The following is a 56,227-nucleotide window of genomic DNA, read 5'->3' on the forward strand; positions in this document are numbered from 1 at the left end:
AAAGTTTCAAGAGTTCTAACTACCTGGGCATGATCCGCGAACTGGCACCCGAACTGGCCGCCGGTCCGCTGTCTCCAGCACGGCTGCCCGCCTTGCGCTATGCGGTGGTGATGGCGGCAGATACTGGCCCTGGCGTTCTGTCTTTTGAAACCGTGCAGGAGCTAGGTGCGGGTGCGGACACCGCAGAGCTGGACACAATCAGTGCGGGGCTGAAACCGGAGGAGGCGATCAATATCCAGTTCACCTCCGGAACCACCGGGTTGCCCAAAGGGGCGACTCTGACGCATTTCAATATCGTCAACAACGCCCGTTTTGTTACAGACCGCATCAAACTGACCGAAGCCGACCGGCTGCTAATCCCTGTGCCGCTCTACCATTGCTTCGGCATGGTGATGGGCGTGCTCGGCGCGGTTTCAAAAGGTGCCACGATGATTTTTCCAGGGGAAGCGTTCGAACCGGGCTCCGTCCTGGAGGCCGCCGCCGCGGAACACGCAACCGCGCTTTACGGCGTGCCGACAATGTTTGTCGCCATGCTGCAGGAGCTGGATCAAAACCCGCGGGATATTGCCAGTCTTCGCACCGGGATCATGGCAGGCGCCCCCTGCCCCATCGAGATTATGCACCGGGCCAACCGCGACATGCACATGCAAGAGGTGACGATTTGCTACGGTATGACCGAAACCGCGCCGGTCTCCTTTCAAAGCTTCACCACCGACCCAACAGAGAAACGCTGCACCACCGTGGGCCGGGTGCATCCGCATTTGGAGGTGAAGGCTGTGGATGCTGAGGGCCGAACCGTGCCAGCGGGTGAACAGGGTGAACTGCTGGTGCGCGGTTATTCCGTGATGGAGAGTTACTGGGACGATCCAGCTGCTACCGAGGCTGTGCAAGCGGACGGTTGGATGCGCACTGGCGACCTGGCCACCATCGATACAGAGGGATTTTGCAGCATTACCGGCCGCATCAAGGACATGATTATCCGCGGGGGAGAGAACATCTATCCGCGCGAAATCGAAGAATTCCTGCTCCGCCACCCGGAAGTTGGTGATGCACAGGTTTTTGGCGTGCCGGACCAAAGATTCGGTGAACAGGTTTGCGCCTGGATCGTTCCTGCCACCGGCGCCAGCCTTACTGAGGATCAAATCCTGACGCATTGCCGTGGCCAGATAGCACATTTCAAGGTCCCGCATTATGTGCGGATCGTGGCGGAACTCCCTATGACCGTCACAGGCAAACCGCAAAAATTCAAAATGCGCGAAGCCATGGTGCAGCAGCTGGCTTTGTCTTGAAACACGCAACGACGAAAACCAAAGCCAGCTGATAAACGACCAGCAGAACGCGGACCTCAGGACAGGTTTGGAACTTGTAGAGATATGAAGTGCAAGTTGCAGGGAAGAAAAGTGCCTTCGAGGCGAGCTAGGTAAGTCAAAACCGGCATCACATGAGTCCGCTTGGCGATCAAAGCTGTGGAAGTGGTAACGCCGAAAAGTTTGGAATGTGAGAATTCAGCTCCGAAGCCAGCGCCATCGCTTCCACAACAAACCTTGGTTCGCGACATGGTGACATGAATATTTTCGAATGGGCATGCAAAGGTAATCCCCCCATTTTTGCGGGGGCTTGGTCGTAGAATTTACGCGGCCATTCTCAGTTTCTGGGCGGGGGTCATCCCGCCGTTGCCCATATTCGGACGTTCATTGTTGTAGGACCAGAGCCATTCGGTGGCAATCTGCTGCACCTCGTCGATGCTTTCGAAGATGTAGAGGTCCAGCCATTCGTGCCGGACCGTCCGGTTGTAACGCTCGACATAGGCGTTCTGCTGGGGCTTGCCGGGCTGGATGTAGGCCAGGGTGATGCCCCTGTTCTCAGCCCACTCCATGAGCGTTCCGCTGACGTATTCGGGGCCGTTGTCGACTCGAATTGTCCTGGGTGCGCCGCGCCATTCGATGATCTGGTTCAGCGCGCGCACGACCCGTTCAGCCGGTAGCGAGAAGTCCACCTCTATGCCCAGACCCTCTCGGTTGAAATCATCCAAGACGTTCAGCAGCCGGAACTGGCGACCGTCCTCCTGACGATCCGCCATGAAATCCATCGACCAGACCTCGTTTGGCACCTCTGGAACCGCCAGTTCATCCGGCTTCTCCCGCTTCATACGCTTGCGCGGCTTGATCCGAAGGTTCAGCTCCAGTTCACGGTAGATCCTGTAAACGCGCTTGTGGTTCCATGAATGCCCCTGGACATTGCGCAGATACAGGAAGCTCAGGCCAAACCCCCAGGTCTTCCTCGCCGTTGTCAGTCCGAGGAGCAGATCGGCGATCTGTTCGTTCTCCTCGTTTAGCTTCGGGCTGTATCGGTAGCATGTCTCGCTGACGCCAAATGCCCGGCAGGCCAGCGCAATGCTGACGCCTTTCATCGCCACCGCTTTCACGGCCAACTCTCGGCGCTGAGCTGGCCGTATCATTTTTTTCCGAGCGCCTCCTTCAGCAGGTCGTTCTGCATGCTGACGTCGGCGTACATGCGCTTCAGCCGGCGGTTCTCCTCGGCCATAGCCTTCATCTCACTGATGAGGCTGGCGTCCATCCCGCCATACTTGGCCCGCCACTTGTAGACCGTGGCACTGCTCATACCGTGCTCGCGGCACAGCTCGGATACGGGCACGCCGTTCTCCATCTGCCGCAGAATACCCATGATCTGGGCCTCAGGGAAACGTGTCTTCTTCATCGGAATCTCCTCGTTCATCCTGCTGAGAAAATTCTACTTCCGCATCCCCTTAAGATCGGGGGGGATTACCCAAAGGCCCGTAATTATTAGGATCCAGAATCTACTTAAGGGCAAGACCCGCCGAATGCGCAGCAATCCAATCGAACACCAAGTTCGGGCCGCGCAGGCGGCTTGAGTAATCGCGCGACATGACATAGCCCGCATCGCTGGGCACAACGTCCTTCGTTACCTGCACCAGTCTGCCGTCCTCCAGCAGATTATCAATCAATCCCAGCCACCCAAGCGCAATGCCGTCGCCGGCCACCGCCGACTGCACCACCATGTCGTAGTTGTTGAAGCTTATGTAGTTCTTGGAGCGTTCCCCTGCGATGCCAAGCCGGTCGAACCAGCCCTGCCAGGTCTGCCATTCCGCTGAGGCCGGTTTCGACAGGCTGAGAAGGTGGCAGTCCAGCAGTTTGGCAGACGCGGCAATGGGGCCGTGGTTTTCAAGATAGGCAGGGCTGCTGACCGCCGTGACCCGTTCTTGCAACAGCATGACATCGCCGTCCGCCATGCTGCTACGCGGAGCGACGTGGATCTTGATGTCGCAATCATCGCCGTAATCGTCCGGCGGCACCTGTGCCGCAAGGATCTGGATCTCGATCTCATCCCCCAGCTCGGCCCTCAAATGCGACAATCGCGGCAGCAGCCAGAAACTGGAAAAGGCAAAATCCGCTGAAATCCGCACCCTTGGCCGCGACTTGCGCTCCATCAGAGAAGAGACCGAATTGCCCATTTGCGTCATTGCCGGACGCACCACGTTCAACAGCCGCACGCCTTCATTGGTCAGCGACACGCCGCGGTGCTCACGCCGGAACAGAGCAATGCCCAGTTCCGTCTCCAAGCCCTTGATTTTCTGGGATACAGCAGACTGCGTCAGCCCCAGCGCCTCGGCCGCGCCTGTGAAGTTTCCATGCCGGGCCACCAGGTCGAAGGTGTGCAGCGCGACCAAGTAATAGCTCAGCTTCCTATTAATTCCGCTAATGTCACTCATAAATTATTGCCTACTGCAAAAGGGGAAATTTTTATAACAAAAAATGCCCTGCGTAAGTTCTGCTAAGGCCGTAGCCCCGGCGGCGTCAACCGGCAGATCAACAAAGACAGGGAAAATACATGTCAATAAAACCTCCTTTAACGGATTTGCCGATCGGCACATCCGACAGCGGATTCTACCGGGGCTTTAGCCAGATCGTTACCATTTCCTCCAAGCTGATGATCGGTGGGCTGGTGGTCTGGGCCATTGCCTTTCCCGAACAGTCGGGAGCAGTACTGAACTCGATCAACGGCTTCATACTTGCCTCCTTCGGCGCCTGGTACATCTGGACCGTGGCGCTGTTTGTGCTGTGTTGCATCGCACTGGCAATCTGGCCGACTGCCGGACGGCTCAAGCTGGGCCAGCAGGGTGACGCACCCGAGTTCTCCAACTTCTCCTGGTTCTCGATGATGTTCGGCGCAGGTATCGGGGTCGGCATGCTAACCTGGGCGGTGGCCGAGCCGATCTACCACTGGAACAACAACCCGGAAGTGATCCAGGGCCTGACCAATGGCGGCACCGCGGACAATATCCGCATGGCTTACAAGTGGTCTTTCCTGCATTGGGGCCTGGGCGCCTGGGCCTGCTATGCCATTGCCGGGCTGGCGCTGGGATTCTTCAGCTACCGCCGCGGCCTGCCGCTGACCATGCGCTCCTCGCTGACGCCGCTGTTCGGCGCCCGCCTCTCCGGCTCCATCGGCCATCTGGTGGATATCGTCGCCGTTGTCGCCACCATCCTCGGCGTGGCGCAGACCCTGGGCTTCGGGGTGGAGCAGTTTGTCTCCGGCCTTACCCGTATCGGCATTACCGGGCTGACCAATGACGCAGGCACCGCCAACACCACCGGCGTGCTGGTGGCCATCGTGGTGATTATGGCCGCCTCCACCGCCTCGGCGCTGTCGGGCGTCGGCAAGGGCATCAAATGGCTGTCCAACTTGAACATGGTGCTGAGCATCGCGCTCTTGAGCTTCTTCCTGCTGTTCGGCTCCACCTTCTTTGGCCTCCAGGCGCTGGTCGTTGGCCTCTGGGATTACTTGATTGCTCTCCCGGACATGAGCTTTCGCGTCTGGACCGGTGACGGAAACCCGGACAGCGTCGCATCGAAACTGGAAGGCTGGCAGGGCAGCTGGTCGGTGTTCTATTGGGCCTGGTGGATCGCCTTTGCGCCCTTTGTCGGCTTGTTCCTGGCCCGCATATCCAAGGGCCGCACGATCCGCGAGTTCGTGCTTGGCGCGATGATCGTGCCGTCGCTGATGTGTTTCGTCTGGTTCACCTGGGCCGGCGGCACAGCCATCGACCTGGAACTGCAGGGCGGCGCAGGCGGCCAAATCTCCGGCGCACCGGATGGCGACAAGATCTTCGCCATGGTACAATACATGCTGTCGCCTTGGCTGGGCTGGGCGATGTCTGTGATGATCGTGGTTCTGCTGATGACCTACCTGGTGACCACGGCTGACAGTGCGGTGCTGATCGTCAACACCATCAACGCCGCCGGCGACGAAGGCCCCAAGGCCCGCCCGCATATCCTGTTCTGGGGTGTGGCGCTGGGTGCGGTGGTCACAGCGCTCTTGCTGGTCGGGGGCCTGAAGGCAATCCAGACCGCGATGGTGATCGGCGCCCTGCCCTTCTCGGTGGTGATGGTGCTGCAATGCGCGGCGCTGATCAAGGCGATCTACAACGACGGCCGCCGCGCCCAAGCAGGCGTGGCCGCCACGGCAACCCAGGAGCCCGCTGAATAAGGCATCTCCCCAGGGGCGGCGGCCAGCGGGCAGGGCTGCCGATCCATTCTCCAGACTGCTGCCCGCACCTTTTCGTGTGCCGGACACAGCAATAAACAGCAATAACAGGAAGCAAAATGACCAAATACTACAACAGGGAAACCCTCCACCCCGCGGCTCTGATGCACGCAGAGGAGGCGGCGCAAGGCAAGCTGGACCGCCGCGAATTCCTGAGCCGGGCAACCGCACTGGGGGTCACTGCCTCTGCAGCCTACGGGATGATCGGCCTCAGCCAGCCGGTGCAGGCGGCGGCCAATGCGCAGCAAGGCGGCACCATCCGCATCCAGCAGGTGGTGCGCGCGCTGCTGGATCCGCCGCTGTTCAACTGGCCGCAGCTGGGCAACCTGGTGCGCGGCTATCTGGAATATCTGGTGCAGTACAACGCCGACGGCACCTTTGAACCCCGCCTCCTGGAAAGCTGGGAAGTCAACGAAGACGCCACCGAATATCTGCTGCACATCCGCCCCGGCGTGAACTGGAACGACGGCCGCGGCACCCTGACCGCCAAGGACGTCGCCTATAACTTTGCCCGCTGGTGCGATGGCAAATGGGAAGGCAACTCGATGGCGGCCCGCATGGGCTCCCTGCAGAACGAGGCCGGCGACGGCCCGGCTGAGGGCGCGCTGGAAATCGTTGACGACCTGACCCTGAAACTGAAACTGACCCGCCCGGACATCACCATCATCCCGGCGGTGACCGAATACCCCGCCGCCATCGTGCCGGACGGCTGGTCTGGCGATCCGGGCGCCGATCCCGTAGGCACCGGCCCGTACAAGCTGGTCGAATACGAAGTCGGCGTGAAGGTGGCGCTGGAGAAGAACACCGACCACGAGTGGTGGGGCGAAGGCGCCTATCTCGACCGGATCGAGTTCATCGACTTCGGCACCGATGCATCGACCCATCTCTCTGCCGCGGAGGCCGAGGAAATTGACATGACCTACGAGACCGTGGGGGAATACGTCGACATCTTCACCTCTATCGGCTGGAACGTGAGCGAGTCCGTGTCCGCCAACACCCTGGTGCTGCGCACCAACCGCGACGCAATTGTAGACGGGGCCTCCCCCTATGCTGACGCCCGCGTGCGCCGCGCCCTGGCGCTGGCCTGCGACAACGCGGTGCTGCTGGAGCTGGGCTATGACGGCCGCGGCACCCTGGCCGAGAACCACCATGTCTGCCCGATCCACCCGGAATACGCCGACATCGGCGCCCCGGTCCGCGACGCCGAGGCCGCGCGCCAGCTGATGGAAGAGGCCGGGATGCTCGATTTCGAGCATGAGCTGATCTCGATCGATGACGACTGGCGGCGCAACACCACCGATGCGCTGGCGGCGCAGATGCGCGATGCCGGCCTCAACGTCAAACGCACCGTGCTGCCCGGCAACACCTTCTGGAACGACTGGGACAAATATCCGTTCAGCTCCACCGACTGGGGCCACCGCCCGCTTGGGGTGCAGGTGCTGACGCTGGCCTACAAGACCGGGGTTGCCTGGAACGAAACCGGTCTCGCCAGCGCCGAGTTCGACAGTATGCTCGAAGCTGCTTCAGCGATCGCCGACGCCGATACCCGCCGCGGGCATATGGAGAAGATCGAGCAGTTCATGCGCGACGACGGAACCATCATCCAGCCCTACTGGCGCTCGCTCTACCGCCACGCCCGCCCCGGCGTCATCGGCGCCGAGAGCCATCCGATCAACGAAATCCACGTTCACAAGCTGGCGCTGGAGGCCTGACCGCCGCTGGGCTTTGGCAGAAACAATAACTGCGCACACCGGTCTCGGTGTGCGTATACTTTTTCGCCATAGATGTTACCGCCAAGGGCACGGGTACAAAAGAAGGGCTGTATCAGGGCATTCCCGTTGCAAGGGTTGCCGAAGACGAAACTTCCGAGCGTCAATAATACAGGAACCGAGGTAACTGGAAAGCCGCCCCGCCACGGCGAATTTCGGTAAGGAAACAACATCTGCAATCAGTAGTAAGCATCGGACAGTCCGATGAGCGGAACCACCTTCACAGGCACTGCAGGAAATCGCCCCATGTCGTCTGCACTGCCCCGTCACCACCCAGTTTGCAAAAGTAAAACTGATCGCAGGGAAAACCCAGGCAGGCAAAAACCGGGCTGCTTGGGAATTTCAAAGTTCCACGCCATTGGCTTTGGCAAGATCCGTGCCACTGTCCAGCAGCGCTCTGCGAACGGCTGTTGCTATCGCAAGGGCAGCCGGGGTGTCGCCATGCAGGCAGATGGTGTCGATGCGGGTTTCGATGCGCTTGCCGCTGGCGGTAATGATGGCGCCTTCGCGCACCATCTCTACCATCCGCCGCCCGGCCTCTGCCGGGTCATGGATCACCGCGCCGGGCAGGCTGCGGTCCACCAGCGTGGCGTCGTCGTTATAGGCGCGATCAGCAAAGATCTCACACGCTGTCTTGCAGCCCAGCTCCCGCGCTGCCTGCTGTTGCGCGGTGCCCGCCAGCACCATCACAATGATTTCCGGGTCCACCGACAAGGCCGCCTGATAGCAGGCCCGCGCCATCGTCAGATCTTCCGCAGCCATATTCGCCAGCGCACCGTGCAGCTTTAGATGCCGCACCGCGCCGCCCGCCGCGCGCGCCATCGCCTGCGCCGCGCCCAGCTGGTAGCGCACCATATTGCCAAGCGTCTCACGCGGCACCGACATCCGGCGGCGGCCAAAGCCCTGCAGGTCGGGAAAACCCGGATGCGCGCCGATGCCGGTACCCTTGGCCACCGCATGTTTCATAGTCGCGGCCATCACATCCGGATCGCCCGCGTGAAAACCGCAGGCGATATTGGCCGAGGTCACGATATCCAGCAGCCCGGCATCATCGCCCAGGCTCCAAGCGCCAAAGCCTTCTCCCATGTCGGCATTCAGATCGACGGTTCGGGTCATGTCATCTCCTCACAAGACATCTTCTTCACCGGCAATCACTCCGCTGATCAGCTGAAAGGACAGCAGGTTGGACATGCTGCGCGGATCCCGGATCAAGGGATAGCACTGGCTGCGCAGCCCCTCGCGCCGCTCCGCCTCTGCCCGCTCCAGCGCTACCGCTTCCTCCATCGCAATGAAACGGAAGCGCAGCTCTGCTCCCACCGCCGCCTGCGCCAAAACGGGCAAATCGCAAGGCAGCACCGTGCCGATCCGCGGGTAGCCGCCGGTAGTCTGGCTCTCCGCCAGCAGTACATAGGGCGTGCCGTCGCCGGTCACCTGGATGTCACCGGGCACAATCACCTCCGACACCACCGTTCGCGCGCCGTTTGGACGGAAGCCCTCGCCATCGCTCTCCATCGGAACGCCCATCCGATTGCCGCGGGCGCCGCGGCGGAAGGCCGTTTGCTCAAACCGCATCAGCTCGGCCTGCGGGAACAGCGACGTCTGCAGGCTCGCCACAACCCGCACGGTGCCGCCCTCGAACCGGTTCTCCGGTGCCAGCCCCAGCCCGGTGATGCCGCCGCTGTCCGGGCCGGTGTCCAGCACGTCGCCTTCTTTCAGCGGCGCACCGATGCCCGCCGCCAGATGCGCTGAACGCGCGCCCAGATGCTCCGGCGTCTGAATGCCGCCGCCTACGTGCAGATAACCATAGCTGCCGCTGCGGGCCGCACCGATCATCAGCCGCGCCCCCGCGGGCAGCAGGTGGCTGGCGTTCCAGGCTACGGCGGCACTGTCGATGCTGGCCCGCATCGGCGCGCCGGTCAGCGCGATGCGCAGATCGCTGTCCGCCTGGAACTCACCGCCCATGCCGGGCATCTCAACCGCCGCCAAATCCGCGCCCTGCCCCAACAGCGCCGCGCCCTCGGCCAGCGCCAGCCGGTCGGCAGCACCGCCGCGCGAAACCCCGTATTCCAACCAGCCCGGGCGGCCGCCGTCCTGAACGGTCACCCCCGGCCCGGTACGCAGTACGGTCAACGTGCCGGTCATGACAGATCCTCCGCCTTGGCACCGCCCAGCGGGTCGCGCCGCAAACCTTGCAGCTCTTCCGGCGTCACTGGGGTGAATTGCACCTCATCGCCGGGCCGCAGCAGGAACGGCTCCTCCGCATCGGGGCGGAACAGCCGCACTGCCGTCTGACCAGCATGCATCCAGCCGGTAGGTGCCGCCACCGAGAACAGCACCAGCTGCCGGATCGCCACCGCCAGCGCCCCTTCCGGGATGCGTGAGGTCAACTGGCTCTGGCGTGGAATGTCCCAGGCCTCCGGCAGTTCACCCAGATAAGGCTGGCCGGGGGCAAAGCCGATGGTCTGCACCCTGACCCGCGACGCCGACAGGGAGGCCACCGCCTCCGCCTCGGTCATGCCCGCAGCCTCCGCCGCCTGCGGCAGCTGCGGTGCCAGCTCTGTGCCGAACACCGCCGGGATCCGCCACAGGCGGCGCTGGCCGGGCAGCTCTGCCGCGTACCAGTCGCGCTGCGCCAGCAGCGTCCCCAGCCGCGCCCGCAGCGCCGCATGGTCCAGATGCCGCAAATCAAAGCGCACATAGGCCGACACCAGCGAGGTGGAGACTTCCTCGACCCCGTCCCAGCTTTCCTGCGCCAGGGCAGCACGGAACGCCAGGGCGGCGCGGTTGGCAGGCTCGCTCAGGCGGCTGCCAAAGCTCACCAGCATCCCGTCCACACCTACCGTGCGGATTTCGGGGACGGGTGTTGCTGCGCTCACCTCAGCCATCACATCTGCTCCGGCAGGAAGGTCACGATTGACGGGAACAGCACGATCAGCACCAGCGCCACGACCATCAGGAAGAAAAACGGCAGCGCCGCCTTGGCCACGGTCAGAATGTCCCGCCCGGTCAGCGACTGCAGCACAAACAGGTTGAACCCGACCGGCGGGGTGATCTGCGACATTTCCACCACGATCACCAGGAAGATACCGAACCACAAGGGATCAATGCCCGCCTCCAGCACCATCGGCATGATCACCGAGGCGGTCAGCACGACCACCGAAATCCCGTCGAGGAAGCAGCCCATGATCACAAAGAAGATGGTCAGCGCCGCTAGCAGGGTGAAGGTCGACAGGTTCAAGGAGCCGATCCACTCCGCCAGGATGCGCGGAATACCGGTGAAGCCCATCGCCACGGTCAGGAACGATGCCCCCGCCAGGATAAAGGCGATCATGCAAGAGGTGATCGTCGCCCCCATAAGCCCCTCGGTAAAGCTCTGCCGGTTCAGCGAGCCGGACTGCCACGACAGCAGCAGCGCCAGCACCACGCCCACGGCGGCGGCATCGGTGGGCGAGGCAATCCCCACATAGATTGAGCCGATCACCCCGCCGATCAGCAGCACCACCGGCAGCAGCCTGCGGGCGCGCTTCAGCTTCTCGCGGAAGGTGGCGGCAATGTCCTCGGTCGGCAGCTGGCTGCGGTTGAGCAGCGCCCAGACCACCACATAGCCCACGAACAAACCAACCAGCAGCACGCCGGGCAGCACGCCCGCGACAAACAGCCGGGCGATGGATTGCTCGGTCGCCACGCCATAGACGATCAGGATGATCGACGGCGGGATCAGCAGCCCCAGCGTGGCGGAACCGGCCAGGGTGCCGATCACCAATTTTTCAGGATAGCCGCGCCGCGCCAGCTCCGGGATCGAAAGCTTGCCGATGGTGGCGGCGGTTGCCGCAGACGACCCCGACACCGCGGCAAAGATCCCGCAGGCAAAGACGTTCACATGCAGCAGCTGACCCGGCAGCCGGTTCATCCAGGGCGACAGCCCGGTGAACATGTCCTCCGACAGGCGCGAGCGGAACAGGATCTCGCCCATCCAGATGAACAGCGGCAGCGCCGCCAACGCCCAGGAGTTGCTGTGGCCCCACATGGTGGTGGCCATCACCAGCCCCAGCGGCGCCTCGGTGAACAGCGCCATCGCGGCGATGCCCACGCCCAGCAGGGCAAAGGCCACCCACAGGCCGGCGCCCAGGAACAGGAACATAAGGACCAGAAGAATGATGGAAAGCGCGGCAACCGACATGATGATCCCCTATTCGCTCAGAAGATTTTCGCCCTTGCCCTCCCAGGAGGGCAGCGCGCCGCGCAGCATGGAGACCAGCTCGTCCGCCAGCGCCAGGGTCAGGATCGCAAGGCCCAGGGTGACCGGCGCCTGCGGCAGCCACAGCGGCACCGACACCATGCCCGCGCTGCGGTCGCCGAACTCCAGCGACTCCAGCAGCAGCAGCCCCATGTACCAGGTGGCATAGCCGCTCATCGCCAGCGCCAGCAGGATCACACCCAGTTCAGTTGCGCGGTGGGCGGCAGCAGGCAGCCGGTTGGTCAGCAGCGTCACCCGGATATGGCCGCCCGCCCGCAGCGCATAGGCCAGTGCCAGAAAGGTCGAAGCCGCCAGGAAAAAGCCGGTGAAATCCGCATAAGACGGGATCGTCAGCCCCACTCCGGTTCCGGTCAGCGCCACCGCGATCTTGTCAGAGAGGTTCAGGCACACCTGCGCAAAAACCAGCGCCACGATTGCCACGATGAACATTGCTGCCAGCCCGCCGGCCGCTCGGTAGATGAAATCAAGCACAACCCGCATGGCTGCTCCTCCTCCCCAGGAGACCGGACGCCGCCCCCGGCGTCCGGCCATGGTCACGTTACTGCTGGTAGGCGTTCAACAGGGTGGCACCGGCCTCCCCGGCCTCGCCTTTCCAGCTTTCCAGCATCTGCGCCCCAATCGCGCGCAGGCCGTCCATCAGCTGTTCCGACGGCTCGGACACGGTGATGCCATTCTCCTTCAGCACCTCGATCTGGCTGCTGGTCTCGGCCCGGCTCATCTCCCAGCCGCGCGCCTCGGCCGCTGCCGCGGCTTTCAGAATGGCGGTCTGGGTCGCCTCGTCCAGACGGCGGAAGGCCCGCTTGTTCACCACCACGATGTTCTTCGGGATCCAGGCCTGGATGTCGGTGTAATGGGTCAGGAAGTCCCACGCCTTCGAATTCACGCCGGTGGAGGGCGAAGTAATCATCGCCTCGACCCGGCCGGTGCTGAAGGCCTGCGGAATGTCCGGAACCTCAACTTGGGTCGGCGCGGCACCCGCCAGGTTGGCGAACTCCTCCAGCGTCGCGTTGTAAGTGCGGAACTTCAGCCCCGCCAGATCCTCGACACTGTTGATTTCCTTGGTGGTGTACAGCCCCTGCGGCGGCCACGGCACAGCATAAAGCGCCATCAGCCCCTGCTCGTCCAGCAGCCCGTCGATCACATCCTTCTGCGCCGCCCACAGCCGCTCGGCCTCTTCATAGCTGGTCGCCAGGAACGGCAGCGAGTCTGCGCCGAACGCCGGGTTGTCATTGGCCAGCAGCGACAGGAAGAACTCGCCCGCGGGCACCTGGCCGCTGCGCACGGCTTTGCTGATTTCCGGATGCTTGAACAGGGATCCAGCCGAATGGACCTTGATCTCCAGCCCGCCCTCGGTCGCCTCGGCCACGTCGCTGGCGAACTCAGAAATGTTCTTGGTGTGGAACGTGGCGTCCGGATAGGGCGTCGGCATGTCCCAGGTTGCAGCAAGGGCCGGCACCGATAGCCCGGCGATCAGAACGGCCGCGCCGCCCAGCATACGCGAAAATTGCATGTTTTCCTCCCAATGCGAAACATTGCAATAATGTACCCATAACGCTGACATTTTGTCAACGTTTTGCCAAGGTGCAACCACCGCACTGCCCCGTCCGGCAGCGGCCACAGGCCGGACAGCCTGCTTGATCTCCTTGATACTTTACCCTTTTATGACCACATGCAGATAAAACGCCGGGGTTTTATCAACAAAAATAGGTGCAAAAAATGGCCGAAAAGAAACCGGATTCCCGCCGAATCGTCTCCTCCCGCCACCTGGCCGAGGGCGAAGGCTGGGAGCTGTCGGAACTGGAGTTTGGCCTGATCATCGCCTCCAACGCCTTTTCCCGCTGGATGACCCGCTGCATGGCGGCGGCAGGTCAGCCGGATCTGAACCCGCTGGAAATCCTGATCCTCCACAACGTCAACCACCGCGGCAAGGACAAGCGCCTGTCCGACATCTGCTTTCTGCTCAACATCGAGGACAGCCACACAGTGAACTACGGCCTGCGCAAACTGCTTAAGGCCGGGCTTCTGGCCTCCGAAAAACGCGGCAAGGAAGTGTTTTACCGCACCTCGTCCGAGGGCGCAGAGCTATGTGCGGCCTACCGCGACGTGCGCCGCCAGTGCCTGCTGGACGGACTGTCCGCCGCCGACTTACCGGGTAAGGATCTGCGAGAGCTGGCCCGCAGCCTGCGAGCACTCTCGGGCCACTACGACCAGGCCAGCCGCTCGGCGGCATCACTCTAAGCTCCTGCTGGATTGGCCAAGAACAGCCTTTTTTCGGCTAACCTTGCCCCAGAAAATTGCGCTTATGTCTTGGCTAATCCAATTGAGGTTTTGAAATGCAGTGCTGCAGTACTGGTCCTATTACTTGGCCGTGTTGTCCCGGCTTCCGACAACAGGCCAGAACCGAAATGCTAGCGGAATGGTAGAACTATCGCCGCCAGATCGGGTGCAGGACCAGTGGTGGAACGCTGCCGCCCCATAGGCTCTAGACGCCATTGTTACACGGCATGCTGACTCTTATGATCGGGATAACCGACCAGCCATTGGTCTGCTTCAAAACAATCCAGATTTTTCTGCCAGGTCCGGCCAGGCCAGAGTAACTCCACCGACAACTCGTCAGGGTGATAGGCAGCTGTGTAGAGCGTGCCGAACCCTTTGTCGAAGGCAAGGGAATACAGTGGCGGCTTGAGGAACGTTCCGACAAACTTTTCTTTTGTTTCCGGATGTAGCGTCAACCTCTGCAGCAAAAAACGCTCCCTCTCAACAGACGCCGTAAGACGCGCATGACTTGCCCACTCGACGCGTTCCTGGTGGTTGGTGGCGACGGCCGCATGAGTGATCAGGGTGGGACGGTCTGGTGCAAGGAAAGCGGTAAAGTAGTTCCGGTCACGGTCAAGCACTGTCACGTTATAGCTCATGTGGCTGGGTACACGCCGCAGAACATCCTTTGCTTCTTCGATGGTGGAACAGACTTGCAGCAGATACCGGAGGATTAGCGGCACGCCGAAGCCATCCCCCATCGCACGGCGTCCACCGAAAGTCAGAGAAACAGTCAGCCCGGCATCATTCATTCCGTCGAGGAGGCCGAACAAACCATCTGAGGTGCCCATCACGTCCCTCCCGTCCCACCCGGTCTTCAGGAATACCGCATCAAAGGCGAGAGGGTTGTAGTCGTAATTACGGACCAGCAGCGGCTCCTTGCCTGGCCAGATTGCCTGGCTGCAGCCGGCCAGATAGCGCGGCGGGCAAAAAAAACTGAGAAACCGGGACTCCATATCACCACCTCCGACCGAGGCGCACAACTTGTCGTAGAGCCCCACCATCTCGGGCATATGTGTTAACAGAGCTCTGCGGCACTCTGAATAAGTAGGCCGACCAGAGAGGCCCTCGCCAGCCCACCAGTCCAGATAAGCAGTGCGGTATTCAGAAAAGAGTCCGGCCAGTTTTTGCCCCGGCTCCGTTTCCTGCACGGCGCGGAATTTCAGTCTCATTCGCCTTACATAATCTTGAAAGCCGGATCCTCAAAGGCCTGTGCTGACGGAAGCGGCCGCGCAGTATAGGCGCTTTTGATTCCGTCAATCCAACGTTTCGACTTCTCTGTCAGCTGGAAGCCCTTGGTCATCGACCGCCCGCGGGTAACGAGGATGCCCAGATCAGCCCCCTCGTAGCGGTAGTCGCCCGCATTCGAAATACGCAGGAAAAAGGCCTCATCCTCACTTTCAACAGCGCGGCGGTGGTAGTCGAAGCGATCGAATACCACCTGACCGTCCGGCAGCATCCTATAGATGCCGGATTCCGGGGCTTTGGCCACGATATCCACGGTGTCCTCTGTATGTTTGATCACCATCTGTGACCAGGAATCGATCATGTCCGGGTCCGCCCAGCGGGCGTTCAGTTCCTCAACATCCAGCTTGAACGGCTTTTTCGAGAACTCCAGAAGATGGAATAGAAACAGGGGCGCATCGGCGTGAGCGAAGGCCGCGTGGTTGGTCATCGAGGACGCCCCCGTAATACGCGGATTAAGCTCACCCAGCCAGATTTCGCCGGTTTTCTTGTCGATCAGGAAATCGAGTTCGAAATAGCCGCGGTAGCCCTCTTTGCGCAGCTGTTCGCCGAACTTGAAGGTCAGCTCCCTTGCCTTTTCGCGGGTCTTGGGCGGGAAGGCAGTAGAGAAAATCTCATTGCCGCACCAGCCGCCCCGGTAGGGCGTTAGTTCCTTAAAGCCGACAAGCTCTGTCATCAGCGGCCCGACGATTGTGCCTTCGGAGGTGCAGCAGGCCTCGATCGCCGAGCCGCGGCAATCGATCCGCTTCATAATCTTGATTTCGCCCTGTCCGACGATCTCATGCTCGTGCTTGCGGAAGTCGGCCTCGGTCTTGATGAAAAACGTTGTATGGCCGGAATCCCCGAAGGCGCTTTGCAGCACCAGATCACTGCCAAGATCCGCCTTCTTGCAGATCTTCTTCAGGTGATCATAGCTGTCGACCTTTGACAGCGTATTCGGAACAGAGGGCACGCCGGCCTTGTTGCCAACACGTACGGTCTCGATCTTGTTATCCATCTTGGTCCGCAGCTTCGCCTTGGGGAACCAGACCTCACCGCCAAGTTCCTTGGCCAGCTTTTCAGTCTTCTCATCAAACATCAGGAACACAAATTTCGGCTTGCCGCCGCGTGCCTTGACGTAGTCGATGACTTCCTTGTGCTGCAGCAAGTAGTTGTTGATGTCCTCGATAGACTGAAATTCATCATGCGGCAGCTCAGAAGGCACCAGCACGTTGGGATGGCGGCCATCGAAACAGTCCATGTAACAGATATACTTGAAATTCTTTACCCACTCGTCGAGTCCAAGAAGATTGAAGTTGGTCGCTGAGACAAAATAGACCGGGTCCGTATTGGTGTGGAAATAGCGGCGGATCTCCGAAATGTTGTTCAGAACTTTCTTCGGCATGTATCGTCTCCCAGTAAATTCAATTTATCGTAGGATTTCTGTTTCTTGGCGGGCGTCTATTTCTTGACGGACTTCAGGGCCTCCTTGGTGAAAACGCGCAGCCCCAGATCAGCGCGGAACCCGTGGATTTCGCTGACATCAAGTGCCCGCATGAACGACAGGATTTCCGGACTGATGACTTGGCCGGGCACCAGAATCGGAAAGCCGGGCGGATAAGGAATTATAAAGCTGGATGACACCAGTTCCTCGCCCGCCTCCAGTCTCTGCATCAGGCTGTCATCTGTCGGGATATAGTCGCAGTTGTCCTCGTTGTAAGCGAGGAAGAAGGCGGTACGGATATCGCCCTCCGGCGTGTCCTTGCCCGCCCGGAACGCATCGTGGAACCGGCTGAAATCCGGCAGCGGCGGCACGTGCTCCACCAGCGCCGACACCCGGTTGTCAAACGACCGGCGCTCCATCTTGGAGGCATCGTCCAGAAGCTCGTCCAGATCGTTGGCGATCTCTACAAGTACTTCGATCAGATAGGCGACCGAAGACCGCGTGGTGCCGATATTGGTCATGAACAGCACTGTGTTGCGCGAGGTCTTGTTGATCTGGATCCCGTATTTGTCCATCAGGATCTTGGTCTTGAAAGTGTCGCCGTCCCAGCCGGTGCCGCCCACCGCAAGGGTCACGCGGGTCGGGTCCAGCACAAATTCATCCTGGCTCCACATGTTCCAGGTGTCGATCCAGCCGTGATCGGGGTCATAGTAGGCCTCAACACCGCTTTCGCGATAGGTTTCCGGGATCATGTCGCCGGCAGTCAGTACCCGGAAATACTTCCGCAGCAGCGGATTGTCGGATATGGCGCGCCGGATCGACATCGCGCTTTCGATCTGCTTTTGGACAAACTCGAACCCCTCCAGTTCCACCTGCCGCCGACCAACATCCAATGAGGCGATAATCTGATAATTCGGCGAGGTCGAGGTGTGGGTCATGTAGGCTTCGTGGAACGCCTGCTCTACTTCACCTTTAAAGTCCTGGTCGTTGACATGGATCATCGACCCCTGGCGCAGCGAGGTCAGCGTCTTGTGCGTGGACTGGGTGGCATAGGCCCGCACCCTCGCGTCCGGCGGCGGCACCAGCCGGGTGTTCAGCCAAGTCTCCTCATCAGCGTTCTTCAGCATTTCCTGCTGTGCCTCCCAGGCCTCCGCCGTCTCCGGGCTGCGCAGCGTCTCCCGCAGAGTATTGGCGACGCCCATGGCAGTGCGCTGGCGGTAGGTCGGGTCAAAGCGCGCAAAAGCAAACCACGCCTCGTCCCAAAGAAAGATCAGGTCCTTCTTGATGGCAAGGCATTCCTCCATCACCCGGCGAACATTGTAAACGATGCCGTCAAATGTGCAGTTGGTCAGAAGGACCATCCGGACCCGGTCCAGCTTGCCGGCGGCCTTCAGCCGCAAGAGCGTGTGCTTGATCTCGCGCAGCGGCACTGCGCCGTACATCGAATGCTCATGCAGCGGGTAGCTGTCCATATAGGCCACGCTGGCCCCCGCCAGCACCATCCCGTAATGATGCGACTTGTGGCAATCGCGGTCCACCAGCACGATGTCGCCGGGGCGGACCACCGACTGCACCACGATCTTGTTGCAGGTCGACGTGCCGTTGGTGGCAAAGAACGTGTGCTTGGCGCCAAAGGCCCGCGCCGCCATGTCCTGGGCTTCCTTGATCGGGCCGCGCGGCTCCAGCAGGCTGTCGAGCCCGCCGGAAGTGGCGGATGTCTCAGCCAGAAAGATGTTGGAGCCATAGAACGCCCCCATGTCCTGAATCCAATGCGAGCGGCTGATCGATTTGCCGCGGCTGATCGGCATCGCGTGGAACACGCCTGTGGGCTGTTTTGAATATTCCTTTAGCGCAGTGAAGAACGGCGATTTGTAGCGGCGGTCCACTCCGCGCAGGATATTTAAATGCAGCTCCTGGAAATCTTCCTGATTATAGAACACCCGCCTGCAGCGGCCGAGATCCAGCCCGGCGATGTCTTCGGCGGAGCGGTCGGTGACCAGATAAGCGTCCAGTTCCGGCCGTATCTTCTCTATCAAGCGGCAGGCCTCGGGGCCGTATTGGTGCGGATCAATCGAGTCGACCGACTCCTCCTCGCTTACGCGGGTCAAATACTGGTTCAGGATAGGCAGCTCAATCTTGGACTTCAGCGACAGCCCCGGGCGAACCACCACGGCTTGCACATTGTGATTGAACAGAATGCCAATCAGCGCATCTTCCAGCGACGGCACAATCACCGGCTCGTAGATGAATGGGTCTTCGATCCGCCGCATCCGCAGAAGGTTCTGCCGCAGGAACCGCTCCTGCGATTCCGACACGTCATCGACGATCATCACCTCGAAATAAGGTCGTCCCAGCGCCCGTGCTTCGGGCGCGAGCGACGCTTCATCTTCGTAGTCTTCGTTGTCGATCTCATCCGAGGACAGCGGAATAGACCGCCGCCGGTAAGCCCCAGAGGTCAGCGCCCGCGCAATACGGCGCACCGAAACCGCCAGATCCTCCACATTGCCGTGTTGCAGCAACTTTCGCAAATGCTCGAAAGCGTGGATACCCGGAAACGCCCAATAGCGTTCAATCGGCGCCAGCACATCGAACAGATGCTCTGCCGCGGCCATCAGTTTCTCGCTATGCCGCCCCTCCTGACGCTGCCGGGCCAGTCCCTCAGCTGACTCCCGCAGCGAGCTCCATCTGTCCGCCCGCAGCTGGGTTGCACTGTAATAATCCCGGATCGACGGCAAAGCCTTCCTTTGCGGCTGCAAGTTCAAAACCTGCCTCCCTTCTGTCGCGTCAGGACCTGCGCCGCCTTCCAGTCCGGTTAATCAGAACCCGTTTTTCCAGGAAAAACGGAAAAATGATGCGGCGAATGTAACGTCTGCTCAAAATTCTCCAGTGTACTGCGCGGATCAGAGGCCTGCAGCCCGCGCTGCGATCCCTGACCCGGCGTCTCAAGCGGCCCCAGCGTTTTCAGATAGGCATCAGCCCCGCTGGTGCGGTCGTATACAGTGAACTCCGCTTCCCGGTCGCGGAAGCTCTTCAGAACCTGCCCCAGTCCCTTGAGGCCTGTCTCACGCTGGCGACGGACTTGATCCAGGTCGATCTCGATCGGGAACATATCCTCCTGCCCCGCCGACTGATGCAGCACGGTGGCCGAAGGGTCCACCACCAGCGAACGCCCGACACCGCCGGCGCTCAGCCCGTTGACGTCGAATACATAGCATTGGAACTGGGCGGCGGTCGCCCGTGCGATTGCGATCTCCGCCTCCCGGTCGGTTGTGCCGGTCAGCACCGGGTGCAGCAGCACTTCCACCCCTTGGCTGGTCAGCTGCCGCGTGGTTTCCGGGAACCAGATGTCATAGCAAATCGACAGGCCGAACCGGCCAACTCCGGGCACGTCAAACACACAGAATTCGGTGCCGGCCGAAATCCCCGCCTCATACGGTCTGAACGGGAACATCTTGGAGTATTTTGCGACGATCTCACCTTCCGGGTTGATCACCACGGAGGTGTTGAGAATCCGGCCATCTTCGGTTTTTTCGAACATGGAGCCGGGGATCAGCCAAATACCAAATCGGCGGGCGTCTTCCTGGAACTGCTGCAATGCATCATTCGGAAACGATTGAGCAAACTGGTCCAGCGGCCCGTAAGGTGCCAGTTCAGAAAATAGCACCATCTGCGTCCAAGGAAACCGTGCCATCAGTATTTCAATCCTATGGCGCATTGCCTCGACATTCGAGTGAAGGGCAGCGACATGCATCTGAACACCAGCAATTGCGAAAGGTGTCATATTGGGCAGATCTCCAACTATCTTTGTTGTTATCACTCTATTTGCGCTCAACAGCCTTGGCTACCCCAAGACGATCAGAGTCGATTCCGGCAGCGAGTTGATCTCTCAGGATCTCGATCTCTGGGCCTAGGCCAAAGACGTTGCCCTCGACTTTTCACAGCCAGGAATGCTGCGATCCGCCGATAGCCGTAGCGGCCATACTGGCAGGCAAGCACGATCATGTCCGCAACCAGGCGTGCTTTGTCCGCCCGGCCCTTGCCTTCCGACCTTCGCGCAGCTCTGGCTTTTAAAGCAGTTGCCTGATTTCCGGGTGCGATATCCGGAGGTCAATATGCAATTGCATATGGGTACTTGGGCTAGCGCGATCCAATCAAGCCAACTTGATATCGAAATTCGATTCGGGAACGGCTGCAATCCAGTCCCGGACAGCCTGGGCGACGAACTCAGGTCCGTTGTCAGACCGGATATAGGCCGAGATACCGCGCAGGATGAACAGGTCGCTCGCCCCCAAGGTAATGACGGCTGAGGGCTCGGATCAGCCGTCGCAAATGTGAAGCTAGCTCACGATCAGAATAATTCCCGGCAGCGAAGGCGTTGCCCCTGCGCACCAGCGCGTTTTACGTTCTTCTGCTTTCACAGCGCTTCCAGCGCGGCATGTGCCAATGCAGAAAGCCCCGCTTTTGCGGGGCGTTAGGCGTTGATATTGTTTTGAATTTTTGGTTGCGGGAGCAGGCAACCGCCGTATCCTACCGCGACTAGTTACCGCGGTATAGGCAGCAGGAGCGGCGAAACACTGATGACACTGACCAAGATTCCGGTCGCCATTAGAACAAGCACGCCCCGCTGAGTGTTTCGCCTGCAGGAATAAGGGCACTTCTGCCGGTAATCATCCGGCCTTTTCTAGATGACTTACCATCCTTCGGCAATAGAGGCTGATTTTTTCTCGCTCCTGACTGAGATTTTTGAAAAAGACAGTAAACACCTCTTGTTGAAGGGTGACAGGAGCCTCGCTCAGGGCTCTTTCCTTCATCTTCACAGGCAACTGGATCTCATGAAGAAAATCGCTGTCGTATATCATAGCGGATTTGGCCATACAGAAGTGCAAGCCCGGCACGTTCACGAAGGGGCGCAGTCAGTGGATGGCATCCTGGCCTGCTTGATAAGAGCCGAAGATGCCGCCCAAGAACCTGAAAAACTGAATGACATGGACGCCATCATCTTTGGATCGCCGACATATCTGGGCGCAGTTTCTGCACCTTTCAAAGCCTTCATGGACGCCACAACCGGAATCTGGTCCCAGCAGCAGTGGAAGGATAAGATCGCCGCAGGGTTCACCAACTCCCACAGCCTGGCAGGGGACAAGCTCAGCACATTGATCCAGATGGCAGTGTTCGGCGCGCAGCATGGCATGATATGGGTTGGACAGGCAGAAATGAACACTTCGCCAGAAGGCCAGCCCGGCCATAAGGAAGCGGTCAACCGAGTAGGAACCATGTTGGGGGCATCCGCTCAGTCGGACAACGCCGACCTGTCGGTAACCCCAAGCGGCGGTGATCTGAAGTCGGCGGAGCTGTTCGGCGCCCGAGTCGCACAGATCACTATGCGTATGCGCTGATTGAACCATCTTTCAAAACGGAGGGCGGAAGTGGGCAGCAAGGAAGCAATCCGAAAGCTGATCAACGCTTACAGCTTCACGTTGGATAACGGGGACTTGGAGGGGTTTGCCAGCTTGTTTTCCGATGCGGAATGGGTTTTCGACGAGGGCAAACCTTACGTCGGCAAGCAAGAGCTTATGGACAAGCTGTTAAGCCGCGTCGTGATCCACACCGACGGAACGCCCCGCACGCGGCACTTGTCAACAAACGAAGACATCACGGTGGACGAGGCCAAGGGAACTGCCTGTTGCCACCGGTATGTTACGGTGATCCAGCAAACCGCAGAACTGCCGCTGCAAGTGATCTATTCGGGAATTTACCTCGACGAATTCTCCCGAAACAGCAACGGGGTCTGGCGTTACCGGAAACTGACGATCAACAGGCCATTCTTCGGTGATTTGAACCATCACATCAGGACTTCAGGCGGTTGAGAAGCCTGCAGACCGAGTGAAAATTTCCGGGGAAGGCGCTTTCGGCTTCTCGTGCTTCCCGCCACACACCCTACAATGGGTCACATGTCCTGGGCAGTATGTATCTGCCAGTAGACATAGGTTGGCGGACTGGAAAACCCGCTTCGTCAAAGTAATGCACCCGGTAGTCTTGAAACGCCAAGGTGTCTTCCACTCCCGGAAGGGCAGCAATCCGTTCCAAATGCTGCTGGAGCGCTTTGTTGCCGCCCCATCGCCGGTGCAGGATTTGAAAGGCGCCATGGTAGGCAATGTCAAACCGAATTCCCGTGGCAAAAATCATGAGATCCGCGATAGTCGGACTCGTTCCGAAGGCAAATCCGCTAGCAACCAGTTCAGCCACCTTGTCCATGGCAGAATCCAGCGCATCCACAGCCGCGTTATAGGCAGCCTGGTCCGCAGCAAAGCCAACCTTGTAAACTCCAATATTCAAATGCTGGTGGATCCAGATGCAAAGTTTTGCAAAGGCTGCGTCCTCCGGACACATTTCCGGCCGGTAAGCCGCCGCAAGGGCCTGCATGATTTCCAGGGAGTCTGCAGAGGCAATGGCGCCAGCGGTTTTATCCCATAAGACGGGTACAGTTATCCGGCCTGAATAGGCAGGATCTGAAGCTGCATAAACTTTCCAAAGAACATCTTCTCCCACGGGCGGCGCAGATCCTGGGGCAAAACTCCAGCCTTCTGGTCCACCCAGCCACGGGTGGCAATATGTGATACCCAAGGCTGGTTGGGGAAGGTTTGCCAGCATCAAAAGAACCCGATGGGCAAAAGGACAGGCCTTTGCCGCAAAAAGATGGTAGCTTCCGGGCCTGTCCCGCAAGCGCTGAATTTCAGGTTTCACCCTTGATGCCGGGGTTTCGAAGCTCGTTTCGATGTCGGCTCCACGGTCGGGCAGAGTTTCAAGATCCCTGTACCATTGGCCCCGAAACATGCCGCGCTTGGGTGCAGTGCTCATGTGCATCCCCTTAAAATTCAAGCGGAGCAGGCGGCCGGCCTGCTCCTGTTTGCGAATAAAAACCCTGACCGCTTGGTCATGTCAGACGTCGAAACGGTACTCGTCCGGCTGCCAGGCATAGGCTTCGCCCGAACGCAGAACCCTGCCAAAAGTCGGGAAAGGCAAGTGCGCGGAGGCAACCAGCACGCCTTCTCCGGCGGCCATATCCAGAAGGCTTGCACGGGTTTGTTTTCCGGTTGCGCCATCGACATCGAAGGCCAGGCCTGCTTCCGGGTGGGCGAATTGAACCGACGCGACACCGCAAGCGTCCCCCCAGATCAGCAGATCCTCGCCACCTGAAGACAGGCGGTAACCGCTGTGGCCCGGCGTGTGGCCATAGAGCGGCACCGCTGTGAAGCCCGGGATCACTTCGGGCGCGCCAGAGAAAACGTGGATCCGGTCGTCATATGCGGTTTTCACCCCGATCGCGGCATCAAACCAGGATTTGGCGAAGTCAGGTGCTTTCGACTGTTCAGTCGCCGACGTCCAATAGTCGAACTCGAGCCCAGAAACGTGGATTTGCGCATTCGGGAACACGGCTGCACCGTTTTCCAAGAGGGCACCAATGTGATCAGGGTGCATGTGAGTGATCAGAATGTCATCTACCTGATCCGGCGTGTACCCTGCCGCGGCGAGAGCAGAAAGGAATTTGCCAGCGGTCGGACCGAACAAATCTGCCGATCCGGTATCAACCAGGACCAGGCGGTTGCCCTGATTAATCAGATAGGAGGTGACGCCAATCCGGATCGAGCCATTGTCCGGCAAGCCAGCCGCTGCTGCCAAGTCTTCCACCGATGCCTGCTCGATACCTGTCCAAAACCCGTGGGCGACGTCAATATAACCGTCCAGCAAGGCCGTGACCTGGGCATCTCCTACCTTGCGGCGGTAGAATCCCGGGGCTTGCCCGCTTGCCAAAGGAGCCTTGGCGGAAACTGTAGCCGGCAGAACCGTTGCGGCGGCAGCGGCAGCAGCGGTACCAAATACCTGTCTGCGAGTGATTTGTGTCATCTTCGATCTCCTTGCAAATAAGCCGCAAGCAAGCCCGGGGAAACAACGCTCCGGCTGGCAGACCCCATGTGAAGTTCTTAAAACCGTTGTCCCTTGCTTGCATCGCTCGAAGCAGACGATAAGATCTAAGGAACCGAACCAAAAGTACGCACCTTTTAGTTCCTATAGGATTTTCACAAATGCTTGATATCAAGCCCGATCCATACGCGGCCCTCTGCCCTTCCCGTCAGATCATTGCAGTGATCGGAGACAAATGGTCCTTGCTAATCATCCCCCTGCTACTGGACGGACCAATGCGCAACGCCGAATTGATGCGGGCGATTGAAGGGATTTCACAGAAAATGCTGACCCAGACATTGAAAAGGCTGGAAGACTACAATTTGGTTACCCGCCGCGACTATGGCGAGGTGCCGCCCCGAGTGGACTACCGCCTGTCGCCGCTTGGGCATTCGCTGGCCGCCGTGATCAGCTCGCTTGACAACTGGGTGATTGAAAACTTCGAGGACATGACCCGGAAGCAAAGCCACGCTTGATCCGGCGCCCGCCCTGCCCTCAACCCGGTATCAGTTCAGAGTGCGCTTCATAAATTTACTGAAGGCCTGGATCAACGGATTGCCGCGGTTGCTGGGATGGTACAAGCACCAGATTTCGGAGAACTCACTGACCTCCAGACCATCCATTCTGACCAGCCCATCAGTGAGCGCAGGCAGGTCCGGCACCAGTGAAACACCCAGGTCCGCCCTAACAGCCTGTATCATGAGGCTCATGGAATCGAAACTTGTGACTGAGGCCCACTCCGCCGCGTTCCTTGCAAACCATTTCCTGACAGGATGCTGCGCCAGGCCACTGCCTGGCACCAGCCAATCGAAACTGCTGCTCTTGTCGCCCCCTTGTGGCGGCGTATAGCCATGGCCCCGCACTGCAGCATATTCCAGCCTCCTGAGAAACTGCCCCATCAATTGTTCAGGCGGATTGGCCGAGGGGCGAACCGCCAGATCAAACCCGCGCTCCCACAGCTTAGCGAATTGATTGCTGGTGCTGAAATCAATGTCGACATTGGGAAATTCGCGCCGGAAGCCGGCAAGGTTCGGCAAGATGAAATACTCCAGCAGGAGATCCGTAGTGGTGATCCGCTGACGGCCGGTCAACTGATCATCCAAGCCAGAACAGATTGCCTCAGCCTGAGAAAGCGCCTCGCTGATTTCCCGCCCCTGTTCGGCCAGCTCTTCGGCTGCCGGGAAAGGGTGAAAGCCGGTTTTGGAGCGGGAGAATAACGGCGCGCCGGCTTTGGCCTCGATCCGCTTGATCGCCCGAAACACCGAAGACACATCCCGGTCCAGAAACCGGCCTGCCCGGTCAAGGGTCCGCTCCCGGCACAGTGCCAGGATTACCAGGAGATCATCACCGGTCAGTTTCATCGGCACCCCCGAAACAGATCATTGCAACCGCGCATATTTCGCCTCTCCGTCATTTTCGTAGGTTCATTTGCATCAACTTCCGCCCATGGGGCAGCCGGATTGGCTGCCGCCCGCCATTGACAAAGGAGATCATGAAATGGGTTTTTTCAAACTTGCCGCCGCAGCCGCGGTTTCGCTCACCGCAGCAACCGCGGCATTTGCGGACACCGGGCTGATGACGAAATTCGACGACATCAAATGGACCCCAATCGAGGGCACCCCGATGTCGCTGTCCATTCTTTGGGGTGACCGCAATACCGGCCCCTATGCCATGTACCTGAAGATGCCCGGCGGTTTCGAGGTTCCCGAACACGCCCACACCTACGCCTATGAAGGCATCACTATCCAGGGCGAATGGCAGCACAGCTTCGCTGGCGAAACAAAGGTGCTGCCAGTCGGATCGCGCGTTACCCAGCCCGGCAACGCCTTTCACGGTGACGCCTGCGTGAGCGAAGAGGACTGCGTTCTGTTCGTTTTCCAGAGTGGCAAGGGCGATGCGATTTTCCACAGCGAATAATCTGCCTGTTCCGTCTGTCACGAGTACAGCCGCCCCCTTCCGGGGCGGCTTTTGCCTAGGCAACTTGCTGGCACCGGGCAGGGCCTATTGCCGTTTCCGCCACTGCTGCTCATAAGTTTCAAAAGCTTCAGCGAACCCTTCCAGCGGCCATTCCAGGCTGAATCGGCGGCCATGTCGGCCCACGAATTCAAACCGCAAAACACCGCCCAGCTGCATGGCTTGCAGAACTGCCGCCGACTCTTCCTCATCCAGGCTGCAGTCCGCCCACAAAAGACACCGGCGGTCCCGCATTTGCCAAACGGTCCGGCCAGCTCTGTCTATCCGGAAACCATCTGCCACGAAGGCCGTACCCGGCTCTGGGCCAAACATGACATCATGCGCACCGCTCGCATCCTTCTGCGGCGTCACGAATGTAAAAAGGGCCCCGAATTTAGGGGCTTCGGCATACACATCCACCCAGCGGATGTAGCACCGCTTCTTTAAGGTGCCTTGCTCCTGCCGCTCGTCGCAGATCGTGTTCCAAATTCCGTGGGCCGAAAAATGAGTAACCCGCCAGTTTCCCGCCGTGTCACGCCCTTGCAGATCCTGCGCTCCCGCTGCGCCTGCGATCAGCAGGCCAATGCCGGTGGCCAGGCAGCGCAGCCAAGTCATCCGCTCTGGCCTGCCAGCTGCCGTGCGGAATCTAATGCCGCACGCCAGTCATGACCATGAACTGAGACAATCCGGCCGGCTTGCGAAACGAAGAAAATCGGAGGGTAGACAAATTCCAGCTGAGGCGCAGCCAGACGCAGGATCTGATCCCGCTGCCCGTAGACGCCCGGGGTTGGTACATCCCGTGTCCGCCGGATCACGTTATCCTCTACCTCAAACCCCAGAGCGCTTCCTTCGGCCTTCACCTCAGCCAGATGGTCTCTTTTGAAAGCCATGCAAGGCGGGCAGTCCTCGGCGCCATAGAAGTGGAACGTGACCGCTCCGGCGGCTTTTGCCTGCCCACCTACGGCCACTGTAAGCGCCGCCAGTGCCGTCAGTGCCGCCGCAGAAAACATCCGTCTTTTCATGATCTCTCATCTCCTGTTTGAATAACTATCATTCGGCTGCATCTTGTGCAGATGTGCTCAGCATTTGCTGAACTGCTGGAGTGATTGCCCGCCCCAGTCGGCGTTGGGCCTTGGCGGTTAAGTGAACGCCGTCCGCACCGTCGGCCTTGGTAATCTGCCCAGCGTCGAACATTGGTATGCCTGTCCGTTCCGACACTTGGCTGAAGGCTAAAGCCAGATGTTCCGATGGCTCCGCCGCAGCACCAAAGAGAGATGCCAGCCTTCCCTTTTGCGGGTCCTCCAACGGCGGTGGAGCGACGACGAGAACCTGCCGCACCCCGCCCGCACGCAGGATCCGGGCCAATGAGAAAGCAGAGCGCGCGATTGTTTCAGCATCCCGGCGCAGCCCAGCCTGAAGATCATTGGTACCCAGCATGATGACTGCGAGATCCAGCGGCAAATGCTGAGCCGCCACATCTGGGAGCGGGGTTTGAACCGTCAAGCCAATGTTGTCCAAGGGCGTTCCGTGCTGCAAATCGGTCCGGCGCCCGATGCGGCCTTCCTCAAAGACAACCGCATCCTCCAACGCAGCGCCCATGACAGGGCCCCAGCGGCTTCCTGCATCGTGGCGTGACCCGGATGCATCCGAACCCCATGTATTGCTGTCGCCCAGCACCAGGATACGGACCTCCGCCAAAGCCAGATTCGGCAGCAGGCAAATCAAGACGGCGATCAGGTGCTTGCGCATGAGAAGTTCTCCAGCCGGCGGCACAGTTTCCATACAAACCTACCGCCTGCCCCCGAATGCGTGCAGAAGGCACCTTTTGGTAACCAAGCCAATCCAGTTCACAATTGCGGGAGGCTCAGGCCGTAGCGGTTTCTGAAATCCAGTCCACGAATTGCCGCACAGCCCGTTTCCGCATCGCGGACGGAGACCGCAAAACCCGGTAGTGATATCCAGGCAATTGCGGGCCTTCGAGCTGCACCAAGCTGTCTTCGAACTCTGAGGAATTCACAATCGTCCGGCTCAGCAGAGCGGCGCCGTGGCCGCGTTTCAACGCGTCGAAGGCCAAGTTGTACGCGTCAAAACTCATCCGGCGGAAAGTCTCGAAACCATCCCGACCTGCTGCTGAAAACCAGGCTTTCCAGGACGGCGCCGTCAGTGCGGAGTTTTCCCAGCGGACCTCGATCAGGCGCTGCTTGGTCAGCATCTCAATTCTTGCGGCCCTGCCCGGCTGCAGCAGCGACTTGCTGACGGCGGCAACGTAGTATTCCTGATAAAGCGCGATTTCCTCGCTGCCCTCCGGAGGCTTCTCACCGTAGCGGATCGCCACATCAATCTCGCTGCCGCTCATATCCGCAACCCCTTCGCTGGCGTAGATATTCAGCGTCAACTGCGGAAAGGCCTCGTAGAATTGCCCCAGCCTGGGCTGCAGCCAGTAGCGGGCGAACTCGCGGGTGGTAGAAATGTTGACCGAATTGGCATCAATGTTGCCATAGGTCTCCTCAAATGCCGCTGCTAAGCAATCCATGCCGCGGGTAATATCCGGCAGCATCCGGGCGCCCTGGTCAGTCAACGTGATATTGCGACCCGAGCGCTCGAACAGTTTGATATCCAGCAGTGTTTCAAGGTGGCGGATCTGATGGCTGACGGCTGTTGGCGTCACGGACAGTTCGTCGGCGGCATCAGTAATGCTCTGCAGCCGGGCGGCGGCTTCAAAGGCGCGGATCGCGTTCAGAGGCGGCAGTCGACGTTTCATCTCATCCCTTCATGACACGGACAGCGGTGTCAGACAAAGTTGAATTATCTGGAAAAAAGGGATCAAGACGACATAGGTTCCGGGCCCCCGTCGGTCAAGAGGCCCGGACCACCAGGGTCAGTGAATGTCAGAATATGTGATGGTCACCGTGTCTGCTTTCACTAGATCCAGAAACGGTTTGTTCACCGGATCAGCAACAAACTTATCCAGCGCAGCACGGCCGGCCTCTTCGCTTTCCCAGTAAACGACTTCAATCCAGACACCATCGGCCTGCAGCGCCACGTGGCGGTCAACAAAGCCTTCGTAGTTAGCATGCATATTGGCGTTCACAGTTCCGCCAGCAGCAGCTTCTGACATCGCTTCCACAGTAACGCCTTCCTTGGCTTTGAAAGTGACGTATTCGATGGTTCCGGCTTTTGTCAGATCCGATGCCATTGCGGCGGTTATTGTCCCTGCAGCTATAGCCGCTGCAAGCGCTGCGGTCTTCAGGCCGGTTGCAAGTTTCATCATGTCTGTCTCCTCCTGTTGCATGATGGAATTGTGAGTGGTGGCACTTAAAAGTCAGAGAGTCTGCACGGTTGCGGCGATTGCCTTTCCCAGCTGTGCATGCTGTTGCTTGCTGATGTGCAGCCCATCCGTGCCCAGGGCATTACCCACCACAGCGCCTGCATCAAAGCTGGCAATCCCGGCCTGATCCGCTGCGGTTTTAAGCGCGGCCCCCAGCGCTTCGGACTTGGCCTTGCCGCCTTCGAACATTGCTGCAAAATCTGGGTGGGGCATGTCGTTGACCGGAGGCGGCGATACCACCAGCACCTTCGGTGCGTCATAATGATAGGCAACGCCGCCTGCGCAGCCTTGCGCGGCCTGTGCAACTTCGATGATTGCAGCGGCAATATCTTCGGCCGACCGGTTCGTTTCTGCCTTCAGATCATTGGTGCCGAGCATGATAATCAGCAGATCCACCGGCATTTCGCGGGCGATGGCCGCGGACAGTGTTTTGGCGCCATTGAACATGTCTGACTTGATGGCGTTCCAGTCCATGGAATCATCGAGGTTGGTCGCCCGAACGGTCAGCCCGTCCACAGCAACCGTGTAACCACTGCCTAGGTCTGCCGCCATGACACCGGCCCAGCGCTCATCGTCTGCATAGCGGGTGGAGGGGAACGCCTCTTCCACCCCTATCCAGCCCCAGGTGTTGCTGTCGCCGTAAACAAGGATCTTCTTTTCTGCCATTTGAGGCTTCCTTTCGTTCATTCAGTGATGATGTGGCCGTCTTCGGGGTGCCAGCTGGCCGTCACGCCTACCCCGACTTCGATATCCAGCGTCTGCATGTCCCGCTGCTGAAGCTGCACCGTGATCTGGGTGCCCGCGCCAGTTTCAAGACGCAGATTGACCAGGGCCCCAACAAATTCCTCGCCAATGACACGGCAAGGCACCTCGTTGTCTGCCCAGCCTGCTGCCGGAGTGATGGAAATCTGGTCGGCCCGGACAACCAGGCTGACATGCTGTCCAGGTGCCAACCCGGCAGTCTTCAAGGCATCAGTTTTAAAAGTGCCGTCAGCGCTCTCCAGCACCAATTCCCCGTTCTTTCGTGGGCGGATGGTACAATCGAAGATCGAGGAACCGCCCAGAAACTCGGCGACAAAGGGCGTCGCCGGGCGCAAGTAGATATCTTCCGGGCTTCCTGCTTGCTCAATCCGGCCCTTGTTCATGATCACCACGGTATCCGCCATCGAGAAGGCCTCTGAATGGCTGTGAGTGACATAGATAAAGGTAATCCCCAGTTCTCGCTGAAGGCGTTTCAATTCCCCCTGCATCTGCACCGACAGATGCGCATCCAGGGCCGACAGGGGTTCGTCCAGCAGCAGAACGGAAGGTTCCGTCACCAGGCAGCGTGCCAGGGCAACCCGCTGCCGCTGCCCGCCCGAAAGCTGGTTGATCCCCCGATCCGCATATTCGCCAAGACCCAGCTTTTTCAGCCAGACTTGCGCCCGGTGCTTGCGTTCCGCCGCTCCAACACCATTCATGCGTAAACCAAACTCTACGTTTTCGCGCACGGTCAGGAAGGGAAACAGAGCCAGAGACTGCCAGACCATTGGCATCTCGCGCTCCCAGATCGGCAAGTCGTTGATCCGCCGCCCCTGATGCAGGATATCTCCGCTGCTGGACTCTTCCAGTCCCGCCAGCATCCGCAGCATGGTGGACTTGCCGCAGCCCGACGGCCCCATGATGGCGATGAATTTTCCTTCTTCGATGTCCAGATCGAGATTTTCCACAGCCACGGCCGCTCCATAGGTCTTGCGGAGGTTCTTCAGCGAGATATGGGCTTGGCTCATGGCACGATCCTGCGGCTGGGGCGCGGCATCCCGCGCGGGTTGGAGGGGGGATAAGCTGTTCATTTCGCGTCCTTCGTCAGGCGGCGGAGCACCAAGAACTGGGCGCCGAGGATCAAAGAGATAGAGGTGGCAAAGGTGATTGAGCCGATGGCATTGATGCGCGGGCTGACTGCGGATTGCAGAAAGCTGAGAATCCTGACCGAAGAGGTTTCCTCCAGCCCTCCGACAAACCAGGTGACCGCGTATTCATCAAAGCTCACCGCCATGCAGAGAAGAAAGGCAGCCAGCACCGAAGTTTTGGTCGACGGGATGATGATCTCCCAGAAAGCGCGCCAATTGGAGGCCCCCAGGTTCTGCGCTGCGAACTCCAGGTCGCCGTCGATTTGCGAAAACCGCAGCCGGATGATCGCCATGGCGAAGGGTGAGGTCAGCACGATGTGGCTGACAACGATTGCGGGCAGCGTGCCGGACAGACCGATGCGGGATAGATAGGCCAGCATCGCCAGCCCGATGACCACCAAGGGGATCAAGGGCGGCATCAAAGCAAATACCAGCACCAGTCTTTTGCCAATGAAATTGAACCGGTAGTCGGCATAGGCAGCCGCAAAGCCCATGGCGGTGGCAATCGGCGCCACGATCAGCGCAATCTTGACCGTATTCTTGAAGGCGTCGATCACCAGCGCATCCGCTAGGATCAGCCGGTACCACTCTAGCGTGAAGCCACCAAGCGGGATGGTCGGGAACCGGTCCGAATTCAGCGAGAACACAAAGTTCGTCAGAATTGGCGCATAGAGGAACGCAAGGGCCAGTCCGGTGAAGGCAAGAGTCAGACGGCGGGTGGTGCGGGAGACTCGCATGGGTTAGGACCTCCGGTAGGCATAGGTGATCGAGGCCAACGCGGTGAGCAGCAGTGTGACGATCATCATCAGGGCGACGACAGCGGCGCGGGGCCACTGCTGGCCGGATTTCACGGTGTCTGCGATCAAGATAGACAGGGTCGTGAACTTGCCGCCGCCCAGGTAGGTTGCGGTCACGAAGTCGCCAAAGCTGAAGATGAAGGCAAACAGAGCGCCTAGCACGATGCCCGGGCGGGCCGCAGGCAGCACGGTTGCAAACAGCACCCGGCGCGGGCCGCAGCCCAGGTTGTAGGCCGCGTCGATCAGCGTCCGATCCAGCGACAGAAGCGAGATCGCCTGGATCACGATCACCAGCGGCAGTGTCAAGGTGACAAGGCCAACCATCAGCGCCAGCGGCGTGTTCAGCAGGCTGCCGGTCTCAATACCGATGGCTGCCATCAACTTCATCACGATGCCGTTTTCGGTCAGGTAGATCTGCCAGGAATAGATACGCACCAAGTAAGAGGTGAAGAACGGCACTACGAACAGGCCGAGCAGGACCATCCGGGCGCGGGGTGACAGGAAGAAACTGATGGCAAGAGCACAGGGCAGTGCAGCAAGCGTGGCCAGCACAGAGGCACTGGCAGCGATCACCGCGGTGCGCGCATAGGCGGACCAGAAATACCCTGCGGTCAGGATCTTCTGCCAGTTCTCCAATTGGAAGTCCGGCGTCAGTAGAAAGTTCTTCACATCCCAGAAGCTAAGCCAGATCAGCAAAACCATCGGCCCTAAAAAGAAACCGGCCAACCAGACCGGCAGCGGCAGGCTCCATAAGGCACTGTAGGCAGTCTTGGACAGACGCCTGGCTTGAAGGAGAGAAGTCATGGTAGTTTCCTTCGACTCGATGAAGGGGAAGTGCCCCGCTGCCAACGGGAGCCCGGCAGCGGGACTGAAGCACCCGAGAGGGGAGGTCAGGCGCTCTTGTAGGCGGACCAGAAGTCGTTCCAGTCGCCCAAGTCCTGCTGCACAGGCAGCTGGCGAATATGGATGCGCCCCTTGCGGATCAGGTCGATAGCATTGCCATCACCCTTGAACATTCCCAGGTGGCGGGCATCCTCCGGCTTCTCGGCGATCATCCGTTCCCAGCCGGATTTCGACGGGATGATCGCGGGGAACACATTGAGGTTCGCCAGGTTGTACTGGCCGGCCGGGCTGGAGGCGTGCTGGATGAACTTGCGCGCCAAATCAGTCTTGCGGGAGCCGCGCCCGATGGAGAAACTCTCGGTGAACTGGATGCCGCCCTGCTCCGGGATGGTGGTGGTGACATTGGCACCATCGCGCCGCAGCACGCCGGTAATCCACTCGCCAATCCCTGGCATCACGGTAACTTCGCCGGACTTCAGTGACGACAGGACACCGCCGTAGTCATAGAAACCACGCACCTGCGGTTTCAGGCTTAGCGTGGTGTCCTGCAGCCTGTCCCATGCGCCTTCGCCAATGTCGTAAGGCTGTGCGTTGCCGTCGCGCAGGCTCAGAACGCCGAGGTTGGGCAGGTGCCAATCGAAATGGCCGACCTTGTCCTTGTGCTTTGCGTCCCACAGCATGTCATAAGACATTGCCTCTTTGACAGAGACCGCGTCCAGATTGTGGGAAATGCCCAGGAATCCGAAGCGGCTGATCACCGCATACAGCTCGTCGTCATGCCAGTGGCCAGGGAACTTGTGGAACTCCGGATAGAAGTCATCGAACGGGTAATCTTCCGGGTCCAGTTTTTCGACGAAATTTGCGCGGACCAGCTGCTGCACATATTCTGCATCGGCATGGATCAGGTCGTAGGTGCCGGCCGGAGACTGTGCAAGCAAGGCCAGCATCTGCTCGCCGCCGACGTAATACTTCGGGGTAATCTTGACGTTGTGCAGCTCTTCGAACTCGGCAACCGCATCCGGTTCCGCCTGACCGTACCAGGCCAGCATTGTCATTTCGGTTACCGATTGGGCACGGGCAATCATCGGCATCGCCAGCGCCCCTGCTGCCATGGCGCTTGTCTTCAAAAGACTCCGCCGCGTGAGTGTTGTTTTGGCCATTTCCGGCTCCTCCCTTGCGTGATGAAGGAAGTATCCGGACAGGCTGCTGCCCCAACAATCGAGCAGAACTCACGCGTCTCCAAGATTTTCTCAGCCTTTGGACGCGGCCAATCCGTGAGTTTTGCGGGCTGCAATCCTTGCCAGCTGCAAACCAGCTGCCGAATCTCAACCCTGAGGCATGAACTGCTGGCCATAGGCGCTGTCCCGGAACAGATCCGCCTCGCTCAGTAGCCAGTCCTGAAACGCCTTGATCTTCCCGGTGCGAGCTCGCTCCACCGGGCAAACCAGGTAATAGCTACGGTCCTTTAGCACCTGCGGGATGGGCGCGGCAATGCGCCCCCGCTCAATCTCGCGGGACGCTGCGATCACGCTGACAAGGGCGACCGCGCGGTTGTCTATGGCGGCCTCAATACACATGATTTCATCGCTGAAATGCGCAATCGGGCGGATCTGGCAGGCAGGCACCCCGGCTGAGGCGAACCACGCTTGCCAGTTCGGATCGCCGTCTTCGAACCCAAGCCATTCATATTCGACCATATCCCGGCTCAGCAAATCTTCCGGAGTTTTGATCTTGCTGCTCAGTTTACGGGCGCAGACCGGGGTCACAAAGTCATCCAGCACCCAGGCCGCATGCGCGCTGGGGTCGGGCGTATCCGTGTATCTGATCGAAATATCAACGGAATACCGCGCAAAATCCAAAACGCTGTCCGAAGCGATGACTTTAACATCGAGCTGCGGATACAGGCGGCTGAATTTCGGCAGCCGGGGGCTAAGCCAGCTCCAGGCAAAAGAGCGCGTTGTGGTTACTACCAGCTCGCCCTCGATTTCATCCATGCTGAGCTGCGCCACGCCCTGGTTCAGCTGGCTGAAAGCATCGCTGACAAAGGGGCTCAATATTTCGCCCTCAGCCGTCAGTTTCAGCGACCGTGTCAGCCGGTGGAACAACGAAATGCCCAGCTGTGTTTCCAAGGTCTTGAGCCGGTGGCTGATCGCGGTAGGCGTCAGCGACAGCTCTTCTGCGGCCATCTTGATGCTCATATGGCGCGAAACGGCCTCAAAGGCCTGTAAGCTGGTCAGGGGCGGCAGGCGTTTCACGGTATGAACCTCGCGTTTACAGGGGCTGGCCCCTCCCGTTCGGAAGGGGCCTCTGAAGGTTCAGTGTGGAATTACCCCCTTCTGGAGCGCAATACGTCCAAAGCGGCCGCAACAACCAAAACGATACCTGTCGTCATGAGACTCAACTCTGTTGGGACGTTCATCAGAATCAACCCGTTCGAGAGCATACCCAAAAGCCAGACGCCCAGCACAACCCGCAGGACCGATCCTTTACCCCCGGTGAAGGGGATGCCGCCCAGAAGAACTGCCGTCAGAACGCTGAGTTCGACCCCGACCCCCAGTGTCCCTGCCGGAGCGGAGTTGATCCGGGAAATACTCATCAGCGCTGCGACTGCCACAAAAAATCCCGTGGCGGCATACAGCCCGACACCAATTGCCTTGACCCTAAGCCCGACCAGGAATGCCGCCCTTTGATTGACGCCCAGCGCCACGATTTGCGGCCCGATTGGCAACAAGGCCATGACAGCCGTGCCAAGCGCAATGACAACCAGCATGATCCAGGTCAGCACCGGAAGCCCCAGCACACGCTCATAGCCGATCACCAAGAATTCCTCGGGAAAGCCGAAAATCGGGTTTGGCGCCAGCCATTGCGCCAGACCACGGATCAGGGTCAGCGTCCCCAGCGTCACGATGATCGGAGACATTCCGATGGACGACACAAGCACGCCGTTGATCAATCCGGCAACCGTGCCAACCGCCAGCGTCAAAAGCACCGCGCCGGTAATCCCCAGCGGCTCAAAGCTGAGCCCGGCCACCACACCGCAAAGCGCCAGCGTTGAGCCCACCGAAAGGTCGATCTTGCCGGCCATCAGCAGCATTGCAAATGGAATGGATATCGTCATCAGCGCAGATACCTGCACCGAGATCGCAATCCAGTTGTTGGCAGTCATAAAGACCGGCGCCTTCACATAGAAGAATAGCGCCAGCAGGGTGATGGCTGCTGGCAGGGCAGCTGCCACAGCGATCTCGAACCAGTCGCGTTCCGTTTTGTCGTCCGCCGTTGCCGCGGCCCGGGTCAGTCCGGTGTCTGTCATTGCATCATTTCCATTTGCTGCGCCCCGGCACCGGAGGCCGGAAGCTCCTGTTGCGTGCTGTGTTCAGCCCTGTGGGCCAATTCGATCAGCAGCTCTTCGTCATGCGGATTATCAATCAGCGCCACCTGCTTGCCGCGCCCCAGCACCAGTATCTTGTCCGCCAGCAGGCAGATTTCCGTTGCATCGGATGAGGCTACCGCCACCGCAGTGCCTTTGCGTTTCACTTCTGCCAGCGCTTCGTACAGTTCGTGCCGGGCGCCGATATCGACGCCCTGAGTAGGCTCATCCAGCAGCAGCAGCTTGAGGCCTGAGCCTTCGACCAGCCAGCGGCCCACCATGATCTTCTGTGCATTGCCGCCACTGAAACGCTGCCCCTGCAGTCGCGGGTTTGGGGGCTGAATGTTCAGCCGCCGTGCGGCGCGCTCAAACTCCCTCCCTTCCCGCTGGAAACTGCGCAGCAGCTTCGGCATAGGAGAGCGCCCGAAATGCGGCACCAGCAAGTTTTCGACAGCTGGAAAACTTGCAAAAAGGCTCTGCTCCTTGCGGTCGCTTGCCACCAGCGCGACACCTTTCGACAGGGCATCGCGCGGTGCGGTGAAGCTTACTTCCCGACCGTCCAGCTCAACCCGCCCCCCAGTTTTCGGTGCCGCACCCGACAGACATTCCAGAAGCTCTGTCCTGCCTGCCCCCATCAAACCGTAGATGCCAAGCACTTCACCCGCCCGCAGTTCCGCACTGACCGGGCCGACAAAACCGGTTGTCAGCGCGTCCAGCCTCAAAACCGCAGGCCCATCCGCCGAAAACGGAACTTTTTCCAAGCCATGCATCATTGCATCCGGCGAGATTGCATCCGTCATGTCGGCAATTGTCACCTCGTCAACCGGTCTGGTCCAAAGGATACGCCCGTCCCGCAGGATAGTGACCTGATCTGCAACCTTGGGGATTTCGTCCAGGAAGTGGGTGACATAGATGACACCGATCCCGTCCTTGGCCACCGCCTGCCTAATCACCGAATGAAGCGCCTTGGCCTCCTTGTCCGACAGGGACGCGGTTGGCTCGTCCAGGATAAGGAATTTGGGCTTCAGCCGCAGCGCGCGGGCAATTTCGACGACCTTGCGCTCCCCAACACCCAGCATTCCGAGGTCAGTGCGCGGATCAATTCCCGTGACGCCAAGCCGTTCAAGCAGTTCCCGCGCCTGAGCATTCTGGGCGCGGCGGTCCACCCGGCCGCCGCGCTTGATTTCATGGCCAAGAAAGATGTTCTCGGCGACGCTTAGCCCTTCAAACACCTGGAAGTGCTGATAGATGATCGCCACACCCAGGTCTTGGACCTGCCGCGGCGACGCCCCTCGTAATGAGGCATCACCGGCAAGGATGTCGCCGGAATCCGCATCCTGGGCCCCGCTGATGCAATTCAGAAGCGTGGATTTCCCTGCCCCGTTCGCTCCTAGAAACGCCAGGACCTTTCCAGCCTCGACCCGCAAGTCCACCCCCTTGAGCACCGCAACCGGCCCATAGGATTTGCGCAGATCCTTCACTTCAAGCCGCATGGCCTGCCTCCTTGCCGGTGCGGCACATCAGTTTTCGTAGTTGGAAATAAGGAAATTCAGCAGCGGCTGATCCGCTTTACTGGCCAGAACAGTGGGCGTGTAGGCAAAGCTTGGCTCTTTCTCCCGCACCGCGTTCAGCGCCAAATCGACAATGTTGGCACCCAGTTCATTGATGAGGATAGCCGCGGAGGCCCTGTAGGCACCGCCTTCGTTTACGGCGCTCAGCCCCTCCAGCGAGCCGTCCTGGCCGCCGACAAACATCGTGTCTGCGTCGGCGCCAGCCAGTTTGATCGCCCGCAGAGCGCCGACCGCTGCATCATCTGCCATGCCGATAATAATGTCGAGATCCGGATGCTGCTGCAGCACCGTCTCAGCTACCCGCAATCCGTTGGTCTGGTCCGCGGCATCCTGTTCGGCGACCACCTCGATACCGTTTTCCGAGAAAATCCGGACAACTTCAGTCCAGCGCGGAGCAAGCGATGGCAGCGGGGTCAGAGTGGTTACAAGCGCCTTAGCTTCAGTGACCCCTTGTTTCTTGGCCCAGTCCACGGCGGCCTGCGCCACGATCTGGCCGGACTGCGCATGGTCAAAACCGACAAAGCCGTCCGAACCGTCCATTTTGCCCAGATAGGTCAGCCATTTAATCCCTTGCCCTTGCGCCTGACGCTGCAGCGGCTGCAATGCAGTGGGTTCGATCGGCAGGACAACGATCGCGTCAACGCCAAGGGTGATCCAACCCTGTATCGCATTGATTTGCTGCTCCAGATTGTTGGCTTGAGTATTGTCATGCAGAACCGTGACGCAGCCGAGCTCCGCGGCGCGTTCATCGGCAAAGCGGCGCACTTGCTTGACGATAGCAACCTCGGACACTGAGTGGCTGTACGCCACCTGGTAGCTCTGGCCGCCACTGCAGGCATCCGCCGCCGCTTCCCGGATCTGTTTGATGGTGACATTTTTGATTTCATCGGCCTGCGCCAGCGAGCCCGCAGCCAGGCCCGCCACCAGCGCGACAGTTTTTGTGATCGTTTTCATTGGGATTCCCTGTTGTTTCTTGACATTGGATGGCTGCCTTTCCCGGCAACTCCTGGACCGGGCGGAGCCTGAACGCTCCGCCCGGAAGCCGGATCAGAATTCAAAGAGGTTGGAGTATTTCACCGACAGCGAGTCGCCATTCACCAGACCAAGGAAGCCCTTGGTGCGGGGATCTTCGACAAAGCGCGGCAAAGCGGCTTCTGCATCCTCCAGCGAGGTCCAGTACACCACCTCGACCCAGGAGCCATCGGTGTTTCTGGCCAGATGACGGGCGACGAAACCGTCGTAGCCTTCCAGCACCTCATCCATGGCCAGGGTTTCACGCAGGAACTCATCCGGGTTTGCACCGTCGACGAGGTTGAATTCCAGGTATTCTACTATCACCGCCTTGTCGATCGGAAGCGCCTCTGCGACGGCGCCAGCTGCGGCGGTAACAGTCATGGCTGTCGCAAGTGCCAGGGATTTCAGCATTTTCATTGGTTTTCTCCTGTTGGATTGAGCAAAGTCTGACCCAGCCCGCCCAACACATAGGCAGCGCAGATGCCCTGTGGGCGGGCCGGTCATTCGGGAACCGGTGAGTTAGAGCGAGATCCGGCTATAATGCTGCGACCAGGGTCGCAGCCGTTCAAAGGCCGCGGCTGCGGCCAGGACGTCACCATCAGCCTGGCGGCGTCCGGCAATGTGCAGGCCAACCGGCAAGCCGGAAGCACCCAGGCCCGCGGGCACCGACACACACGGGTGGCCGGTGAAGTTGGTCAGGAAGGTAGGGCACCAGCCGATCAGCGGATCGATTTCCACACCGTTGATTTCGCTGGGGCCCTTGGTGTTGCCATCCGCGGTGTTCTTGACCGGCATTGCGCTCACCGTGGGTGAAACGATCAGGTCGTATTTCGCAAAAGTGGCCTGGTAGGCATCGAACACTTCCGAGCGGACAGACAGATCGCGGTAGAGGTCATCCGCGCTGTAGCCCGGCCCCACGCGCTCCACCCATTCCAGCAGATCCGGGGCCAGGCCGTGGCGGTGCTCCTCGGACAGCAGGTCAAGGCCGGCGGCTTTGATGGCGTCAAAGCTGTGGCGCATGATCGGCACGAACAAGCGGCACCAGATGTCGCTGTATTCGCGCTGGTCGCGGGTCAGGCCGATCTTGATCTCCTCCACCTCGGCACCGGCTAGTTCAAACACTTTGACCGCATCGGCAACAACCTCGCTGACCTCTCCCTCAATCGGGAAAACATCCAGGTCCGGGCTGTAACCGATCTTCATGCCCTTGATGCCACGCAGGGCTGCATCGGAAAAATCGTTGACCATCTGGTGGCAGTTCGGGTCGCCGGGATGTGCGCCTTGCAGAATGCCCAGCGACAGGATCGCATCCTCGACATTGCGGGTGATGGTTCCTTCGAAGATGTAGGGCAGCGTGTTGGCAAAGGCATTGGGACGCACCAGCAGGGGAGTGCGGCCTGCCGAGGCGCGGTAGCCAACGGTGTTGGTCCAGGCGGCGGGAATACGGATCGACCCGCCGCCGTCTGTTCCTTCTGCAACCGCCAGCATACCTGCGGCAACCGCCGCGGCAGAGCCGCCGGACGACCCGCCCGCATTGCGGCTGGTGTCAAACGGGTTGGTTGTCGGACCAAACGCCACGTTGTCCGTCGTGCCGCGGTACCCCATCGCCGGGCTGTTGGTCTTGCCGACAAAAATCGCGCCTGCCGCCTCCATCCGCTCGACAAAGCCGCATTTCATATCGGCAATGTTGTTCTTGAGCTGAGGAATGCCCCCCAGAGTGCTCGGCCAGCCAGGTTTGAAGTCGAACAGGTCCTTCATCGCTGTCGGCACACCATGCAATGCACCCAGCTCATCACCGCGGGCGACGGCTTCGTCCGCGGCCTTGGCGGAATCCCGCGCCTCATCAAAAGCGGTAAAGACAAAGGCGTTCAGTTTTTCGTTGCCCGCTTCGATCCGCGCAATTGCAGCCTCCATCACCTCCGACGCGGAAACGCGCCGCTCGCGGATGGCAAGCGCCGTTTCGGTTGCACTCAACTTGGCAAGATTTGCCATATTCCATTTCCTCCCTAAGACAAGTCCGGTTCCAGAAGCTTCCAGCCCGGCTTGCCAACAGGATGGCGGAGCGGGGAAATCCAACAACTGAGAAAAGCTCAGCCCATAGGTGAGGAAGTTTTTCACTTTAATAACAGCAAGATAACTAACACCCAGGCGTGGCGCCACGTTGACTGTCAGAACTAAAATAAAGAGCGCGGAGTCTGTTACTCCGCGCCGGTGCCTTGCTCTGTTTCTAACAGGCACATCAGCGGTCTTGCGCTGGCTCCTTTGCCGGTCCGGGTTTGAAGGCGCCAGCGACCCCTTCGGGAAAGAAAATCACCGTCAGAACGACCGCAACCCCCAACAACAGCAGCCGGTAGTCATCGAAACTTCGCAGAAGCTCATTGCCGATCACCACGATGAAAACCCCCGCTATGGCCCCTGGGAAGCGCCCCATGCCGCCAATGGCTAGCATCACCATTGCCATCAGGAAGAACTCTGTTCCCAGCACCTTGGGCGTGACCACAGAGGTGTAATGCGCATAAATGCCGCCGGCCACAGCCGTGAAAACCGCAGAGACGACAAAGGCCAGCAGCTTGTATTTGTACTCATTCACCCCGATTGCCTGCGAGAAAGTTTCCGCATCGCGCATGGCGATGAACGCCAGCCCCATGCGCCCGCGCAGAATGACAAAGTAGATCAGGTATACACAGACCGCGCCGAAGGCGAGCGTCACCCAGTACCAGGTCAGCTTGTCGATAGAAGAGACCTGGAACCCAAAGAGGTTGAGCCACGGAATTCCCAGCAGCCCGGTGTTGCCGCCCATTCCGATGGCCTTGCCCTGCTGGATCAAGGGCGGCAGCGCCAGATGCACCGCAAATGTAAACAGAGCCACATACTCCCCTTTCAGCCGCAGGCTCGGCACGGCGACCAGCACCCCGATCACTGCCCCAACCAGCGCTGCTGCGCCAATGGCCAGCAGGGGCGTCAGCCCGGCATGGATCGACAGCATCGCCGACCCATAGGCTCCAAAGGCAAAGAACACGAGCTGCGCGTAGTTGAAGATTCCGGCATAACCCAGGATCAGATCCCAGCTGGAGATTACGATGCACCAGATGAAGACCAGGATGAAAATGTGCCGGACATAACTGTCGCCCAAGAGCCCGCCCAGCAGGGCAAGCCCGCCGACGAGCACCCAGAAAATCAGGCTGTCGCGGCCGAGACCGGAGCCGGTGAATTGCGATGTGATGGTAGTGAAACGGTCAGCCATCTTAGTTCTCCCAGACTCCGAACAGGCCTTTTGGGCGGATCATCAGAACGGCGATCAGCATCACCAGCCAGGCCGGCATGGCCCAGCTCGGGCCGATGTAGAAAATGACAAAGGCCTCCAGGATCGCCAGGATGAAGGCCGCGACAAAGGCACCCTTGGTGCTGCCCAACCCACCAAGAACCACGATCACAAACGCCTTGAGGAACGGCGCCCAGCCGCCAAGCGGTGAAATCAGGAACACCGGCGCCAGCAGGATTCCGGCGATGCCGGTCAGCACCACCGACAGGGCGAAGGTCAGTGAAAACACCTGATTGACGTTCACACCCACCTGATTGGCGCCCTGCATATCCTGGCTGACCGCCCGGACGGCCTGGCCATAACGGGTGGCAGAGAGAAAGTATTCCAGAGCTGCAACCAGCCCAAGGGAGATAGCAAAGATCCAGATCCGGTACCAGGACAGGGTGATCCCGCCGATTTCCAGCACACCTTCGGTGAAGGCCGGGATGGTCTTGGTGCCGGGCCCAAAGACCAACTGCAGACCGTTTTCAATGATGAAAGCCAGGCCCAGCGTCACCATGATGGTGTTGATTTTCCAATTCGCACTGCCCCGCAGCGGCCGGATGATCAGCCGTTCGATGCCGATCCCTGCCACCGCCAGAATGGGAATGGCAATCAGTACTGCCAGCCATAAAGGCAGGTTGAGATGCCCAACGACCAGGAACCAGGCCAGAAAGCCCCCCAGAGAATAAAGCGAGCCATGGGCAAAGTTCAAAATGCGCGAGGCGCCGTAAACCAGCGACAAGCCGACTGCGACAGCGCAGTAGACCGCCCCCTGAGTAATCCCGCTCAGCAGGATTTCAATGATTTGCGTCATAGGGCCTCCTGCAGGCTGCGGTTGTTTGTTTCGGTGACCACGCCTTCCTCAATGGAATAGACCCTGTCGATCATCCCTTCGAGCAGCGCCAGGCTTTGTTCGACCAGCAACACGGTGAGCCCCTCGCGGTTCAGCTGCGACACGGTGCGCAACATGGTTTCCGTCAAGTTCGGCGCCAGTCCCAGAGAGGGTTCGTCAATGGCAAGAAGCGACGGATTGGACATCAGCCCCCGCCCCAGCGCCACCATCTGCGCCTCGCCGCCGGACAAGGAGCGGCACAGCTGGCTGCGGCGCTCCGCTAGGCGCGGATACAGGCTGAAAACGCGGTCCAGGTTCTCTTTCTCCCGCCGGCGCGCTTCGGGCAGATAGGCGCCTAGTTGCAAGTTCTCCAGCACACTCATATCGGGAAACAGGCGGCGATCTTCGGCCACATAGACCAGGCCCCGGCCAACCAGATGCGGCGCTTTGCGCCCGGCAATATCCTGGCCGTCAAAAGTGATTTGGCCGGATTTTGCAGGTACCAGCCCGCATATCGTCTTCAGAAGTGTGCTTTTGCCATGGCCGTTGGCCCCAACCACGGCAACCAGCTCCCCTTTGTTCACGCGTAGCGATGCATCATGCAGCACATGGAAATCGCTGTAGAAGGCGTTGACGCCTTTTACCTCAAGCATCGTGTTTCTTTCCAAGATAAATCTCGACCACATGGTCGTCGTTCAGCACCACTTCGGGGCGGTCTAGCATCACGAACTCGCCGAAGTTGATGATCAGGATGCGGTCCGCGATCTCAGCCAGTGCCCGCGTCTTATGCTCGACCATCACAATAGTGATGCCCAGCTCCTCGCGGACATGGCGGATCACCTGCAGGAATTCGAGGATTTCCTCGGCATTCAACCCGCCTAGCGGTTCATCCATAAAGATGATCTCCGGCCCCGTTGCCAGTGCCGCCCCCAGCATGATCCGTTTGCGGGTCAAGAGGTCGGCCTGTGACGCGGGCAGGTTCAGCGCCTTTTCCAGCTGGGTCAGGTAGAGGATGTCCTGCATCGGAATATCCGGCGCTGAGCCGCGAGCTTCGCTGCCGAACATCTGCCCCGCCAAAAGGTTTTCGCCAACTGTCACCGACGACAGCAGCGTCGGGATCTGAAAGGTCTGAGCAATCCCCAGCCCGCAGCGGCTGTGACGCTTGAACCCGGTTACATCCTTGCCATTGAAAAGCACCCTGCCCCGGGTCGCGTGCAGGCCCCCGGTGCAGACATTCATCAAGGTCGATTTGCCGGCGCCATTTGGACCCGCCACGCCCAGGATTTCACTCCGCTCAATCTGAAAGGACAAATCCGTCAGCGCCCGGAACGGCCCGAATTGCATGGTTACGTTTTCAAGGGACATTTGCGTCATGTAGGAATCTCTCGGGTTGTTTTGCCTGTACTTCGCCCGCTGTCTGAAAAAGCCGCGCCTCCGGAGAAGGAGGGAGAGCGAAGGCGCGGCAGGTGCCCGGACCGTTACTTGATCCAGGAAGGAGCCACGATCTCCGCGACCTTCCGGTCGCCAACCACAACCCGGACGCGTTCCTTGTTCTGCACCTGGAACAGCTGCGCAGGCTGTGTATCCGGACCGTTGTCGATGAAGTTGCGGTCATTGAAATCGAAAGTGCCGACCAGGCCCTGATACTTCATGGTGCGGATGGCATCAGCGACGGCCGCATGATCCGAAGCATCACCCACCTGTTCAACAGCGGCGGCCCACATATGCACCATGTCATAGACTGCTGCGGCCAGGCTGACTGACGGTTCGCGGCCATAGGCGACCTTCCAGCTTTCGACAAAAGCAGCACCGGCTTCGTTTTCCTGGTGGGCATTGAGGGTGAAGGCCAGCAGGCCCTCCGCCTGCCCCTGGGCAATCACATCATCCAGGCCGGTCGTCGCCCCGATGTAACCGACATTCAGCAGGGCCTTGCCGGCCGGGTTGTCCTTGTACTGCGAAAGAAACGTCGTCGCGACAGCAGGCTCCAGCGCTTCCAAATGGATCAGCGACGGTGCAGCCTCGCGGATTTGCGACTGGATGCCGGTCCATTCCACGGTGTCATAGGGTACTTCCTGCACATACACGACTTCCCAGCCCGCCTCTTCGGCGGCGGCAGCCATGGATTTCGCGTTGTTGATGTCCCATTCGAAATCGCCATGCACAATGGCCAGGCGCTTGGTTTCGAAGGCATGGCCGGTTTTCAGCACCATGTCGAATTGCGCCCGGCCATAGTTTAAGCCCACGTCGGAGGCATTGAAGATCGCGTTGCAACGCATCCGCTCTGCCAGATCGACAACGCCAATCACCGCGTCATTGTGGATGTAAGGGATGCCGTAGGGACAGAAGGCAGGAATATCCGGCCCCATGCCGCCGTAGCCATTGATCAGAGCGCTGACCTGCTCGCGTTCGATCAGATTGGCAGCTGCGGCAGCCAGCTTGTCCGGGGTCAGGTCGCCGATGTCGAAGGTCACCACTTCGACCTGGCTGCCGAGCAGGCCGCCGCCTGCGTTGATTTCACCAACAGCCAGATTGATTGCCTGCTCCATCGTTTCACCATCCGCGGCGAAATACCCGGTCAGCGGAATCGGTGCGCCGAGCGAAATGGTGTCTGCATGGGCCGCGACCCCTGCTGCAGCAAGAGCACCGGCAAGCAGACCGGCCTTTGCACGGACCTTTATAGAATTGAAAACCATGTAAGTTCCTCCCATTGGAACAGCTGTGTTTTTAGCAAGGCTCCGCCCCGGGCGCGCAGGCGCCCTGCCGCAAACCACAGATCGCGGGCTGGCTTGCAGATCCTTGCTGAACAGAGGCCTGTGAGGCCGCAGAGCGCCCATGAGAGGCACTGCACAGCCTGACACTAACCGCGGCCTGCCGTTTCCTTGCCTGAAATCTCCTCATCCAAGGGCTGAGGTTTCGTCGGGTGACAGCAACTGCCTGTGCGCCTCACCTATTCATGAGATTCAAAAGGAGGTTTCCATGACTGATCAGGAACGCAACAAGGCTACGGTGGCTGATATCTACGCCACCTGCTGGAATAAGAACGATATGCAGCGCGTCGATGAGATTTTTAACGAAGACGTGCGCCACGGCCTTCTGCTGGATGGCTGGCCTTCCGGCCGTGATGGCTTCAAAAAACTGGTGGCGTTCTGGCGCGAGGCGTTCCCTGACATCCACGAAGACGCGATTGACTTGGTGGCCGATGGCAACACGGTGATGTCCCGTTTCCGCCTGCGCGGCACCCATCACGGAGATTTCTATGGCATTCCCGGCACCGGCCGCAAAGTAGACATCTATGGCGCAGAGTGGTTCAAGTTCGATGAGAACGGCAGGGTGACGGACTATCTCTATCACGAAGACACTCTGGGCCTGTTCTTCCAACTGGGGGTCATGCCGCTGCCGCATCTGGCCATTGCCGGTGTCGATGGTTCACAGAAGTAAAGCCTGTTGCCCATGGACCTTTCCAAGCTGCCTTCGGTTGTAGACGGTGAGACGCTGTCGAACAGCTTCCTCGGCAATGCAGTAGAACTGTGCATTGTCACCGATGACCACATGAAAACAATGGAGGGACTGTGCCAACTGGGGATTGGGCCATGGGCCGTCTACACCTTTTCCCCGGAAACGGTGTCGGACCAGACATATAAAGGCGAACCCTGCGCATTCGCACTCAAAGTCTGTTTTGCACAATCCGGCAACATGATTTGGGAACTGATGCAGCCGCTTTGGGGGCCTTCTATCTTCCAGGACTTCCTCGACAAGCACGGTACCGGTTTCCACCACGTGGCCTATGACTGCAACAATGAACCCTGGGAAATCCGGATCAGCGAACTGGAAAAACGCGGTTTCAAAGTGGTGCAGTCCGGGAAATGGCAGGGTCAGAATGCGTTTGCCTTCTTTGACACAGAAGCCGCCACAGGAGCTACGTTCGAGACCTATCACTTTCCAGAGGGCTGGGATTATCCGGAACCGGAAAGCTGGTTCCCGGCGCCGCCGCCCGCTGGCGCGGACTGGTAAGAACCTCCCCCAAACTTCCACGGTGCCCGGCCTTTGCCGGCGCCGTCTTTTATTCAGGAGACCCCAAAAATGACAAACCCTGCAGCAGTGGACTTTAGCGGCCAATCGGTTTTCATCACTGGCGCCAGCCGCGGGATCGGCTACGGCGTTGCCCGCGCTTTTGCACAACATGGCGCGAGCTTGCACATTATGGCACAGGGTGAAGAAATCCATGATGCCGCCCGCCGGGTTTCTGATGAAACCGGTCAAAGCGTGACTGGCTGGACGTGTGACATTACGGACAGTGCGAAGGTCGAAGAGATCTTTGCCGAAGCCGGTCCGCTGGACGTATTTGTCGCTAATGCCGGGCTGGAAGCCGTCACTCCGATCAGCGACCGCAGCAAAGAGGCCGAGGCGCAATTTCGCCGGGTGACCGAAATTAATACCGTCGGCACCTACCTGACCACACGCGCCGCAGTGCCGCAGCTGGGGCCAGGCGGACGTATCATCCTCACCGCGTCGATATGGGGCAGCACTGCAGTGCCTGAACTCAGTGCCTATGTAGCCTCCAAACATGCGAACATCGGCTTCATGCGGTCTATTGCAAAAGAGCTTGGCCCGCGGGGCATCCGTGTCAACGCGGTCTGCCCAGGCTGGGTGATGACCGGCCCTGCGCTCAACACGCTCAGGGAAATGTCGCGGGAGAGAGGGGTGGCGGAAGAAGTTATCACTCAGGAGATTAGTGCGGAACAATCCCTGCCTGGAGTGCAATCCGCCGATGATGTCGCGCTCAGCTATCTCTATCTCGCCTCACCTCTGGCTGCCAATATCACCGGCCAGACTCTGAACGCGGATCGCGGTGCGGTGCAGGGCTGAGCACACTCAGCTTAGATTTTCTTCTCTCTGGCCTGAATATTCCTCAGTTTTCCCGGGCAGGCCATTGGTGTGTTCTTTGTAAAACCACACTGACAAAGGTCTGCCCGCCATGATCCCCTCCGCCACCAAATTTGATCCCGGCCAGCCGGACGGCACTAACCGCAGTCTGGAGGTTGCCATCTCTGCCGACGGCTCGCCTGAAGCCGGTCTCACTTACGAAATCCCCGCCCGCTGCGGCATGGCCGTGCGGGTTCTCAAGGGGCAGACACTTACTGTGATCAATCCCGCCGGTTTTCAGGTCTGCGACTTCTGGGTCTTTGCGGCAAATGACCTGAACGAATACAGCTCGATGGAGCATCTGCACACCTCACTCGGATCGATCTTTCCGAAAGTAGGAGACGGCGTGGTCTCGAACCTGCGCCGCACCCTGATGATCATTACCGAAGACACCTCACCCGGCGTGCATGACACCGTGATCGCGGCCTGCGATCATAACCGCTACCGGCAGCTTGGTGTGGAAGAATACCACGACAACTGCACCGATAATCTCCGGCAGGCCCTGATTGCCATTGGTCTGCGGGCGCCGGCGATCCCCGCTCCCTTTAATCTTTGGATGAACGTGCCGGTGCAGCCCAGCGGCAGCACCAGTTTCGAGCCGCCGGTATCCAAGCCAGGCGACCAGATGTCGTTCCGTGCTGAAACCGATGTGATTGCGGTGATGTCGGCCTGCCCGCAGGATGTGACGCCAGTGAACGGCAAAGGCACCTCGCCCGAGCGGCTCGAATTCCGCGTCACCGGCGGCTGAGGCGGTTGCGCAATGGGTGATCTGCTGCTGACAGGCCGCTGGGTGGTGCTTTCCGCCACAGATGTGCGCCAGGACCATGCGGTCCTGGTTCACCACGGGCGCGTGGCAAAAACCGGACCGGCAGCGGATATGCGGGCGGCTCATCCGGGCATACCGGAATGGGGCGGTCCTGACTGCGCCATTCTTCCGGGGCTGATCAACGCGCACCACCACTGCTATGGGCCGGAACTGCTCAACCAGGCGGTTGCCGACGACTTTCTGGAACCTTGGATGTTCAGCGGCCCCGCCATGGCCGGGCTGTCCCCCTATGCCTCGACGGCCTACTCAGCTTTGCGGCTGGTGCGTTCGGGGGTGACAGCTGTTGTGGACATGTGTGCCGCCGGGCCGTCGCGGCCGGTTAGTGAAACACGGCTGCATGAAAAGGCGGCAGCCTACCGTGATGCCGGGATAAGGGCCTCCATCGCCCCTGCCGAGCGTTGGCAGAACCGCATAGTGCATGGGGCCGGAGAGGAAGCCGCCTTCCTCGCAACTCTTCCGCCAGAATTGCGCACCCGGCTGCTGGAAAGCGAGGCCCGCAGGCAGAGACTGGCACCTGCAGAATATCTCGCCCTGATCGGCACTCTGGTGCCGCAGGGGGACGGCCTTCTGAACTTCTGGTTCGGTCCCACCGGTCCGCAATGGACCCCGGACGGGCTGCTGCAGCAGATCGCGGTGGCGGCTGAACGCCTGGATACCCGTATCCAGACCCACGCGCTGGAAAGCCACTATGAGAGCATCGAAAGCCCGCGCATCCGCGGCGGCTCAGTCATCCAGCATTTCGAAAACACCGGGCTGCTGACCGGGCGTTTGTCCCTGGCGCATGCGGTCTGGGCCACCAGCGACGACATTGACCGCCTCGCCCGCAGCGGAACCCAAGTGAGCCACAACCCCAGCTCCAACCTGCGCCTGCGGTCGGGGATCGCGCCGGCTGCTGCCATGTTGGAAGCAGGCGTTACAACCGCCATTGGCATGGATGGCACCTCGCTGGCCGGTGATGAAGATATGTTTGCCGAGATGCGCCTGGCCCTCAACCTGAACCGGCCGCCACACGGCACGGCGCAATCGCTGACGGCGCAGCAAGTTTTCACAATGGCAACAGAACACGGGGCACGCCTGATGGGCCGGGAAGGTGAACTGGGTCAGCTGCACCCAGGGTATTGCGCCGACGCGGTGGTTCTGGATTTGGAACGTCTCCTTGCCCCCTGGAGCAGCACCGTTGCTGATCCTCTGGAGTTGATCGTGGGCCGCGCCAAGGCGGACGATGTGCGCGACGTTCTGGTGGGTGGCCGTCCGGTTCTGCGCGGCCGCGTCTGCGCGGGGATTGATGAGCCGTCTCTGATGAACCGGGTGCAGCAGGAAGCAGACGCCAACCCGCCAAGCCCCGCAGCCCGGCAGCTGCAGCGTGATCTGCGCCCCTATCTGATGCGCTGGTACGCGCAGTGGGACGCCTGGGCCGCCGACACTCATCCGCCGGTGACGCGCTACGGCGCCCGGCCTTCGCCGACAGGAAAGGACCTGTAATGATCCGCAAGCCGATCAAATGGCCGAATGGCGCGCGCTGTGCCTGTGCCATCAGCTTTGACATTGACGCTGACAGCCTCATCCATATCTCCCGCCCCAAGGACGGCCATGACCGGCTTTATCCCATCTCGATGGGCAGATACGGCCCCACAGTTGCCATCCCCCGCATCCTGGAAACCTACCGCCGTTTTGGCTTGAAACAGTCGTTCTTTGCCCCTGGCTGGGTGGTCGAGCAATACCCCGAGGCTATGGAGATGATCCTAAAGGACGGCCATGAAATCGGCCATCACGGCTATCTGCACGAGGACCCCACTGCACATGGGCCTGCCGAGCAGCGGGAATGGTTCGAAAGAGCCTTGGACAGCCACAAACGGATGCTGGGCAACACACCCAAAGGTTACCGGGCGCCCGTCTACAATTTAACTCAGGCAGTGATCGACCTGCTGATCGAACACGGCTTCGAATACGAAAGCTCGCTGATGGCCGATGATGTGCCCTATCTGATGAACACGCCCACCGGGTCGCTGGTTGAACTTCCCGTCCATTGGGGCACCGACGACTGGCCGCCCTTCGCCCACTACGATGAAATCGGCTACATGATGCCGGTGGCTGGACCCAGCCGCGGTCTTGAAGGTTTCTGGGAAGAATTCGAAGCCCAATACGAGGCCGGAGGGTTCTGGCTGGCGATCTGGCATCCTTTCCTGACCGGGCGTCTGGCGCGCTGGCGGCAGGTGGAAACTTGGCTGGAGAAAGCGCTGGAGCGCGGCGATGTCTGGTTTGCGCCGATGCATGAAATCGCAGCCCATGTCCGCGCCGAGGCCGCAAAAGATCCGAACGCCGTCCGGGTGGAAGAGCTGCCTTACTACACCAAGCCGGTGCTGTTCTGATGTCAGCTGTTACCCGGCTTGCCCGCGCATTGGGCCGGGCCGATCAGCCCGATGCTGTTGGGATTTTCATCCGCCGTGATGATGCCGGGCTGTTTGAGCTGGCTCGGAGGTCTGACCGGCGGCGGGCGGAGGGTGGCTCGCTTGGCCCGCTCGACGGCCAAATCGTTGTGATCAAGGGCAATATCGCTCTGAACGACCTGCCAACCACCGCAGGGTCGCTCAGCTTTATTGCACAGGCGGAAACGACGGATGCGCCTCTGGTTCAGCGTCTAAAGGCGCAAGGAGCCATTCCGATGGGCCATGCGAACCTGTCGGAATTTGCGTTTTCCGGATTGGGGCTGAACCCGCATTTCGGAACACCGCGCAACGGGCTAGACCCGGATCTTGTCCCGGGCGGCTCCTCCTCCGGCTGCGCTTCGGCCATTGCGCTTGGCATCGCGGACTTTGCGATTGGCACCGATACCTCAGGCTCCACCCGTGTCCCGGCAGCGTATCAAGGGCTGTTTGGCTTCCGCCCGACCATGGGCCGGTATGAGGACAGCGGCATTCTGCCGCTGGCCCCGTCGCTGGACACACCCGGACCAATGGCGCGGGATTTGGACGGGTTGATCGCGTTGGATGATGCTTTGCGGGATACTCTGCCGGAGGTCGGTGCCGCCCTGACCCGGCGGATTGTCATACCCGACCGCGCCAGCCTGGGACGCCTGTCCAAAGAGATCGCGGGTTTGCTGCACGCAGCCGCCGGGCGGTTGCGTGAAAGCGGATGGGCGGTAGAGATCCGGCCCTTTGCGGCACTGGACGAAATCCGCACGCTGTTTGACAGCTTCGGAACGCTGGTCGCCGCCGAAGCGCCGGACACCTTGGCCCGGTATACCCGCCTCAGCAATCCAGCGATTGATCCCAATGTCCGCCGCAGGCTTCTAGCTGCGCTGCCGGTTAAGCCTGCAAATGCCCGGCAGCTGATGGCCACGCGCAAACGCCTGCAAGCACTTGCCAAACGGGAGCTGGAGGGGGCTCTGTTGCTGATGCCAACGGTTCCGGCCCCCCCGCCCCGCATGGACACAGTTTTGTCCAGTGCAGACAGGTTTGCCCAGGAAAATGCCAAAGCACTGAGGCTGGCGATGCCGCTTGCCTTTCTCGACATGCCTGCGCTTGCAATGCCTGCTGGCGCTTCCGGGCCCGGGCATTCGCTTTCCCTGACCGGCCCTGCCGGCAGCGACAGCAGCATTCTTGCCTATGCCAGACCGCTTGCACCACTGCTTTCACAGCTCAACACGGAGACACCTGCATGACAGCCGCCAGTCGAGCCGCAGCCGACCGCAAGGAGATTGCGGCACTGATTGCCCGCCAGTTCCGCGCCTTGTGCTGGGACGAAGAAACGCCGCCCGATACCAGCGCCCTGACAAGCGCCTTCCTGCCAAACGCCCAGCTCTTTGCTTCTGCCCGCCCTGCCCGAGCGCAATCCGCCCGGGATTTCGCGGCCAGGATGGCAGGCCTGCGAGATAGTGGCCAAATTCCGGTGTTCGAGGAGAAGGGCCGCGGCCTTCACATCTGGGTTGCTGGCAAAGTCGCGATCGCCTTGGCCGGCTGTGAGATGCATGAAAATCGGACAGAAGTTACCGAAGACATCAGCGCCTTCCTGCTGGTCCGGAACCCGGAAGGCTGGGTCATCGCGGCCCAAGCCTGGGACATCCTGCCATCCATTGCAGCGGCCTTTTCCGCTAGCGGGCTGGAAGCAGAACCTTTTGACGTCAGACACTTTCCCTAAAGGAGCAAAACACATGCCCAAGTCCCTACTCATCGTTCACTCCAGCGCACGGAAGAACCGTTCACACACGCGCGATCTGGCGCGGGTCTTTACCGAGACTTGGACCGCCAACGGCGGTGGTGAAATCACCGAACGCGACATCGGCCTGACTCCACCCAGCATCATCAATGAAGACTGGATTGCTGCAGTTTTCACCGACCCGTCTGAGCTCACAGACGAACAACGTGCTGTCCTGGCCGAATCTGATGCCTTGATCGAAGAAATCAAAGCGGCCGACGTGATCGCTTTGGGTGTCCCGATGTACAACTATTCAATGCCTGCCTCCCTCAAGGCCTGGTTTGATCTGATTGCACGTGTCGGCGTCACCTTCAGCTTCGATCTCTCCCGGGGAGATACTCCGATTGAACCGATACTGTCCGGCAAGAAACTGGTGGTTCTGTCGTCCCGGGGCGAATTCGGCTTCGCGCCGGGTGGCGAACGGTCACATCTGAACGGTTTGGATCCTGCCTTGGCAGCTTCCGCGCATTATTTGGGCGCAAATGCAACGGAAATGGAAACGATTGCTATCGAGTATGAAGAGTTCAAGGATGAGCGTTGGGAAAAGTCTTTGGCAGCAGCACAAATCCGCACTGCGGAACTGGCAGCCGCTTTGCCGACCGAGTGAGGCCTGGCCAAACGCTGGAAGTTGTTGCGGGGTGCATTTATGTCCCCCGCGATCCTTCGGCGTGCAGCTTGTTGAAATACCCGGTCTTCAGAATTCTACTGTGAGGGCACTCGCAAAAAGAACCCGCTGCCAATTCCGGCAACGCCAAAAAGCAACCCAAGAAACGAGCACAGGTTGAGGGCCGCCAGCGCAATCTGGGTTTAAAGCTCCCTATGGCGCACTACCAGAAGCGGTCATTCACGCTGTTCAGGGCTGATCTCAGCAACTTCACAAACTCGTCGGCCAAAGCCGAAGTCGGCCGGTGAGCGGGCTGCATAATCGACACCTCCAGCGCAACGCCCGGCCGGAACGGGCGGAACACCACCGGACGCGGTTCTGGCCGCATGTTCACATACCCGGCCGCAGTGATCGGATCGCAAACGCAATAGCACAGCCCCTTCTCCACCAGCGTCAGCGCCGGATGAAAAGTTCGGAGTTCAAACCGGTGCTCAAACCGCGCCTTCTGCGCCTCAAACGCGCGCAGGGTGGCGATCAGGTTCGGATGCCCCTCCTGCAACGCCGCCATCGGTTTGCCCGACAAATGCCGTGCCTCCACAGCCTCCAATTCTGCCAGCGGATCACCTGCAGGGATCGCACAGACACATTCCATCTGGAAATCCACCGTCTCAATCGCCGCTGACGGCCTCGGCGTCTCCCCCAGCCCGATGTCATATTGCTGCGATGCCACCCATTCCTCGATCACCGGCGAGGCCCGCATCATCAGAGACGCCCGCACCTCCGGCTTGTCCTGCAGGAACTCTCCCAGCAGCTGTGGCATCAGCAGGCTCGCCGCGGCCGGCATGCAGGCGATGTTCAACCGCCCCTTCGCCAGCGCCCCGATCTCGCGCATGGTGCGGGTCGACAGCGCCAGCCGGTCAAGAATGGCCTCCGTCTCGCCCAGAAAATACTGCGCCTCCGGCGTCGGTGCCATTTTTCCCCGCTGGCGGCGGAACAAATTGATCCCCAGCTCGGTCTCAAGGTTAGCGATCAGGGCAGAGACCGCAGGCTGAGTCCGTCCCAGAATCCGCGCCGCATCAGACACCGATCCGGTCCGCATCACCTCCCGGAAGGCCTGTAGCTGACGAAAGCTCAGGTTCATGGCTTTTGATTTCCTTCACATTTTTCGCAAACCATAAAGCAACTCTATTCCCCAATCAATTTAATCGCTTTGACTTAATACCCCCCACCCGCAAGTTTCCCTTCCACGGATGCACCACCTGTATCCGCCCAAAAGGGAGGGGAACATGACACGCGCCTTCAGTGTGCTGCTGACAGTGCTGATCTGCCTGGTGGCCCTGGGACAGTTCGTCCAGGTGATCACCCGCTACGTGCTGGAAATCCCGGTGATGGGGCTGGAGGAAAGCCTGCTTTATCCCACGCTTTGGCTTTACATGCTGGGCGCCGTGAACGCCTCGCGCGAGAACACCCACATCCGCGCCAATGTGCTGGAAATCTTCCTGTCATCCGAGCGCCAGCACCAGGTGCTGGCCATCATCGGTGAAGTCATCAGCCTTGCCGTCGGCCTTTGGCTCACCTCCTGGGCCTGGGACTTCTGGAAGTATTCCCAGCGGGTCTGGCGCGAAAGCCCGACACTTTATCTGCCCACCTTCTACGTCGATGCAGCGCTGTTCATCGGCATGGTCCTGATGATGGCCTTCACCGCCTGCCACTTGCTCCTGCACATCCGCGCTCTGTTCACCCCTCTCCCGGCGCGAAAGGAAGCCTGAGATGATCGAGATTGCCCTCCTTGCCGTTCTGGTCCTGGTCCTTTTGCTGACCCTGGGCGTGCCGCTCCCCTACTGCTTTGGCGCTGGTCTGATGGTGATGTATTTCGCCGGGGACGTGGTGATGAAGGGCAACATGCTCTGGGGCTTCCAGCAGCTGGGCAACCCGGTGCTGCTGGCGATCCCGCTGTTCGTGCTGGCCGGCACGATCATGAGCGTCTCCGGCATTGCCGCCAGCCTGCTGAACTTCGTAAACATCTTCATCGGCCATTTGCGCGGCGGGCTTGGTGTTGTCGCCACCGTGTCCTGCGCCCTCATTGGCGCAATCTCCGGCTCCGGCCTCACCGGGGTGGCCGCCATCGGCCCGCTGCTGATCCCCGAGATGGAGAAACAGGGCTACCCCCGCGAATACGCCACCGCCCTCATCGCCAATGCTTCGCTGCTGGGCCTGCTGATC

The 56,227-nt window shown here is 59.9% G+C and carries 56 protein-coding genes (2 of these 56 only partly in view); 19 read left to right on the forward strand and 37 right to left on the reverse strand.

Annotation, left to right across the window (positions count from 1 at the left end; genetic code table 11):
- Positions 1–1,289 carry the 3' portion of an AMP-binding protein gene (locus tag GC1_RS19440; RefSeq protein ID WP_019297906.1) on the forward strand. 406 nt of this gene lie to the left of the window's left edge, so the window shows 1,289 of its 1,695 coding nt (coding positions 407–1,695); its start codon lies beyond the left edge, outside the window; its stop codon occupies positions 1,287–1,289.
- A gap of 341 nt (positions 1,290–1,630) precedes the next feature.
- Here the strand turns inward: GC1_RS19440 and GC1_RS19445 are convergent.
- Together GC1_RS19445 and GC1_RS19455 are read right to left on the reverse strand one after the other, a co-directional pair.
- A protein-coding gene (locus GC1_RS19445) for an IS3 family transposase (protein WP_152612468.1) occupies positions 1,631–2,718 on the reverse strand; the annotation gives its coding sequence in 2 pieces (ribosomal slippage) (positions 1,631–2,457 and positions 2,457–2,718; 1,089 coding nt in all).
- Between the two features lie 100 nt (positions 2,719–2,818).
- Positions 2,819–3,751: a LysR family transcriptional regulator gene (locus GC1_RS19455; protein WP_082008969.1), complete on the reverse strand. Its 933-nt coding sequence runs from the start codon at positions 3,749–3,751 to the stop codon at positions 2,819–2,821.
- 119 nt (positions 3,752–3,870) lie between these two features.
- Between GC1_RS19455 and GC1_RS19460 the strand changes: the two genes are divergently transcribed.
- Positions 3,871–5,529, forward strand: a complete 1,659-nt coding sequence (locus tag GC1_RS19460) for a BCCT family transporter (protein ID WP_019297910.1) — start codon at positions 3,871–3,873, stop codon at positions 5,527–5,529.
- A gap of 116 nt (positions 5,530–5,645) precedes the next feature.
- Positions 5,646–7,298 (forward strand): ABC transporter substrate-binding protein, encoded by a 1,653-nt coding sequence (locus GC1_RS19465; protein ID WP_019297911.1) that lies wholly within the window; start codon positions 5,646–5,648, stop codon positions 7,296–7,298.
- Between the two features lie 399 nt (positions 7,299–7,697).
- On the opposite strand, the gene GC1_RS19470 is transcribed toward GC1_RS19465, so the two are convergent.
- The 6 genes from GC1_RS19470 to GC1_RS19495 are packed head-to-tail and all read right to left on the reverse strand — an operon-like array spanning position 7,698 to position 13,123.
- Positions 7,698–8,471, reverse strand: a complete 774-nt coding sequence (locus GC1_RS19470) for a LamB/YcsF family protein (protein ID WP_019297912.1) — start codon at positions 8,469–8,471, stop codon at positions 7,698–7,700.
- Positions 8,472–8,480: 9 nt separating this feature from the next.
- Positions 8,481–9,497, reverse strand: a complete 1,017-nt coding sequence (locus GC1_RS19475) for a biotin-dependent carboxyltransferase family protein (RefSeq protein WP_019297913.1) — start codon at positions 9,495–9,497, stop codon at positions 8,481–8,483.
- Positions 9,494–10,240 (reverse strand): 5-oxoprolinase subunit B family protein, encoded by a 747-nt coding sequence (locus GC1_RS19480; RefSeq protein ID WP_019297914.1) that lies wholly within the window; start codon positions 10,238–10,240, stop codon positions 9,494–9,496. Before GC1_RS19480 ends, GC1_RS19475 begins: the two co-directional genes overlap by 4 nt.
- The gene (locus GC1_RS19485; protein ID WP_019297915.1) at positions 10,240–11,535 is read right to left on the reverse strand and encodes a TRAP transporter large permease; all 1,296 of its coding nucleotides are present in this window, start codon (positions 11,533–11,535) and stop codon (positions 10,240–10,242) included. Before GC1_RS19485 ends, GC1_RS19480 begins: the two co-directional genes overlap by 1 nt.
- A 9-nt stretch (positions 11,536–11,544) precedes the next feature.
- Positions 11,545–12,093, reverse strand: coding sequence for a TRAP transporter small permease (locus GC1_RS19490; RefSeq protein ID WP_019297916.1), 549 nt, complete (start codon positions 12,091–12,093; stop codon positions 11,545–11,547).
- Positions 12,094–12,151: 58 nt separating this feature from the next.
- A complete protein-coding gene (locus GC1_RS19495; RefSeq protein WP_019297917.1) occupies positions 12,152–13,123 on the reverse strand; it encodes a TRAP transporter substrate-binding protein in 972 nt (323 codons plus the stop codon).
- Positions 13,124–13,329: 206 nt separating this feature from the next.
- Here GC1_RS19495 and GC1_RS19500 point away from each other — a divergent pair, with 206 nt between their 5' ends.
- Positions 13,330–13,851 (forward strand): winged helix DNA-binding protein, encoded by a 522-nt coding sequence (locus GC1_RS19500; RefSeq protein WP_019297918.1) that lies wholly within the window; start codon positions 13,330–13,332, stop codon positions 13,849–13,851.
- Positions 13,852–14,108: 257 nt separating this feature from the next.
- Here GC1_RS19500 and GC1_RS19505 read toward each other — a convergent pair whose 3' ends face one another.
- From GC1_RS19505 to GC1_RS19520, 4 genes are read right to left on the reverse strand one after another with little or no spacing between them, the layout of a single operon-like run.
- The gene (locus tag GC1_RS19505; RefSeq protein WP_019297919.1) at positions 14,109–15,101 is read right to left on the reverse strand and encodes a C45 family autoproteolytic acyltransferase/hydolase; all 993 of its coding nucleotides are present in this window, start codon (positions 15,099–15,101) and stop codon (positions 14,109–14,111) included.
- Positions 15,102–15,106: 5 nt separating this feature from the next.
- Positions 15,107–16,558, reverse strand: a complete 1,452-nt coding sequence (locus GC1_RS19510) for a biotin carboxylase (protein ID WP_019297920.1) — start codon at positions 16,556–16,558, stop codon at positions 15,107–15,109.
- A gap of 56 nt (positions 16,559–16,614) precedes the next feature.
- Positions 16,615–19,359, reverse strand: a complete 2,745-nt coding sequence (locus GC1_RS19515) for an aminotransferase class I/II-fold pyridoxal phosphate-dependent enzyme (RefSeq protein ID WP_237754644.1) — start codon at positions 19,357–19,359, stop codon at positions 16,615–16,617.
- A 50-nt stretch (positions 19,360–19,409) separates the two neighbouring features.
- Entirely contained in the window at positions 19,410–20,378 is a 969-nt protein-coding gene (locus tag GC1_RS19520) for a carbon-nitrogen hydrolase family protein (RefSeq protein ID WP_029204994.1), read from the reverse strand.
- Between the two features lie 904 nt (positions 20,379–21,282).
- Here GC1_RS19520 and GC1_RS19525 point away from each other — a divergent pair.
- A complete protein-coding gene (locus GC1_RS19525; protein ID WP_019297924.1) occupies positions 21,283–21,993 on the forward strand; it encodes a flavodoxin family protein in 711 nt (236 codons plus the stop codon).
- A gap of 30 nt (positions 21,994–22,023) precedes the next feature.
- Positions 22,024–22,464, forward strand: a complete 441-nt coding sequence (locus GC1_RS19530; protein ID WP_019297925.1) for a nuclear transport factor 2 family protein — start codon at positions 22,024–22,026, stop codon at positions 22,462–22,464.
- 70 nt (positions 22,465–22,534) lie between these two features.
- Here the strand turns inward: GC1_RS19530 and GC1_RS22255 are convergent, their stop codons facing one another.
- Together GC1_RS22255 and GC1_RS19540 are read right to left on the reverse strand one after the other, a co-directional pair.
- The gene (locus GC1_RS22255) at positions 22,535–23,455 is read right to left on the reverse strand and encodes a glutathione S-transferase C-terminal domain-containing protein (protein ID WP_162183424.1); all 921 of its coding nucleotides are present in this window, start codon (positions 23,453–23,455) and stop codon (positions 22,535–22,537) included.
- 81 nt (positions 23,456–23,536) lie between these two features.
- Positions 23,537–24,346: an MBL fold metallo-hydrolase gene (locus GC1_RS19540; protein ID WP_237754646.1), complete on the reverse strand. Its 810-nt coding sequence runs from the start codon at positions 24,344–24,346 to the stop codon at positions 23,537–23,539.
- A 335-nt stretch (positions 24,347–24,681) separates the two neighbouring features.
- Between GC1_RS19540 and GC1_RS19545 the strand changes: the two genes are divergently transcribed.
- A complete protein-coding gene (locus tag GC1_RS19545) occupies positions 24,682–25,035 on the forward strand; it encodes a winged helix-turn-helix transcriptional regulator (RefSeq protein WP_036762559.1) in 354 nt (117 codons plus the stop codon).
- 30 nt (positions 25,036–25,065) lie between these two features.
- On the opposite strand, the gene GC1_RS19550 is transcribed toward GC1_RS19545, so the two are convergent.
- Positions 25,066–25,920 (reverse strand): LysR family transcriptional regulator, encoded by an 855-nt coding sequence (locus GC1_RS19550; RefSeq protein WP_019297929.1) that lies wholly within the window; start codon positions 25,918–25,920, stop codon positions 25,066–25,068.
- Between the two features lie 136 nt (positions 25,921–26,056).
- Here GC1_RS19550 and GC1_RS19555 point away from each other — a divergent pair, with 136 nt between their 5' ends.
- Positions 26,057–26,476, forward strand: a complete 420-nt coding sequence (locus tag GC1_RS19555; protein ID WP_036762585.1) for a cupin domain-containing protein — start codon at positions 26,057–26,059, stop codon at positions 26,474–26,476.
- 84 nt (positions 26,477–26,560) lie between these two features.
- On the opposite strand, the gene GC1_RS19560 is transcribed toward GC1_RS19555, so the two are convergent.
- The 21 genes from GC1_RS19560 to GC1_RS19660 form a co-directional block, all read right to left on the reverse strand.
- On the reverse strand, positions 26,561–27,127 hold the full coding sequence (locus tag GC1_RS19560) for an invasion associated locus B family protein (RefSeq protein WP_019297931.1): 567 nt from the start codon (positions 27,125–27,127) through the stop codon (positions 26,561–26,563).
- Positions 27,124–27,534: a hypothetical protein gene (locus GC1_RS19565; RefSeq protein ID WP_152612467.1), complete on the reverse strand. Its 411-nt coding sequence runs from the start codon at positions 27,532–27,534 to the stop codon at positions 27,124–27,126. The genes GC1_RS19560 and GC1_RS19565 overlap by 4 nt, the downstream gene beginning before the upstream one ends.
- Before the next feature lie 28 nt (positions 27,535–27,562).
- Positions 27,563–28,261: a GDSL-type esterase/lipase family protein gene (locus tag GC1_RS22030; RefSeq protein ID WP_019297933.1), complete on the reverse strand. Its 699-nt coding sequence runs from the start codon at positions 28,259–28,261 to the stop codon at positions 27,563–27,565.
- A 115-nt stretch (positions 28,262–28,376) separates the two neighbouring features.
- Positions 28,377–29,273: a LysR substrate-binding domain-containing protein gene (locus tag GC1_RS19575; RefSeq protein WP_019297934.1), complete on the reverse strand. Its 897-nt coding sequence runs from the start codon at positions 29,271–29,273 to the stop codon at positions 28,377–28,379.
- A gap of 117 nt (positions 29,274–29,390) precedes the next feature.
- The gene (locus GC1_RS19580) at positions 29,391–29,783 is read right to left on the reverse strand and encodes a hypothetical protein (RefSeq protein ID WP_019297935.1); all 393 of its coding nucleotides are present in this window, start codon (positions 29,781–29,783) and stop codon (positions 29,391–29,393) included.
- 51 nt (positions 29,784–29,834) lie between these two features.
- Positions 29,835–30,506, reverse strand: coding sequence for a GDSL-type esterase/lipase family protein (locus tag GC1_RS19585; protein WP_019297936.1), 672 nt, complete (start codon positions 30,504–30,506; stop codon positions 29,835–29,837).
- Positions 30,507–30,523: 17 nt separating this feature from the next.
- A complete protein-coding gene (locus tag GC1_RS19590; protein WP_019297937.1) occupies positions 30,524–31,609 on the reverse strand; it encodes an ABC transporter ATP-binding protein in 1,086 nt (361 codons plus the stop codon).
- Positions 31,610–31,668: 59 nt separating this feature from the next.
- Positions 31,669–32,466, reverse strand: a complete 798-nt coding sequence (locus tag GC1_RS19595; RefSeq protein WP_019297938.1) for an ABC transporter permease — start codon at positions 32,464–32,466, stop codon at positions 31,669–31,671.
- A 3-nt stretch (positions 32,467–32,469) separates the two neighbouring features.
- Positions 32,470–33,330 carry an ABC transporter permease gene (locus tag GC1_RS19600; RefSeq protein ID WP_019297939.1) on the reverse strand — a complete coding sequence of 287 codons (861 nt, stop codon included), beginning with the start codon at positions 33,328–33,330 and terminating at the stop codon, positions 32,470–32,472.
- A gap of 86 nt (positions 33,331–33,416) precedes the next feature.
- Positions 33,417–34,481 carry an extracellular solute-binding protein gene (locus GC1_RS19605; RefSeq protein ID WP_019297940.1) on the reverse strand — a complete coding sequence of 355 codons (1,065 nt, stop codon included), beginning with the start codon at positions 34,479–34,481 and terminating at the stop codon, positions 33,417–33,419.
- A gap of 213 nt (positions 34,482–34,694) precedes the next feature.
- Positions 34,695–35,624 (reverse strand): LysR substrate-binding domain-containing protein, encoded by a 930-nt coding sequence (locus GC1_RS19610; RefSeq protein WP_019297941.1) that lies wholly within the window; start codon positions 35,622–35,624, stop codon positions 34,695–34,697.
- Between the two features lie 71 nt (positions 35,625–35,695).
- Positions 35,696–36,679: an ABC transporter permease gene (locus GC1_RS19615; protein ID WP_019297942.1), complete on the reverse strand. Its 984-nt coding sequence runs from the start codon at positions 36,677–36,679 to the stop codon at positions 35,696–35,698.
- Positions 36,676–38,229, reverse strand: coding sequence for a sugar ABC transporter ATP-binding protein (locus GC1_RS19620; protein ID WP_019297943.1), 1,554 nt, complete (start codon positions 38,227–38,229; stop codon positions 36,676–36,678). Before GC1_RS19620 ends, GC1_RS19615 begins: the two co-directional genes overlap by 4 nt.
- A 27-nt stretch (positions 38,230–38,256) precedes the next feature.
- Positions 38,257–39,261: a sugar ABC transporter substrate-binding protein gene (locus tag GC1_RS22035; protein ID WP_019297944.1), complete on the reverse strand. Its 1,005-nt coding sequence runs from the start codon at positions 39,259–39,261 to the stop codon at positions 38,257–38,259.
- 93 nt (positions 39,262–39,354) lie between these two features.
- Positions 39,355–39,738, reverse strand: coding sequence for an antibiotic biosynthesis monooxygenase family protein (locus GC1_RS19630; protein ID WP_019297945.1), 384 nt, complete (start codon positions 39,736–39,738; stop codon positions 39,355–39,357).
- Positions 39,739–39,840: 102 nt separating this feature from the next.
- Positions 39,841–41,313: an amidase gene (locus GC1_RS19635; protein WP_019297946.1), complete on the reverse strand. Its 1,473-nt coding sequence runs from the start codon at positions 41,311–41,313 to the stop codon at positions 39,841–39,843.
- A 247-nt stretch (positions 41,314–41,560) separates the two neighbouring features.
- Complete coding sequence (locus GC1_RS19640; RefSeq protein WP_019297947.1) at positions 41,561–42,565, reverse strand: branched-chain amino acid ABC transporter permease; 1,005 nt, start codon at positions 42,563–42,565, stop codon at positions 41,561–41,563.
- Position 42,566: 1 nt separating this feature from the next.
- The gene (locus tag GC1_RS19645) at positions 42,567–43,439 is read right to left on the reverse strand and encodes a branched-chain amino acid ABC transporter permease (RefSeq protein ID WP_019297948.1); all 873 of its coding nucleotides are present in this window, start codon (positions 43,437–43,439) and stop codon (positions 42,567–42,569) included.
- Positions 43,436–44,110: an ABC transporter ATP-binding protein gene (locus GC1_RS19650; RefSeq protein ID WP_019297949.1), complete on the reverse strand. Its 675-nt coding sequence runs from the start codon at positions 44,108–44,110 to the stop codon at positions 43,436–43,438. Before GC1_RS19650 ends, GC1_RS19645 begins: the two co-directional genes overlap by 4 nt.
- The gene (locus tag GC1_RS19655; protein ID WP_029205003.1) at positions 44,103–44,831 is read right to left on the reverse strand and encodes an ABC transporter ATP-binding protein; all 729 of its coding nucleotides are present in this window, start codon (positions 44,829–44,831) and stop codon (positions 44,103–44,105) included. Before GC1_RS19655 ends, GC1_RS19650 begins: the two co-directional genes overlap by 8 nt.
- Before the next feature lie 104 nt (positions 44,832–44,935).
- A complete protein-coding gene (locus tag GC1_RS19660; protein ID WP_019297951.1) occupies positions 44,936–46,150 on the reverse strand; it encodes an ABC transporter substrate-binding protein in 1,215 nt (404 codons plus the stop codon).
- Positions 46,151–46,433: 283 nt separating this feature from the next.
- Between GC1_RS19660 and GC1_RS19665 the strand changes: the two genes are divergently transcribed.
- The 9 genes from GC1_RS19665 (at position 46,434) to GC1_RS19705 (ending at position 54,007) form a co-directional block, all read left to right on the forward strand.
- Positions 46,434–46,895 (forward strand): ester cyclase, encoded by a 462-nt coding sequence (locus GC1_RS19665; RefSeq protein ID WP_019297952.1) that lies wholly within the window; start codon positions 46,434–46,436, stop codon positions 46,893–46,895.
- A 12-nt stretch (positions 46,896–46,907) separates the two neighbouring features.
- Positions 46,908–47,468, forward strand: a complete 561-nt coding sequence (locus tag GC1_RS19670; protein ID WP_019297953.1) for a VOC family protein — start codon at positions 46,908–46,910, stop codon at positions 47,466–47,468.
- Between the two features lie 69 nt (positions 47,469–47,537).
- Positions 47,538–48,323 (forward strand): SDR family NAD(P)-dependent oxidoreductase, encoded by a 786-nt coding sequence (locus GC1_RS19675; RefSeq protein ID WP_019297954.1) that lies wholly within the window; start codon positions 47,538–47,540, stop codon positions 48,321–48,323.
- Between the two features lie 109 nt (positions 48,324–48,432).
- Positions 48,433–49,128: a DUF1989 domain-containing protein gene (locus GC1_RS19680; protein WP_019297955.1), complete on the forward strand. Its 696-nt coding sequence runs from the start codon at positions 48,433–48,435 to the stop codon at positions 49,126–49,128.
- A 12-nt stretch (positions 49,129–49,140) separates the two neighbouring features.
- A complete protein-coding gene (locus GC1_RS19685; protein ID WP_019297956.1) occupies positions 49,141–50,688 on the forward strand; it encodes an amidohydrolase family protein in 1,548 nt (515 codons plus the stop codon).
- On the forward strand, positions 50,688–51,575 hold the full coding sequence (locus tag GC1_RS19690) for a polysaccharide deacetylase family protein (protein WP_019297957.1): 888 nt from the start codon (positions 50,688–50,690) through the stop codon (positions 51,573–51,575). Before GC1_RS19685 ends, GC1_RS19690 begins: the two co-directional genes overlap by 1 nt.
- Positions 51,575–52,867 (forward strand): amidase, encoded by a 1,293-nt coding sequence (locus GC1_RS19695; protein ID WP_019297958.1) that lies wholly within the window; start codon positions 51,575–51,577, stop codon positions 52,865–52,867. The genes GC1_RS19690 and GC1_RS19695 overlap by 1 nt, the downstream gene beginning before the upstream one ends.
- On the forward strand, positions 52,864–53,343 hold the full coding sequence (locus GC1_RS19700) for a hypothetical protein (RefSeq protein ID WP_019297959.1): 480 nt from the start codon (positions 52,864–52,866) through the stop codon (positions 53,341–53,343). The genes GC1_RS19695 and GC1_RS19700 overlap by 4 nt, the downstream gene beginning before the upstream one ends.
- A 13-nt stretch (positions 53,344–53,356) precedes the next feature.
- Entirely contained in the window at positions 53,357–54,007 is a 651-nt protein-coding gene (locus GC1_RS19705; protein ID WP_019297960.1) for an FMN-dependent NADH-azoreductase, read from the forward strand.
- Positions 54,008–54,227: 220 nt separating this feature from the next.
- On the opposite strand, the gene GC1_RS19710 is transcribed toward GC1_RS19705, so the two are convergent.
- On the reverse strand, positions 54,228–55,145 hold the full coding sequence (locus GC1_RS19710; protein WP_019297961.1) for a LysR substrate-binding domain-containing protein: 918 nt from the start codon (positions 55,143–55,145) through the stop codon (positions 54,228–54,230).
- A gap of 145 nt (positions 55,146–55,290) precedes the next feature.
- Between GC1_RS19710 and GC1_RS19715 the strand changes: the two genes are divergently transcribed.
- Together GC1_RS19715 and GC1_RS19720 are read left to right on the forward strand one after the other, a co-directional pair.
- Positions 55,291–55,773: a TRAP transporter small permease gene (locus GC1_RS19715; RefSeq protein WP_019297962.1), complete on the forward strand. Its 483-nt coding sequence runs from the start codon at positions 55,291–55,293 to the stop codon at positions 55,771–55,773.
- Position 55,774: 1 nt separating this feature from the next.
- On the forward strand, positions 55,775–56,227 hold the start of the coding sequence (locus tag GC1_RS19720) for a TRAP transporter large permease (protein ID WP_039137547.1). Its footprint extends 846 nt past the window's final position; the window shows 453 of its 1,299 coding nt (coding positions 1–453); its start codon is at positions 55,775–55,777; the stop codon falls past the right edge of the window.

This window comes from Leisingera sp. ANG1 (assembly GCF_000203975.2).
Lineage (GTDB): Bacteria > Pseudomonadota > Alphaproteobacteria > Rhodobacterales > Rhodobacteraceae > Leisingera.

Excerpts from the sequence above, each read along its gene's own strand:
- GC1_RS19660 (WP_019297951.1), bottom strand. The coding sequence starts at position 46,150 with ATGGTTTTCAATTCTATAAAGGTCCGTGCAAAGGCCGGTCTGCTTGCC.
- GC1_RS19685 (WP_019297956.1), top strand. The coding sequence starts at position 49,141 with ATGGGTGATCTGCTGCTGACAGGCCGCTGGGTGGTGCTTTCCGCCACA.
- GC1_RS22255 (WP_162183424.1), bottom strand. The coding sequence starts at position 23,455 with ATGAGCACTGCACCCAAGCGCGGCATGTTTCGGGGCCAATGGTACAGG.
- GC1_RS19680 (WP_019297955.1), top strand. The coding sequence starts at position 48,433 with ATGATCCCCTCCGCCACCAAATTTGATCCCGGCCAGCCGGACGGCACT.
- GC1_RS19605 (WP_019297940.1), bottom strand. The coding sequence starts at position 34,481 with ATGGCAGCAGGGGCGCTGGCGATGCCGATGATTGCCCGTGCCCAATCG.
- GC1_RS19575 (WP_019297934.1), bottom strand. The coding sequence starts at position 29,273 with ATGAAACGTCGACTGCCGCCTCTGAACGCGATCCGCGCCTTTGAAGCC.
- GC1_RS19525 (WP_019297924.1), top strand. The coding sequence starts at position 21,283 with ATGACTTACCATCCTTCGGCAATAGAGGCTGATTTTTTCTCGCTCCTG.
- GC1_RS19505 (WP_019297919.1), bottom strand. The coding sequence starts at position 15,101 with ATGAGACTGAAATTCCGCGCCGTGCAGGAAACGGAGCCGGGGCAAAAA.
- GC1_RS19490 (WP_019297916.1), bottom strand. The coding sequence starts at position 12,093 with ATGCGGGTTGTGCTTGATTTCATCTACCGAGCGGCCGGCGGGCTGGCA.
- GC1_RS19620 (WP_019297943.1), bottom strand. The coding sequence starts at position 38,229 with ATGCGGCTTGAAGTGAAGGATCTGCGCAAATCCTATGGGCCGGTTGCG.
- GC1_RS19520 (WP_029204994.1), bottom strand. The coding sequence starts at position 20,378 with ATGACACCTTTCGCAATTGCTGGTGTTCAGATGCATGTCGCTGCCCTT.
- GC1_RS19585 (WP_019297936.1), bottom strand. The coding sequence starts at position 30,506 with ATGGCAGAAAAGAAGATCCTTGTTTACGGCGACAGCAACACCTGGGGC.
- GC1_RS19580 (WP_019297935.1), bottom strand. The coding sequence starts at position 29,783 with ATGATGAAACTTGCAACCGGCCTGAAGACCGCAGCGCTTGCAGCGGCT.
- GC1_RS19560 (WP_019297931.1), bottom strand. The coding sequence starts at position 27,127 with ATGACTTGGCTGCGCTGCCTGGCCACCGGCATTGGCCTGCTGATCGCA.
- GC1_RS19555 (WP_036762585.1), top strand. The coding sequence starts at position 26,057 with ATGGGTTTTTTCAAACTTGCCGCCGCAGCCGCGGTTTCGCTCACCGCA.
- GC1_RS19700 (WP_019297959.1), top strand. The coding sequence starts at position 52,864 with ATGACAGCCGCCAGTCGAGCCGCAGCCGACCGCAAGGAGATTGCGGCA.
- GC1_RS19655 (WP_029205003.1), bottom strand. The coding sequence starts at position 44,831 with ATGACGCAAATGTCCCTTGAAAACGTAACCATGCAATTCGGGCCGTTC.
- GC1_RS19550 (WP_019297929.1), bottom strand. The coding sequence starts at position 25,920 with ATGAAACTGACCGGTGATGATCTCCTGGTAATCCTGGCACTGTGCCGG.
- GC1_RS19705 (WP_019297960.1), top strand. The coding sequence starts at position 53,357 with ATGCCCAAGTCCCTACTCATCGTTCACTCCAGCGCACGGAAGAACCGT.
- GC1_RS19565 (WP_152612467.1), bottom strand. The coding sequence starts at position 27,534 with ATGAAAAGACGGATGTTTTCTGCGGCGGCACTGACGGCACTGGCGGCG.
- GC1_RS19665 (WP_019297952.1), top strand. The coding sequence starts at position 46,434 with ATGACTGATCAGGAACGCAACAAGGCTACGGTGGCTGATATCTACGCC.
- GC1_RS19675 (WP_019297954.1), top strand. The coding sequence starts at position 47,538 with ATGACAAACCCTGCAGCAGTGGACTTTAGCGGCCAATCGGTTTTCATC.
- GC1_RS19640 (WP_019297947.1), bottom strand. The coding sequence starts at position 42,565 with ATGGCTGACCGTTTCACTACCATCACATCGCAATTCACCGGCTCCGGT.
- GC1_RS19645 (WP_019297948.1), bottom strand. The coding sequence starts at position 43,439 with ATGACGCAAATCATTGAAATCCTGCTGAGCGGGATTACTCAGGGGGCG.
- GC1_RS19495 (WP_019297917.1), bottom strand. The coding sequence starts at position 13,123 with ATGCAATTTTCGCGTATGCTGGGCGGCGCGGCCGTTCTGATCGCCGGG.
- GC1_RS19600 (WP_019297939.1), bottom strand. The coding sequence starts at position 33,330 with ATGACTTCTCTCCTTCAAGCCAGGCGTCTGTCCAAGACTGCCTACAGT.
- GC1_RS19635 (WP_019297946.1), bottom strand. The coding sequence starts at position 41,313 with ATGGCAAATCTTGCCAAGTTGAGTGCAACCGAAACGGCGCTTGCCATC.
- GC1_RS19690 (WP_019297957.1), top strand. The coding sequence starts at position 50,688 with ATGATCCGCAAGCCGATCAAATGGCCGAATGGCGCGCGCTGTGCCTGT.
- GC1_RS19455 (WP_082008969.1), bottom strand. The coding sequence starts at position 3,751 with ATGAGTGACATTAGCGGAATTAATAGGAAGCTGAGCTATTACTTGGTC.
- GC1_RS19630 (WP_019297945.1), bottom strand. The coding sequence starts at position 39,738 with ATGAAAATGCTGAAATCCCTGGCACTTGCGACAGCCATGACTGTTACC.
- GC1_RS19500 (WP_019297918.1), top strand. The coding sequence starts at position 13,330 with ATGGCCGAAAAGAAACCGGATTCCCGCCGAATCGTCTCCTCCCGCCAC.
- GC1_RS19670 (WP_019297953.1), top strand. The coding sequence starts at position 46,908 with ATGGACCTTTCCAAGCTGCCTTCGGTTGTAGACGGTGAGACGCTGTCG.
- GC1_RS19475 (WP_019297913.1), bottom strand. The coding sequence starts at position 9,497 with ATGACCGGCACGTTGACCGTACTGCGTACCGGGCCGGGGGTGACCGTT.
- GC1_RS19710 (WP_019297961.1), bottom strand. The coding sequence starts at position 55,145 with ATGAACCTGAGCTTTCGTCAGCTACAGGCCTTCCGGGAGGTGATGCGG.
- GC1_RS19695 (WP_019297958.1), top strand. The coding sequence starts at position 51,575 with ATGTCAGCTGTTACCCGGCTTGCCCGCGCATTGGGCCGGGCCGATCAG.
- GC1_RS19595 (WP_019297938.1), bottom strand. The coding sequence starts at position 32,466 with ATGCGAGTCTCCCGCACCACCCGCCGTCTGACTCTTGCCTTCACCGGA.
- GC1_RS19590 (WP_019297937.1), bottom strand. The coding sequence starts at position 31,609 with ATGAGCCAAGCCCATATCTCGCTGAAGAACCTCCGCAAGACCTATGGA.
- GC1_RS19485 (WP_019297915.1), bottom strand. The coding sequence starts at position 11,535 with ATGTCGGTTGCCGCGCTTTCCATCATTCTTCTGGTCCTTATGTTCCTG.
- GC1_RS19480 (WP_019297914.1), bottom strand. The coding sequence starts at position 10,240 with ATGGCTGAGGTGAGCGCAGCAACACCCGTCCCCGAAATCCGCACGGTA.
- GC1_RS19465 (WP_019297911.1), top strand. The coding sequence starts at position 5,646 with ATGACCAAATACTACAACAGGGAAACCCTCCACCCCGCGGCTCTGATG.
- GC1_RS19460 (WP_019297910.1), top strand. The coding sequence starts at position 3,871 with ATGTCAATAAAACCTCCTTTAACGGATTTGCCGATCGGCACATCCGAC.
- GC1_RS19650 (WP_019297949.1), bottom strand. The coding sequence starts at position 44,110 with ATGCTTGAGGTAAAAGGCGTCAACGCCTTCTACAGCGATTTCCATGTG.
- GC1_RS19615 (WP_019297942.1), bottom strand. The coding sequence starts at position 36,679 with ATGACAGACACCGGACTGACCCGGGCCGCGGCAACGGCGGACGACAAA.
- GC1_RS19715 (WP_019297962.1), top strand. The coding sequence starts at position 55,291 with ATGACACGCGCCTTCAGTGTGCTGCTGACAGTGCTGATCTGCCTGGTG.
- GC1_RS19510 (WP_019297920.1), bottom strand. The coding sequence starts at position 16,558 with ATGCCGAAGAAAGTTCTGAACAACATTTCGGAGATCCGCCGCTATTTC.
- GC1_RS19545 (WP_036762559.1), top strand. The coding sequence starts at position 24,682 with ATGCTTGATATCAAGCCCGATCCATACGCGGCCCTCTGCCCTTCCCGT.
- GC1_RS19470 (WP_019297912.1), bottom strand. The coding sequence starts at position 8,471 with ATGACCCGAACCGTCGATCTGAATGCCGACATGGGAGAAGGCTTTGGC.
- GC1_RS22035 (WP_019297944.1), bottom strand. The coding sequence starts at position 39,261 with ATGAAAACGATCACAAAAACTGTCGCGCTGGTGGCGGGCCTGGCTGCG.
- GC1_RS22030 (WP_019297933.1), bottom strand. The coding sequence starts at position 28,261 with ATGCGCAAGCACCTGATCGCCGTCTTGATTTGCCTGCTGCCGAATCTG.